At 71.7% G+C, this 57,671-nt stretch carries 47 protein-coding genes and 1 tRNA gene (2 of these 48 cut by a window edge); 4 read left to right on the top strand and 44 right to left on the bottom strand.

Annotated elements, in window-relative coordinates:
• The 9 genes from whiA to coaE all read right to left on the bottom strand — a co-directional run.
• Positions 1 to 112, bottom strand: partial view of a DNA-binding protein WhiA gene (gene whiA / locus ABG090_RS06475; protein ID WP_347753580.1) — the 5' portion only. The gene continues 866 nt to the left of window position 1, outside the view; the window shows 112 of its 978 coding nt (coding positions 1-112); the start codon lies at positions 110 to 112; its stop codon lies off the left edge, out of view.
• A gap of 14 nt (positions 113 to 126) precedes the next feature.
• Entirely contained in the window at positions 127 to 957 is an 831-nt protein-coding gene (gene rapZ, locus ABG090_RS06470; protein ID WP_347757531.1) for an RNase adapter RapZ, read from the bottom strand.
• A 29-nt stretch (positions 958 to 986) separates the two neighbouring features.
• The gene (gene uvrC, locus ABG090_RS06465) at positions 987 to 2,900 is read right to left on the bottom strand and encodes an excinuclease ABC subunit UvrC (protein ID WP_347753579.1); all 1,914 of its coding nucleotides are present in this window, start codon (positions 2,898 to 2,900) and stop codon (positions 987 to 989) included.
• On the bottom strand, positions 2,897 to 5,773 hold the full coding sequence (uvrA, locus tag ABG090_RS06460; RefSeq protein WP_347753577.1) for an excinuclease ABC subunit UvrA: 2,877 nt from the start codon (positions 5,771 to 5,773) through the stop codon (positions 2,897 to 2,899). The genes uvrC and uvrA overlap by 4 nt, the downstream gene beginning before the upstream one ends.
• Before the next feature lie 74 nt (positions 5,774 to 5,847).
• Positions 5,848 to 7,596, bottom strand: coding sequence for a biotin carboxylase N-terminal domain-containing protein (locus ABG090_RS06455; RefSeq protein ID WP_347753575.1), 1,749 nt, complete (start codon positions 7,594 to 7,596; stop codon positions 5,848 to 5,850).
• Between the two features lie 13 nt (positions 7,597 to 7,609).
• A complete protein-coding gene (locus ABG090_RS06450) occupies positions 7,610 to 9,187 on the bottom strand; it encodes an urea amidolyase family protein (protein WP_347753573.1) in 1,578 nt (525 codons plus the stop codon).
• Positions 9,184 to 9,954: a 5-oxoprolinase subunit PxpA gene (locus tag ABG090_RS06445; protein ID WP_347753572.1), complete on the bottom strand. Its 771-nt coding sequence runs from the start codon at positions 9,952 to 9,954 to the stop codon at positions 9,184 to 9,186. The genes ABG090_RS06450 and ABG090_RS06445 overlap by 4 nt, the downstream gene beginning before the upstream one ends.
• A gap of 25 nt (positions 9,955 to 9,979) precedes the next feature.
• On the bottom strand, positions 9,980 to 12,031 hold the full coding sequence (gene uvrB, locus ABG090_RS06440) for an excinuclease ABC subunit UvrB (RefSeq protein WP_347753570.1): 2,052 nt from the start codon (positions 12,029 to 12,031) through the stop codon (positions 9,980 to 9,982).
• 9 nt (positions 12,032 to 12,040) lie between these two features.
• The gene (gene coaE / locus ABG090_RS06435; protein WP_347753569.1) at positions 12,041 to 12,658 is read right to left on the bottom strand and encodes a dephospho-CoA kinase; all 618 of its coding nucleotides are present in this window, start codon (positions 12,656 to 12,658) and stop codon (positions 12,041 to 12,043) included.
• A 133-nt stretch (positions 12,659 to 12,791) separates the two neighbouring features.
• Between coaE and ABG090_RS06430 the strand changes: the two genes are divergently transcribed.
• Positions 12,792 to 13,607 (top strand): response regulator transcription factor, encoded by an 816-nt coding sequence (locus ABG090_RS06430; RefSeq protein WP_347753567.1) that lies wholly within the window; start codon positions 12,792 to 12,794, stop codon positions 13,605 to 13,607.
• Here the strand turns inward: ABG090_RS06430 and ABG090_RS06425 are convergent.
• Positions 13,589 to 14,824: a diguanylate cyclase gene (locus ABG090_RS06425; protein ID WP_347753566.1), complete on the bottom strand. Its 1,236-nt coding sequence runs from the start codon at positions 14,822 to 14,824 to the stop codon at positions 13,589 to 13,591. The genes ABG090_RS06430 and ABG090_RS06425 overlap by 19 nt on opposite strands.
• Positions 14,821 to 16,446, bottom strand: coding sequence for a HAMP domain-containing sensor histidine kinase (locus tag ABG090_RS06420; protein ID WP_347753565.1), 1,626 nt, complete (start codon positions 16,444 to 16,446; stop codon positions 14,821 to 14,823). Before ABG090_RS06420 ends, ABG090_RS06425 begins: the two co-directional genes overlap by 4 nt.
• Before the next feature lie 64 nt (positions 16,447 to 16,510).
• On the opposite strand from ABG090_RS06420, the gene ABG090_RS06415 reads away from it, so the two are divergent.
• Positions 16,511 to 17,164: a DUF4126 domain-containing protein gene (locus tag ABG090_RS06415; protein WP_347753564.1), complete on the top strand. Its 654-nt coding sequence runs from the start codon at positions 16,511 to 16,513 to the stop codon at positions 17,162 to 17,164.
• A gap of 96 nt (positions 17,165 to 17,260) precedes the next feature.
• Here ABG090_RS06415 and rpsA read toward each other — a convergent pair whose 3' ends face one another.
• From rpsA to polA, 5 genes are all read right to left on the bottom strand, one after another.
• Positions 17,261 to 18,721 carry a 30S ribosomal protein S1 gene (gene rpsA, locus ABG090_RS06410; protein ID WP_347757454.1) on the bottom strand — a complete coding sequence of 487 codons (1,461 nt, stop codon included), beginning with the start codon at positions 18,719 to 18,721 and terminating at the stop codon, positions 17,261 to 17,263.
• Between the two features lie 137 nt (positions 18,722 to 18,858).
• Positions 18,859 to 19,326: a hypothetical protein gene (locus ABG090_RS06405; RefSeq protein ID WP_347757453.1), complete on the bottom strand. Its 468-nt coding sequence runs from the start codon at positions 19,324 to 19,326 to the stop codon at positions 18,859 to 18,861.
• Between the two features lie 9 nt (positions 19,327 to 19,335).
• Positions 19,336 to 21,033 carry a DUF885 domain-containing protein gene (locus ABG090_RS06400; RefSeq protein ID WP_347757451.1) on the bottom strand — a complete coding sequence of 566 codons (1,698 nt, stop codon included), beginning with the start codon at positions 21,031 to 21,033 and terminating at the stop codon, positions 19,336 to 19,338.
• A gap of 66 nt (positions 21,034 to 21,099) precedes the next feature.
• Positions 21,100 to 22,110 (bottom strand): LLM class F420-dependent oxidoreductase, encoded by a 1,011-nt coding sequence (locus ABG090_RS06395; RefSeq protein ID WP_347757449.1) that lies wholly within the window; start codon positions 22,108 to 22,110, stop codon positions 21,100 to 21,102.
• Positions 22,111 to 22,147: 37 nt separating this feature from the next.
• The gene (gene polA, locus ABG090_RS06390) at positions 22,148 to 24,769 is read right to left on the bottom strand and encodes a DNA polymerase I (protein ID WP_347757529.1); all 2,622 of its coding nucleotides are present in this window, start codon (positions 24,767 to 24,769) and stop codon (positions 22,148 to 22,150) included.
• A 161-nt stretch (positions 24,770 to 24,930) separates the two neighbouring features.
• On the opposite strand from polA, the gene ABG090_RS06385 reads away from it, so the two are divergent.
• Positions 24,931 to 25,275: a hotdog fold thioesterase gene (locus ABG090_RS06385; RefSeq protein WP_347757527.1), complete on the top strand. Its 345-nt coding sequence runs from the start codon at positions 24,931 to 24,933 to the stop codon at positions 25,273 to 25,275.
• A gap of 137 nt (positions 25,276 to 25,412) precedes the next feature.
• Here ABG090_RS06385 and ABG090_RS06380 read toward each other — a convergent pair whose 3' ends face one another.
• Complete coding sequence (locus ABG090_RS06380) at positions 25,413 to 26,060, bottom strand: response regulator (RefSeq protein WP_347757448.1); 648 nt, start codon at positions 26,058 to 26,060, stop codon at positions 25,413 to 25,415.
• 46 nt (positions 26,061 to 26,106) lie between these two features.
• On the opposite strand from ABG090_RS06380, the gene ABG090_RS06375 reads away from it, so the two are divergent.
• A tRNA-Leu gene (locus ABG090_RS06375) sits at positions 26,107 to 26,188 on the top strand.
• A 91-nt stretch (positions 26,189 to 26,279) separates the two neighbouring features.
• On the opposite strand, the gene pyk is transcribed toward ABG090_RS06375, so the two are convergent.
• The 27 genes from pyk to carB form a co-directional block, all read right to left on the bottom strand.
• Positions 26,280 to 27,770 carry a pyruvate kinase gene (pyk, locus tag ABG090_RS06370; protein WP_347757446.1) on the bottom strand — a complete coding sequence of 497 codons (1,491 nt, stop codon included), beginning with the start codon at positions 27,768 to 27,770 and terminating at the stop codon, positions 26,280 to 26,282.
• A gap of 95 nt (positions 27,771 to 27,865) precedes the next feature.
• Positions 27,866 to 29,317: a glutamate synthase subunit beta gene (locus ABG090_RS06365; protein ID WP_347757444.1), complete on the bottom strand. Its 1,452-nt coding sequence runs from the start codon at positions 29,315 to 29,317 to the stop codon at positions 27,866 to 27,868.
• The gene (gene gltB, locus ABG090_RS06360; protein WP_347757442.1) at positions 29,310 to 33,875 is read right to left on the bottom strand and encodes a glutamate synthase large subunit; all 4,566 of its coding nucleotides are present in this window, start codon (positions 33,873 to 33,875) and stop codon (positions 29,310 to 29,312) included. The genes ABG090_RS06365 and gltB overlap by 8 nt, the downstream gene beginning before the upstream one ends.
• 74 nt (positions 33,876 to 33,949) lie before the next feature.
• The gene (gene lgt, locus ABG090_RS06355) at positions 33,950 to 35,140 is read right to left on the bottom strand and encodes a prolipoprotein diacylglyceryl transferase (RefSeq protein WP_347757440.1); all 1,191 of its coding nucleotides are present in this window, start codon (positions 35,138 to 35,140) and stop codon (positions 33,950 to 33,952) included.
• Positions 35,137 to 35,985 (bottom strand): tryptophan synthase subunit alpha, encoded by an 849-nt coding sequence (gene trpA / locus ABG090_RS06350; protein WP_347757525.1) that lies wholly within the window; start codon positions 35,983 to 35,985, stop codon positions 35,137 to 35,139. Before trpA ends, lgt begins: the two co-directional genes overlap by 4 nt.
• A 26-nt stretch (positions 35,986 to 36,011) precedes the next feature.
• A complete protein-coding gene (trpB, locus tag ABG090_RS06345; protein WP_347757438.1) occupies positions 36,012 to 37,235 on the bottom strand; it encodes a tryptophan synthase subunit beta in 1,224 nt (407 codons plus the stop codon).
• Entirely contained in the window at positions 37,232 to 38,020 is a 789-nt protein-coding gene (trpC, locus tag ABG090_RS06340; RefSeq protein ID WP_347757436.1) for an indole-3-glycerol phosphate synthase TrpC, read from the bottom strand. The genes trpB and trpC overlap by 4 nt, the downstream gene beginning before the upstream one ends.
• Before the next feature lie 2 nt (positions 38,021 to 38,022).
• A complete protein-coding gene (locus tag ABG090_RS06335; protein ID WP_347757523.1) occupies positions 38,023 to 38,241 on the bottom strand; it encodes a DUF6704 family protein in 219 nt (72 codons plus the stop codon).
• A gap of 98 nt (positions 38,242 to 38,339) precedes the next feature.
• A complete protein-coding gene (locus ABG090_RS06330) occupies positions 38,340 to 38,900 on the bottom strand; it encodes a Trp biosynthesis-associated membrane protein (RefSeq protein ID WP_347757434.1) in 561 nt (186 codons plus the stop codon).
• The gene (locus ABG090_RS06325) at positions 38,897 to 40,411 is read right to left on the bottom strand and encodes a chorismate-binding protein (protein WP_347757432.1); all 1,515 of its coding nucleotides are present in this window, start codon (positions 40,409 to 40,411) and stop codon (positions 38,897 to 38,899) included. Before ABG090_RS06325 ends, ABG090_RS06330 begins: the two co-directional genes overlap by 4 nt.
• Positions 40,408 to 40,734 carry a phosphoribosyl-AMP cyclohydrolase gene (gene hisI, locus ABG090_RS06320; protein ID WP_347757521.1) on the bottom strand — a complete coding sequence of 109 codons (327 nt, stop codon included), beginning with the start codon at positions 40,732 to 40,734 and terminating at the stop codon, positions 40,408 to 40,410. The genes ABG090_RS06325 and hisI overlap by 4 nt, the downstream gene beginning before the upstream one ends.
• A gap of 62 nt (positions 40,735 to 40,796) precedes the next feature.
• Positions 40,797 to 41,555 carry an imidazole glycerol phosphate synthase subunit HisF gene (gene hisF, locus ABG090_RS06315; protein ID WP_347757431.1) on the bottom strand — a complete coding sequence of 253 codons (759 nt, stop codon included), beginning with the start codon at positions 41,553 to 41,555 and terminating at the stop codon, positions 40,797 to 40,799.
• Between the two features lie 34 nt (positions 41,556 to 41,589).
• Positions 41,590 to 42,429 carry an ATP phosphoribosyltransferase gene (hisG, locus tag ABG090_RS06310; protein WP_347757429.1) on the bottom strand — a complete coding sequence of 280 codons (840 nt, stop codon included), beginning with the start codon at positions 42,427 to 42,429 and terminating at the stop codon, positions 41,590 to 41,592.
• 39 nt (positions 42,430 to 42,468) lie between these two features.
• Positions 42,469 to 42,732, bottom strand: a complete 264-nt coding sequence (locus tag ABG090_RS06305; protein ID WP_347757427.1) for a phosphoribosyl-ATP diphosphatase — start codon at positions 42,730 to 42,732, stop codon at positions 42,469 to 42,471.
• Positions 42,729 to 43,469, bottom strand: coding sequence for a ribulose-phosphate 3-epimerase (rpe, locus tag ABG090_RS06300; protein ID WP_347757425.1), 741 nt, complete (start codon positions 43,467 to 43,469; stop codon positions 42,729 to 42,731). Before rpe ends, ABG090_RS06305 begins: the two co-directional genes overlap by 4 nt.
• Before the next feature lie 29 nt (positions 43,470 to 43,498).
• Positions 43,499 to 44,920 (bottom strand): transcription antitermination factor NusB, encoded by a 1,422-nt coding sequence (locus tag ABG090_RS06295; RefSeq protein WP_347757423.1) that lies wholly within the window; start codon positions 44,918 to 44,920, stop codon positions 43,499 to 43,501.
• On the bottom strand, positions 44,917 to 45,888 hold the full coding sequence (locus ABG090_RS06290) for a methionyl-tRNA formyltransferase (RefSeq protein WP_347757421.1): 972 nt from the start codon (positions 45,886 to 45,888) through the stop codon (positions 44,917 to 44,919). Before ABG090_RS06290 ends, ABG090_RS06295 begins: the two co-directional genes overlap by 4 nt.
• A 309-nt stretch (positions 45,889 to 46,197) precedes the next feature.
• The gene (locus ABG090_RS06285; protein WP_347757419.1) at positions 46,198 to 48,171 is read right to left on the bottom strand and encodes a primosomal protein N'; all 1,974 of its coding nucleotides are present in this window, start codon (positions 48,169 to 48,171) and stop codon (positions 46,198 to 46,200) included.
• A gap of 5 nt (positions 48,172 to 48,176) precedes the next feature.
• The gene (gene metK, locus ABG090_RS06280; RefSeq protein WP_347757417.1) at positions 48,177 to 49,364 is read right to left on the bottom strand and encodes a methionine adenosyltransferase; all 1,188 of its coding nucleotides are present in this window, start codon (positions 49,362 to 49,364) and stop codon (positions 48,177 to 48,179) included.
• Positions 49,361 to 50,575, bottom strand: coding sequence for a bifunctional phosphopantothenoylcysteine decarboxylase/phosphopantothenate--cysteine ligase CoaBC (gene coaBC / locus ABG090_RS06275; RefSeq protein WP_347757415.1), 1,215 nt, complete (start codon positions 50,573 to 50,575; stop codon positions 49,361 to 49,363). Before coaBC ends, metK begins: the two co-directional genes overlap by 4 nt.
• Positions 50,575 to 50,835: a DNA-directed RNA polymerase subunit omega gene (gene rpoZ, locus ABG090_RS06270; RefSeq protein WP_347757413.1), complete on the bottom strand. Its 261-nt coding sequence runs from the start codon at positions 50,833 to 50,835 to the stop codon at positions 50,575 to 50,577. Before rpoZ ends, coaBC begins: the two co-directional genes overlap by 1 nt.
• A gap of 119 nt (positions 50,836 to 50,954) precedes the next feature.
• On the bottom strand, positions 50,955 to 51,140 hold the full coding sequence (locus ABG090_RS06265) for a hypothetical protein (protein WP_347757411.1): 186 nt from the start codon (positions 51,138 to 51,140) through the stop codon (positions 50,955 to 50,957).
• A gap of 144 nt (positions 51,141 to 51,284) precedes the next feature.
• Positions 51,285 to 52,079, bottom strand: a complete 795-nt coding sequence (locus tag ABG090_RS06260) for a GAF and ANTAR domain-containing protein (protein WP_347757409.1) — start codon at positions 52,077 to 52,079, stop codon at positions 51,285 to 51,287.
• A 37-nt stretch (positions 52,080 to 52,116) separates the two neighbouring features.
• The gene (locus ABG090_RS06255) at positions 52,117 to 52,809 is read right to left on the bottom strand and encodes a GAF and ANTAR domain-containing protein (RefSeq protein ID WP_347757407.1); all 693 of its coding nucleotides are present in this window, start codon (positions 52,807 to 52,809) and stop codon (positions 52,117 to 52,119) included.
• Positions 52,810 to 52,924: 115 nt separating this feature from the next.
• Positions 52,925 to 53,824, bottom strand: coding sequence for a guanylate kinase (gene gmk / locus ABG090_RS06250; RefSeq protein WP_347757405.1), 900 nt, complete (start codon positions 53,822 to 53,824; stop codon positions 52,925 to 52,927).
• Positions 53,821 to 54,627, bottom strand: coding sequence for an orotidine-5'-phosphate decarboxylase (gene pyrF / locus ABG090_RS06245; RefSeq protein ID WP_347757403.1), 807 nt, complete (start codon positions 54,625 to 54,627; stop codon positions 53,821 to 53,823). The genes gmk and pyrF overlap by 4 nt, the downstream gene beginning before the upstream one ends.
• Positions 54,624 to 57,671 carry the 3' portion of a carbamoyl-phosphate synthase large subunit gene (gene carB / locus ABG090_RS06240; protein ID WP_347757401.1) on the bottom strand. 225 nt of this gene lie beyond the right edge of the window, so only the last 3,048 of its 3,273 coding nucleotides appear in the window; the start codon falls outside the window, past its right edge; it ends in the stop codon at positions 54,624 to 54,626. The genes pyrF and carB overlap by 4 nt, the downstream gene beginning before the upstream one ends.

The following is a 57,671-nucleotide window of genomic DNA, read 5'->3' as shown; positions in this document are numbered from 1 at the left end:
CGTGCAGCCCGCCGGCGAACCGCAGCAGCGTCGCGACTTCGGCCGCCTTCGTCTGGGGCCGCGTCACGCGAACCCGCGCGAGCTCCTCCTTGACGTCGTCGGTCAATGCCACGCCTGCTCCCCTCGTCATTCGCGCCCCAGGTCTCGGTGCTTCACCGCGATGCGCAGTCCCGGTGTGCCGGAGAGCTGCTTGGCCAGGTGCTCGGCCATCGCAACCGACCGGTGCTTGCCACCGGTGCACCCTACTCCCAGGACGGCGTGCAGCTTGTTCTCGCGCGCATAGCCCGCGAGCACGGGCCGCAGCGCTTCGACGTACTTGTCGGCGAACTCCATCGCCCCCTCCTGCTGCAGCACGAACTCCGACACGACGGCGTCGGTGCCGTTGTGCGCGCGCAGGTCGGCGTTCCAGAACGGGTTGGGCAGGAAGCGCAGGTCGGCGATCAGGTCGGCGTCGACCGGCAGCCCGTACTTGAACCCGAAGCTCATGACGGTGAGCGTGACCTCCAGCTCGCCGCCGGGCGCGAAGCGCTCCCCCACTCGCCTGGTGAGCTGGTGCGGGTTGAGGCCCGTGGTGTCGAGCAGATCGTTGGCCATGCCGCGCAGCGGCTCGAGCCTGGTGCGCTCCATGCGGATGCCGTCGAGGATCGTGCCGTCGCCCTGCAGCGGGTGCGGCCGGCGCACCGCCTCGTAGCGACGCACGAGCTCGGCATCGCTCGCCTCCAGGAAGACCACGCGCACGCTGTGCTCGGCGCGCAGCATCTCGACGAAGCGCTTGGCGTCGTCGAACAGCACGCCGCCGCGCACGTCGACGACGATGGCGAGCCTGGACTCGGTGGAGGCATCCGTGGCGGCGGTCCGCACGAGCGCACGCAGCATGGTGGGCGGCAGGTTGTCGACCACGAACCACCCGAGATCCTCGAGTGCGTTCGCGACCGTGGTGCGACCAGCACCGGACATGCCGGTGATGATGACGATCTCTCTGGCGTTCACGCGTGCGGTTCCTGTCGGTCGGCGGCTCCCCCCATCGTATCCGCGCTGAGCGCCCGCGCGATGGCGCCCGCGAGCGACGCCCCCACGCCCGCCACCTCCTGCAGCTGCTCCGGCGATGCCGCACGCACGCGCTTCGCGGAGCCGAAGTGCTTCAGGAGCGCCCGCACGCGGTTGGGCCCGAGGCCCGGGATGCCGCTCAGCTCGGTCTCGATGGCGCTGGAGCGCTTCTGCCGCTGGTAGCTGATCGCCACGCGGTGGGCCTCGTCGCGCAGCCGCTGCACGAGGTAGAGCGCCTCGCTGGTGCGCGGCAGGATCACCGGGTACTCGTCGTCCGGCAGCCACAGCTCCTCGAGCCGCTTGGCGATGCCGGCGAGCGCGACGCCGCGCACACCGGCGTCGTCGAGGGCGCGCTTCGCCGCCTGCACCTGCGGGCGGCCACCGTCGACGAGCAGCAGCTGCGGGGTGTACGCGAAGCGCGTGCCGGTGTCCTCCGGATCCCCGTCCACGATGTACTTCGCCCGCCGACGCATGATCTGGTAGATCGAGTCGGTGTCATCGGTGGTCTGCGCGATCGCGAACTTGCGGTACTGATCCTTGCGGGGCAGACCATCCTCGAAGACCACCATCGACGCGACCACACCCGTGCCGCCGAGGTGCGAGACGTCGAAGCACTCGATGCGCAGCGGCGCCTCACCCATGCCGAGCGCCTCCTGCAGGTCGGCGAGCGCCTGCGTGCGGGTGACGTAGTCGCTCGTGCGCTTGGTGCGCGCCACCTGCAGCGCGTGCGCGGCGTTGATGGTCGCCGAGTCGGCGAGCTTCCGCTTCTCGCCGCGCTGCGCCACACGCACCGCGACGCGGCCGGCCAGCCCATGGTCCGCGCGGCGGTCGCTCAGCCAGGCCTCGACCTCCGCCGGGGCGTCCGGCAGCTTCGGCAGCAGCACCTGGCGCGCCGGCGGGTCTCCGCCGTCGTAGGCGATGCGCATGATCTGCGTCACGAGCTCGCTGTCCGTCAGGTCGATCTCGGTGTCGACGACCCAGGACTTGGTGCCGCGGATGCGCCCGCCGCGCACGGCGAAGAGGTGCACGGCGGCGCTCAGCTCGTCGTGCACCAGCCCGAAGACATCGGCGTCGACCCGGTCGGAGAGCACGACGCTCGTGCGCTCGAGCACGGTCTCGAGCGCCGACAGCTGGTCGCGCAGCCGTGCGGCGCGCTCGAACTCCAGCCGGGCGCTCGCTCGCTGCATCTCCTCTCGGACCCGGTCGACGAACTCCTGATCGCCGCCGTTCATGAACGCCACGAGCTCGCGAGCGGTGGCGCGGTGCTCCTCGTGCGTGACGCGGCCGACGCAGGGCGCGGAGCACTTGCCGATGTCGCCCAGCAGGCAGGGTCGGCCCGTGCGTTCGGCGCGGTCGTAGACCGACTGGCTGCAGGAGCGCATCGGGAAGGCCTTCAGCAGCAGATCGAGCGTCTCGCGGATCGCCCAGACCTTCGTGTACGGGCCGAAGTAGCGCGCGCCACGCATGGAGCGGTTGCGCGTGATGAGCGCCCGCGGCACGTCCTCGCCCATCGTGACCGCCAGGTACGGATACGACTTGTCGTCCCGGAACTGCACGTTGAACGGCGGCTCGTACTCCTTGATCCAGGTGAACTCGAGCTGCAGCGCCTCGAACTCGCTCGCCACGATCGTCCACTCGACGCGCACCGCCGTCAGCACCATCCGCCGGGTGCGCTCGTGCAGCGTCTCGAGCGGCTGGAAGTAGTTCGCCAGCCGCTGCCGCAGGTTCTTGGCCTTGCCGACGTAGAGCACGCGCTCGTGCTCGTCGCGGAAGCGGTAGACGCCCGGCGCCGTGGGGATCGTGCCGGCTGCCGGCTTGTACGGCACCGTGCGCGAGGGACCGCCTGCGGTCATCGCACGCCCGCGCCGAGGATCTCCTTCAGGAAGCCGCCCGTGTAGCTCTCCGGCACCTCGGCGACCGCTTCCGGCGTTCCGGTCGCGACGACCATGCCGCCGCCGGAGCCGCCCTCGGGCCCGAGGTCGATGATCCAGTCGGCGCTCTTGATCACGTCGAGCGCGTGCTCGATGGTGAGCACGGTGTTGCCCTTCTGCACCAGCCCGTCGAGCACCTCCAGGAGCTTCCGCACGTCATCGAAGTGCAGCCCGGTGGTCGGCTCGTCGAGCACGTAGATGGCGCGGCCGGATGTGCGCCGCTGCAGCTCGGTCGCGAGCTTGACGCGCTGCGCCTCACCGCCGGAGAGCGTGGTCGCCGACTGCCCCAGCCGCACGTAGCCCAGCCCGACGTCCACGAGCGTCTTCAGGTAGCGGTGGATCGAGGAGATGGGCTCAAAGAAGTCGGCTGCCTCCTCGATCGGCATCTCGAGCACGTCGGCGATGGACTTGCCCTTGTAGTGCACCGACAGGGTGTCGCGGTTGTAGCGCTTGCCGTGGCAGACCTCGCACTCCACGTACACGTCGGGCAGGAAGTTCATCTCGATCTTCAGGGTGCCGTCGCCCTGGCACGCCTCGCAGCGCCCGCCCTTGACGTTGAAGGAGAAGCGGCCGGCCAGGTAGCCGCGCGCCTTCGCCTCCGCCGTCTCGGCGAACAGGTTGCGGATCTTGTCGAACACCCCGGTGTAGGTCGCGGGGTTCGAGCGCGGCGTGCGCCCGATCGGGCCCTGATCCACGTGCACGACCTTGTCGAGGTGCTCGAGGCCGGTGATGCGGGTGTGCTTCGCCGGCACCTGCCGCGCGCCGTTCAGCGCGTTCGCGAGCACCTTGTGGAGGATGTCGTTGACGAGCGTCGACTTGCCGGAGCCGGAGACGCCGGTCACGGCCACGAAGACGCCGAGCGGGATGTCGACGTCGACGCGCTGCAGGTTGTTCGCCCGCGCGCCCTCGATGCGCAGCATGCGGGCAGGATCGATCGGGCGCCGTTCGGCGGGCACCGGGATCGACTCGCGCCCGGAGAGGTAGGCGCCGGTGAGCGAGCGCTCGTTCTCGAGCAGGTCCTCGTAGCTGCCGGAGTGCACCACCTCGCCGCCGTGCTCACCGGCGCCGGGGCCGATGTCGACGATCCAGTCGGCCGTGCGGATGGTGTCCTCGTCGTGCTCGACGACGATGAGCGTGTTGCCCAGGTCGCGCAGCGCCTCGAGGGTCGAGATCAGTCGCCGGTTGTCGCGCTGGTGCAGCCCGATCGAGGGCTCGTCGAGCACGTACAGCACGCCTGTGAGGCCCGCGCCGATCTGGGTCGCGAGGCGGATGCGCTGCGCCTCGCCGCCGGAGAGCGAGGCGGCCGCGCGCGACAGCGAGAGATAACCGAGGCCGACGCGGATGAGGAAGTCGAGGCGGGCGCGGATCTCGCGCAGCACCGCGGCGGCGATGGTGGCCTCGCGCTGATCGAGATCGAGCTCGTGCATGAAGCGGTGCGCGTCGTCGAGGCTCATGTCGGCCACGCGGGCGATGGAGGTGCCGTGCACCGTCACCGCCAGCACCTCGGGCTTCAGGCGCGCGCCGCCGCACTCCGGGCACGGCACCTCGCGCAGGTACTCGCCGTGCTTGGAGCGCACCCACTCGCTGTCGGCCTCGGCGTGCTTGCGCTGGATGTAGGGCATGACGCCCTCGTAGCCGGAGGCGTACTTCAGCTGCCGACCGAAGCGGTTGCGCCACTGCACCATGACGTTGCCGTCGGTGCCGTGCAGCACCACCTTGCGCACGTCGGCGCTGAGCTCGCCCCACGGAGTGTCGAGCGAGAAGTCCAGCTCGGTCGCGAGGCCGCGCAGCAGCCGCTCGAAGTAGGTGTAGAGGCCCTTGCCGGTCTGCGTCCACGGCAGGATCGCGCCCTCCCGGATCGAGAGCGCCTCGTCGGCGATCACGAGGTCGGCGTCGGCCGCCATCCTGGTGCCGATGCCAGTGCACTCGGGGCATGCGCCGAAGGGCGCGTTGAACGAGAACGTGCGTGGCTCGATCTCGGTGAGCGTGACCGGGTGACGGTTCGGGCAGGAGAGCTTCTCGCTGAAGGTGCGGCGTCGCTCGGGATCGTCGGCCTCGACGTCCACGTAGTCGATCGTGACCAGGCCGTCGGCGAGCCGCAGCGCGGTCTCGAGCGAGTCGGTGAGCCGGCCGAGCCCGCCGGGGTCGGCCACCAGCCGGTCGACCACGACGGAGATGTCGTGCTTGTTCTGCTTCTTGAGCGCGGGCGCCTCCGCCAGCTGCACGACCTCGCCGTCGATGATGGCGCGCGCGTACCCGGTGGCGACCAGGTTGCGGATCAGGTCGGCGAACTCGCCCTTCTTCTGCTGCACGACGGGTGCGAGGATCTGGAAGCGCGTGCGCTCGGGCAGCTCCATCAGCTGGTCTGCGATCTGCTGCACGGTCTGCCGCTGGATCCGCTCGCCGCAGATCGCGCAGTGCGGCACCCCGATGCGCGCCCAGAGCAGGCGCATGTAGTCGAACACCTCGGTGATCGTGCCGACGGTCGAGCGCGGGTTGCGGTTGGTCGACTTCTGGTCGATCGAGACGGCAGGGCTCAGGCCCTCGATGAAGTCGACGTCGGGACGGTCGACCTGGCCGAGGAACTGTCGCGCATAGGCAGAGAGCGACTCGACGTAGCGCCGCTGCCCCTCGGCGAAGATGGTGTCGAAGGCGAGCGAGGACTTGCCGGATCCCGACAGCCCCGTGAAGACGACCAGCGCGTCTCGCGGGATGCGCAGATCGATGTCCTTCAGGTTGTGCTCGCGCGCGCCGCGCACGTGCAGCTCGGGGGTGTTCGGGGTGGTGGATGTCACCCAGTCATTCTAGGAGCGGCCACTGACACGAACACTGGCTGTTCGCGCGCGGCAGACCCGCGCCGACCATCGGGTCACGGCTCGACGCGCGCGATCGCCGCATCCAGCGCGACGCTGCTCCCCACCTGGACGAGCTGCCGGAGCGTGCCGGCACCGGGCGCGAGCACCGTGGTCTCCATCTTCATGGCGTCCAGCACCGCGACCGCCGTGCCTTCCTCGACGGCTCCCCCGTCGTCGACGATCCACCGCACGACGGTGCCGGGAACGGGTGCGACGACCGCACCGATATCGCTCGCGCCGGACGCGTCGGCCTCGCTGGCGGCACCGGCACTGGCGTCGCCCGGCCGCGGTGCCGCCCCGGCGAGGGACGCGAGCAGGGCTGGCGGCAGTCCGAGCACGACGCGACGGCCGTCGATCTCGATGGGCACGCGACGCAGCTCCTCGGCGGCGGGCCGCGGCGCTCGCCGCTGCGGCTCGAGCCGCGGCATGAGGGTCGCCTCGATCCACTGCGTGGAGACCGAGAACGTCGCGGTGGCGAAGTCGGGCTCGTCGAGCACCGCGACCGCAAAGGGCGCGACCGTCGCGATGCCCGTGACCTCGAGCTCACCCAATGCCCTGCGCATGCGGGTGAGCGCGACGTCGCGATCATCGGCGTGCACGATCAGCTTGGCCGCGAGCGAGTCGAACGCGGCTTCGACGGTGTCGCCCGCCTCGACCCCGGCATCCCAGCGGATGCCGGGGCCGGCGGGCACGCGCAGGCGCTCGATGCGGCCGGGGCTCGGCAGGAAGCCGCGGCCCGGGTCCTCGGCGTTGAGCCGCAGCTCGATCGCGTGCCCGACGGCCGGCGGTGTCTCGCTGAACGAGGGACCGAGCCCCTCGGCGATCCTGAACTGCTCTCGCACCAGGTCGACGCTCGTGACCGCCTCGGTGACCGGGTGCTCGACCTGGAGGCGCGTGTTGACCTCGAGGAACGAGATCGTGCCGTCGCGGCCCAGCAGGAACTCGACCGTGCCGGCGCCGCGGTAGTCCACCGCCGCGCAGATGTCGCGCGCCGCCGCATGGATGCGAGCGCGCTGCTCGTCGGTGAGCCCTGGCGCGGGTGCCTCCTCCATGAGCTTCTGGCTCCGTCGCTGCAGGGAGCAGTCGCGGTCGCCGACGACCACCACCGCTCCCCTGCCGTCGCCGAGCACCTGCACCTCCACGTGCCTCGGGTGCTCGAGGTAGCGCTCGATGAAGCACGCTCCTCGCCCGAACGCCGCCACCGCTTCACGCGTGGCTGCGTCGAACGCATCCGCGACCTCCTCGATCGCTCCCGCGACCTTCAGGCCGCGACCGCCGCCGCCGAACGCGGCCTTCACGACCACCGGCAGGCCGTGCTCGCGCGCGAACGCGATCGCCTCATCGGCATCCGCGAGCGGCTGATCGGTGCCGGGCGCGAGCGGTGCGCCGGTCCGCAGCGCGATCGCGCGGGCGGTGACCTTGTCGCCGAGCGACTCGATCGTCTCGGGGCTCGGACCGATCCAGGTGAGCCCCTCCGCCTCGACGGCGCGCGCGAACTCGGCGCTCTCCGAGAGGAAGCCGTAGCCGGGATGCACGGCGTCCGCGCCCGAGTCGGTCGCCGCCGCGAGCAGCGCTGCGATGCTGAGGTACGTGTCGGCCGCGGCGGTGCCGCCGAGCGCGAACGCCTCGTCGGCGTGCCGCACGTGCATGGCGTCGGCGTCCTGGTCGGCGTAGACCGCGACGGAGCGGTAGCCCGCTTCGGCGGACGCCCGCGCGATGCGGACAGCGATCTCGCCGCGATTGGCGATCAGGATCTTCTGCACGGGGTCCTCCGGTCTAGGTGCGAGCGGCGCCGGCGTGCGGCGCGGCGAGGTGGAAGCGGATCCGGGCACCGGGCGGGAGCTGCCCGGCGCGGTCGACATCGCGGTCGACGACGGCGCCGATCACGGGATAGCCGCCGGTGAGCGGATGGTCGGGCAGGAAGAGCACGGGCTGCCCGTCGGGCGGCACCTGGATGGCGCCGGTGACCGCGCCCTCGCTCTCGAGCTCGCCGTGCCGGTCGCGCTCGAGCGGCCGCTGGCCGTGCAGGCGCACGCCCACGCGGTCGGAGCGGGGCGTGACCTCCCACTCCTGCTCCAGCAGCGTCGCGACGGCCGCCGCGGTGAACCAGTCCTGACGTGGGCCGAGCACGATCGAGAGCGCGACCGTCTCACCTGCCACCGGCAGCGGGATGCGGGGCGCGCGCGTGGGCGCGACGGCAGCCGCGGCGCGACCGGGACCGTGCAGCGGCAGCACGTCGCCCGCGCCGAGCGTCGCGGGCCCCAGGTGCGCGAGGGTGTCGGTCGCGCGGCTCCCGAGCACGGGCTCGACCGCGATCCCTCCGCGGATCGCGAGCAGCACGCGCAGCCCGTCGCGGGGCGCTCCGATGCGGAGCTCGTCCCCGTCCTCGATCGCCATCGCGCTGCCGTGCTCGACCGCGTGCGCCGGCGCCGCGCCGAGCGGGTGCACCGAGGCGTCGGCGAGCGCGCCCGAGAGCGCCACCACGGCGTCGCCGCGGAACCGCAGGATCGCGCCGCCGCCCGCGAGCTCCAGGCCGGCCTCTCCCGGCGCGTTGCCGACGGCGCGGTTGGCCTCGCGGAGCGATCCGCGGTCGGCGGTGCCGGAGGTCGAGACCCCCTGGGCGGCCATGCCGCCACGGCCGAGGTCCTGGATGACGAGCTGCAGGCCGGAGCGCAGCACCTCCACGGCGTGCGGTGCCTCCACCGGCGGCCGAGCGGGAGCTGCGGCGGTCACCAGCTCGCGCTCGGCGCGCTCGAAGCGCACCGTGCTGCCCGGCTGCAGGAGCGCCGGCGGGTCGCGATCCAGATCCCACATCGCGGCATCCGTCCGACCGATCAGCTGCCAGCCGCCCGGGCTCTCCCGCGGGTAGACGCCCGAGAAGCGCCCGGCGAGTGCGACGGAGCCCGCCGGGATGCGGGTGCGCGGCGTCGAGCGGCGCGGCACGTCGAGGCGGGCATCGTCACCGGCCAGGTAGCCGAAGCCCGGGGCGAAGCCGGTGAAGGCGACCGTCCACGTGGCGGCCAGATGCCGCGCGACGATCTCGTCCGGCGAGGCGCCGAGCAGCTGCGCGACCTCCGCGAGGTCGTCGCCGTCGTACCGGACGGGGATCGTGACGGTGTCGGCGCCGACGGCGCGCCCGGCGGTCGGCTCGATCGCCAGCAGGCGCTCGGCGAGCGTCGCGGCCGCGATCCGACGCGGATCGAAGCGCACCAGGATCGTGCGGGCGGCGGGCACCAGCTCCGTGACCCCCGGCAGCTCGGCGGCGGCGAGCGCGGGCAGCAGGCGCATCGACTCGTCGAGATCGGCCGCCTCCAGCAGCAGCGCGGTGTCGGCTGCGGTGAGCACGCGCGTCATGGCGCAGACGGGACGAATGGCGCGATCGTGACCCCTGCGGCCTCCAGCGCAGCGCGCGTGGCCACGGCCATCGCGACGGCGCCCGGGCTGTCGCCGTGCACGCAGATCGACTCGGCGCGCACCGCGACGTCGCTGCCGTCGATGGCCTCGACGATGCCCTCGCGGGCGAGCCGCACCATCCGTGCGGCGACCGCGCGAGGGTCGTGCAGCACCGCCCCCTCGAGCGACCGGGACACCAGCAGCCCCTCCGGCGTGTAGGCGCGGTCGGCGAAGGCCTCCGCGGCGGTCGCGAGCCCGGCGCGCTCGGCCAGGTCGAGCACGACGCCGCCCGCCAGGCCCAGCAGCACGAGCGACGGGTCGACGGCACGGATCGCGGCGATGACGACCCTGGCGCGGTGCTCGTCGCGCGCGATCGCGTTGTAGAGCGCGCCGTGCGGCTTGACGTAGACGGCGCGGCCGCCCGCCGCGCTCGCCAGCGCCTGCACCGCGCCCAGCTGGTACTCGACGTGGGCCTGCAGGGTCGCGGAGTCGATGTCGACGTCGACGCGGCCGAAGTTCTCGGCGTCGCGGTAGCCGGGGTGGACGCCGATCGCGACGCCCCGCGCGACGGCGGCGCGCAGCGTCGCGGCGATGCCCTCCGGGCTGCCGGCGTGGAAGCCCGCGGAGACGTTCGCGCTCGTGACGATGCGGAGCATCGCCTCGTCGTCCCCGACGATGCGGTCGGGCTCGTTCTCGCCCAGATCGGAGTTGAGGTCGATCGTGCTCATGCGCCATCCCCGGAAGCCACGGTCCTTAGCTCGCCTCGCGCATCTGTCGCAGGTCGCGCTTCAAGTCGTGCAGCTCGTCGCGGATGCGTGCCGCGAGCTCGAACTTCAGCTCGGCGGCCGCCTCGGTCATCTGCGCCGAGAGGTCGGCGATGATCGACTCGAGTTGGCCCGGCCCATCCAGATCGGAGCGATCGTGCGCGAGCCGCGGCGTCGGCGCACCGCGCCTGGAGCCTTCGAGCAGCTCCGCCGTGTCGGCTTGCTCGCGCGCGAGCACCTCGGTGATGTCGGCGATGCGACGCCGCAGCGGCGTCGGGTCGATGCCGTGCTCGAGGTTGTACGCGACCTGCACGGCGCGACGGCGGTCGGTCTCGTCGATCGCGAGCCGCATGGAGTCGGTGATCCGGTCGGCGTACATGTGGACCTCGCCGGAGACGTTGCGAGCGGCGCGCCCGATGGTCTGGATGAGCGACGTCGACGAACGCAGGAAGCCCTCCTTGTCGGCATCCAGGATCGAGACCAGCGACACCTCCGGCAGGTCGAGGCCCTCGCGCAGCAGGTTGATGCCCACGAGGACGTCGAAGACACCCTGGCGCAGCTGGGTGAGCAGCTCGACCCGGCGCAGCGTGTCGACGTCGGAGTGCAGGTAGCGGACCCGCACGCCGGCTTCGGTGAAGTACTCCGTGAGCTCCTCCGCCATCTTCTTCGTCAGCGTGGTCACGAGCACCCGCTCGTCGCGCTCGGCCCGCACGCGGATCTGCTCGAGCAGGTCATCGATCTGGCCCTTCGTCGGCTTGACGACCAGCTGCGGGTCGACGAGCCCCGTGGGGCGGATGATCTGCTCGACCACCGTGTCGGCGAGGCCCATCTCGTACTTGCCGGGCGTGGCCGAGAGATAGACCTTCTGCGGGGTGCGCTCCAGGAACTCCGGGAACTTCAGCGGCCGGTTGTCGAGCGCGCTGGGCAGCCGGAAGCCGTGCTCGACGAGCGTGCGCTTGCGACTGGAGTCGCCCTCGTACATCGCGCCGATCTGCGGCACGGTGACGTGCGACTCGTCGATCACCACCAGGAAGTCGTCGGCGAAGTAGTCGAGCAGGCAGTGCGGTGCCTCGCCGGGGGCGCGGCCGTCGATGTGGCGCGAGTAGTTCTCGATGCCGGAGCAGAAGCCGATCTGCTCCATCATCTCGAGGTCGAAGGTCGTGCGCATGCGCAGGCGCTGGGCCTCGAGCAGCTTGCTCTCGCGCTCGAGCTCCTTGAGTCGCACGTCGAGCTCGTCGCGGATGCGCTCCATGGCCTTGTGCATGCGATCGCTGCCGGCCACGTAGTGGCTGCCGGGGAAGATCGACATCGACTGGTGGGTCTGCAGCACCTCGCCGGTGAGCGGATGCAGCGTGGAGATCGCCTCGACCTCATCGCCGAAGAGCTCGATGCGGATCGCGTGCTCCTCGTACATCGGGATGATCTCGATCGTGTCGCCGCGCACGCGGAAGGTGCCGCGCGTGAAGGCGATGTCGTTGCGCTGGTACTGCATCGACACGAAGCGGCGCAGCAGCGCCTGCCGGTCGATGCGCATGCCGACCTGCAGGGCGACCATGGCCTCGAGGTACTCCTCCGGCGTGCCCAGGCCGTAGATGCAGGACACCGTGGACACCACGATGACGTCGCGCCGGGACAGCAGCGAGTTCGTCGCCGAGTGGCGCAGCCGCTCGACCTCCGCGTTCAGCGACGAGTCCTTCTCGATGAAGGTGTCGGTCTGCGGCACGTACGCCTCTGGCTGGTAGTAGTCGTAGTAGGAGACGAAGTACTCGACCGCGTTGTTCGGCAGCAGCTCACGGAACTCGTTCGCCAGCTGCGCCGCCAGCGTCTTGTTGTGCGCGAGCACCAGCGTGGGTCGCTGCACCTGCTCGACCAACCAGGCGGTGGTCGCGCTCTTGCCGGTGCCCGTGGCGCCCAGCAGCACCACATCGGTCTCGCCGCGATTCAGCGCGTCGGTCAGCTCTCGGATCGCCTTGGGCTGATCACCGGAGGGCGTGTACTCGCTGATGACCTCGAACGGCCGCACGGCACGGGTCGGTTCCATGCCCCCAGCCTACGAGTGGCCACCCACTCGATCCTCTGAGAGCCGCCGCCACAGCGCGTCGACCTGCCCGAGCGTCTCGGCCAGCTCGGTGTCGGTGTCGATCACGACGTCGGCGATCGCCAGCCGCCGCGCATCGCTGGCCTGCGATGCGACCCGCGCACGGGCATCCGCCTCGTCCAGCCCCCGCAGCTCGACCAGGCGTCGGATGCGCGTCTCTGCAGGTGCGTGCGCGACCACCACGAGATCCCAGGGGTCCTCCGATCGCGCTTCCACCAGCAGCGGCACGTCGTAGACCACGACCGCCGACGGGTCGTCCGCGAACGCCGCGGCGAACCTCCGCGCCGACTCCTCGCCGACCGCCGGGTGCACGATGCCGTTGAGCCGCTGCCGCGCGTCGTGGTCGTTGAAGATCACGGCACCCAGCGCTGCCCGGTCGAGCGAGCCGTCCGACAGCACCAGGTGGCTGCCGAACTCCTCCGCGATGGCGGCGAGCACGGGCGTGCCCGGCTGCTGCAGCTCGCGCACGAGCGCATCGGCATCAACGACGATCGCGCCGTGCTCCTGCAACCTGCGAGCGATCGTCGACTTGCCGGAGGCGATCCCGCCGGTGAGCGCGATGAGAGGCATGGATCGAGTCTCGCACGGCCGATCCCGCGTCCGTGCGCGCTGCGCATCCGGCCTTGCGCGGTTGTCAGCGCCGGCACGATAGCATCGGCCCAACGGCACCGACGCCGAAGGTGCAGATGTGCAAGGAGGCCTCATGAACGAGGACGTCGCAGTCGTGATCGAGGACGGCGAAGACATCCGCGAGCTGCTCGCACAGGTGCTGGTGCAGGGTGGCTTCGAGGTCTTCACCGCGCCCGACGGCGCCGCGGGCGTCGAGCTGGTGCGCGAGCACGATCCGATCGTGGTCACGATCGATGTGAACATGCCCGGCATCGACGGCTTCGAGACCGCGCGCCAGGTGCGCGCGATCAGCACCGCCTACATCGTCATGATCACCGCGCGCGGCGACGAGATCGACACGCTCGTGGGACTGCAGACCGGCGCCGACGACTACATCGTGAAGCCGTTCCGCCCCCGTGAGCTGCGCGCCCGCATCGAAGCGATGATGCGACGACCGCGCATGATGGCGTCGACCCATCCGTCTCCCCCGATGCCCACGTCGAGCATGGATGAGATGCCGGCGGCGCACCGCACGACCACCGTCGAGCTCGAGCACTCGGGCCCGTCGACAGAGGCCGAGCTGGAAGACGAGCTGCTCGAGCACCGCGGACTGCGGCTCGAGTCCGGGGCTCGCGTGGTGGAGCTCGAGGGCGATGAGATCGAGCTCACGCGCAGCGAGTTCGACATCCTCCGGATGCTGCTGAGCTCCGGCCGACGCGTCGTGAGCAAGATGCAGCTCGCGGGCATGCTCCGCGGCGAGCGAGGCGAGCCGGATCACTACCTGAGCGAGCACGACGCGCGGGCGATCGAGGTGCACGTCGCCAACCTGCGGCGCAAGCTGGGCGAGTCGCCCTCCGAGCCCCGCTGGATCGAGACGGTGCGCGGCGTCGGCTACCGCCGCACCGCCTGATCCCGGGGCTGGTCGCCCGTCCGATCTCCGGGCGTCGGCTCCACGCCGTCGTCCTCCTCCCCTGCGACCACCACCGTCACGTCGTCGCTTGCGATCGCCCGCTTCGCCGCATGGCGCGCCGCGTCCAGCAGCGTGTCGCGGTCGTAGCCGCTGACGTTGGTGAGGCTCACGCCCATGCCGATCGGCGGCAGCACCGGCACGCCCGCGGTGGCGAGCTGATCCAGCATCGCGCGGTGCATGCGCGCCGCGAGCTGCCGCGCGTCGGCGGGTGACGTCGGCTGGAACGCCAGCATGAGGGTGCCGTGGTCGTCGGTGCCGAGCGCCGCGGTCGTGGGCGACAGGCGCCGAGCCGCGGCGCGCGCCGCCTGGCGCACATGGTCAGCCTCGTCGACTCCGAACGCCGTCGCGATGCGCGTGAGCGCGTCGATGCGGATGACGAGCACGGCGAACAGCTCCGCCCGCCGATTCGCGCGCATCAGGCGCCCGCCCAGCACACGCACGAACGACGGCTCCAGCAGCACACCGTCGGGCGCGATCGCCATGAGCGATGAGTCCTCGGTGCCGCGGAGCCGCACCTGCTCGGCGCGCAGCACCGATGCGGTCACCACCACCACGATCACGAGGCAGATGGTGGCGACGCCGGCGATGCCGCTGCTGACCCATTCACGGAAGACCTCGTGCTCGGTGCCGAGGGTGACGGCGCTGATGAGTCGCACGACCTGGAACACGCACGCGAGCGCGAGCACGCCGGCGAAACCGAGCGCCGTGCGCGTGCGCCCCATCGCGCCGCGCATCGCCTCGACCGCGCCCAGCGCTGCGAAGACGGCGTTCGCACCGAACATGAACTGCGCGCCCGACCAGCCGGGCGCCGCGGGACCTTCGATCAGCACCGCCGCGCACGCGGCGAGCGCGACGACCGCGACCGTGATCGGAGCCCATCTGCCGTGCCTGCCGTTGAAGACCCTCGCACCGATCCACAGCAGCCCGAGCGTGGCGACCCATGCGCCGTTGCCGAGCGCGATCGGCCACCAGCCGGCATCCGTCACGGCATCGAGGAGGTATGCCTCGGTGGCGATCATGCCGCCGATGAAGCCGAGCGCCCACACCCGGCCCGCGCGGTCGTCCTTGCGCAGCATGGTCTCGAGCACGAAGATGCCGCCCGCGACGTGCGCGACGAGCGCCGTGATGAGCTTGACGGTGTCCGGATCCAGGCTCATGAGGTGGTTCCCGCTCTGCGCAGCGGCAGCCGCACGACGAAGGTTGCGCCGGATCCCGGCTCGCTCTGCACGCTGATCTCTCCGCCGTGCGCACGAACCAGATCGCGGCTGATGGTCAGGCCGAGGCCGTTGCCCTGCGGCCGCATCGTCTGCGCGGCGGCACCGCGGAAGCGACGCTCGAAGAGCCGCGGCAGCGCGTCGGCGGCGATGCCGGGCCCGTCGTCGCGCACCACGAGCCATGCGTGCCGGTCGTCGCTCGTGACGCCGACCTCGATGAGGCCGTCCCCGGAGTGGTAGTTGACCGCGTTGCCGACCAGGTTGTCGACCACCTGTCGGATGCGGTTGGGATCGATCACGGCGAGCGCGGACTCGACCCCCGAGCTGTCGATGCGGATGCCGCGGCTCTCCGCCTTCGGCTCCAGCGACTCGATCGACGCGAAGACCACCCTGGCAAGGTCCTCCTCCACCGGTCGCACGTCGAACCGACCGGGACCGTCGGCTGTGGCTGCCAGCACGTCGCCGATGATCACCAGCAGCCGGGAGGCGTTGCGCTCCGCGATCTCGAGGCTGCGGCGCGTCTGCGCTGCCACCTCGGCGTCCTCGAGCGCGAGGTCGAGATGGCCGAGCACGCTGGTGAGCGGGGTCCGCAGCTCATGCGAGACCGAGGCCACGAGCTCGTCGCGCATCGACTCCGCCATGCGCTCGGCGGTCACGTCCCTCGTGACCAGGATCGCACCGACATCGACGCCCTCGACATCCAGCAGGCGACGTGCGGTCGATTCCAGCGCGCGCCGCCCCTCGTCGGGCATTCCCTGCCAGTGCAGCGCGTTGTCGAAGGTCTCGCCTCGACGAGCCCGCGCCAGCGGCACATCGCTCGCGCGGATGGCCGTCTCCCCGTCGGCCGCGAACAGCTCGCCCTCCACGCCGCCCACGGTCAGTCGCGCGTGGGCGTCGTTCTCGATCGAGATCGCGCCGTCGGCGCCGATGCGCACGACGCCGAAGTCGACCGCGTCGAGCAGCTCGCTCACCGCATCCTCCTGGCGGCGGGCACGCTCGACGGCGTGGTCGAGATACTCCGCCTGCTCGTCGAGCAGCGCCCGCTGCGCGGCCGCTCGGCGCGCCGCCACGAACGCGACGACCGCGGCCATGCTCAGCGCGAGCGGGCCGAGCACGATCTGCACGGCGGTGGTGAAGCCGCCGTGCAGCAGCGTCACGATCCAGTACAGCGAGCTGGACCCGGCGGCACCGACCACCAGGCCCTTCCAGCCGCCGATCGTCGCCAGCCAGGTCGCGGGCACCATCCACAACACCCACAGCTGCGCGGCCGGCTGGCCGACCTGCAGGAAGAAGATCGCCACCAGGTCGCCGATCGGCACCAGCCCGACCCAGCGGGGGTGGAGCCGGTTCCACGGCACGATGAGCGCAGCCACGGTGAGCGCGAAGATCACCAGCACGCCGAAGAACAGCGTCTGCCCGTCGTGGACATCGTCGAGCACCACGATGAGACCGCTCGCGGCGAGACAGGCGGCGGCCAGCAGCAGCTGGTTGACTGCGGTCGCCCGTTCGCGCGTGCGATCGGGCCGCACCGATCCGGTACGTCCCGGGGTGACGGCCGGGATCATACGTCGACCGTACCGTGCGCGCGGTGCTCTCACGCGCGTCCGCCCCGCCGCGGTTACGATCACGGTGAGCGGGATCGATCGCCGCCGGATCGGAGTCACCATGCTGGAGTTCCTGACCGGCGCGGGCCTCGCCGCAGCCGCGGGCATGAACGCCTACATCCCGCTGCTGATCGTCGGGCTCGCGAACCGCTTCTTCCCCGAGGCGCTCGCGCTCCCGGAGGGCTGGGCGTGGATCTCGAACTGGTGGGTGCTCGGCATCATCGCGGCGCTGCTGGTGGTGGAGGTCGTGGCCGACAAGCTTCCCGCGGTCGACAGCCTGAACGACGCGGTGCAGTCGATCGTGCGGCCCACGGCCGGTGGCCTGGTGTTCGGCTCGTCGTCCACCGCCTCCACGGTCGCGGTCACCGACCCGGCCGCCTTCTTCTCATCCAATCAGTGGGTGCCGATCGCGGTGGGCGCCGTGATCGCGCTCGCTGTGCACCTGGGCAAGACGGCGGTGCGCCCCACCGCGAACGTCGCCACCGCCGGCGTCGCGGCGCCGATCCTGTCGTCGATCGAGGATGTCGGCGCGGTCGGCATGTCGCTGCTCGCGATCGTCGCGCCACTGCTGGTGCTGCTGGGCCTCGCGCTGCTCGGGCTGCTGGCGTGGTCGCTCCTCCGGAGCGCGAGGAAGCAGCGGAACGCCGACCTGCGGCCCGCGACCGAGCGACGCGCCTGACGCGCCCGGCCCTCGGGTCGCCGCGCCGCCGCGCCGGCCGCACAGACGGAAAGCGGGCCGCACCCGAAGGTGCGACCCGCTTCCAGTGTGCAAGACCTACTCGGACGAGCCGGTGAGCTTCTCGCGCAGCGCGGCGAGCGCGGCGTCGTCGGCGAGCGTGCCGGCGCCCGTCTCCTCGGTCGCGCCGCCGAAGGACTGCGCGCTCGAGGGCACGTCGTTGCCGAGCACCTCGGCGTCACGCGCCGATGCGACCTGCGCCTTGTGCGCCTCCCAGCGCGTCTGCGCTGCGGCGTACTCGGCCTCCCAGGCCTCGCGCTGCTCCTCGTAGCCTTCCTTCCACTCGTTCGTCTCGGGGTCGAAGCCCTCCGGGAACTTGTAGTTGCCCTGCTCGTCGTATTCGGCGAGCATGCCGTAGAGGGCCGGGTCGAAGTCGGCGCCATCGGGGTCGACGCCCTCGTTCGCCTGCTTCAGCGAGAGCGAGATGCGGCGACGCTCGAGGTCGATATCGATGATCTTGACGAAGACCTCGTCGTTGACCGAGACGACCTGGTCAGCGGTCTCGACGTGCTTGGCCGACAGCTCCGAGATGTGCACTAGGCCCTCGATGCCGTCTGCGACACGGACGAACGCGCCGAAGGTGACGAGCTTCGTGACCTTGCCCGGTGCGACCTGGCCGATGGCGTGGGTGCGGGCGAAGATCTGCCACGGGTCCTCCTGCGTCGCCTTGAGCGACAGCGAGACGCGCTCGCGGTCGAGCTCGACGGTGAGGATCTCGACGGTGACCTCCTGGCCGACCTCGACCACCTCAGAGGCGTGCTCGATGTGCTTCCAGGAGAGCTCGGAGACGTGGACGAGACCGTCGACGCCACCCAGGTCGACGAACGCACCGAAGTTGACGATCGACGACACGACGCCCTTGCGGACCTGGCCCTTCTGCAGCGACTGCAGGAAGGCACCGCGCGATGCCGACTGCGTCTCCTCGAGGAGCGCGCGACGCGAGAGCACCACGTTGTTGCGGTTCTTGTCGAGCTCGAGGATCTTCGCCTCGATCTCCTGGCCGAGGTACGGCGTGAGGTCGCGGACGCGGCGCAGCTCGATGAGCGACGCGGGCAGGAAGCCGCGCAGGCCGATGTCCACGATGAGGCCACCCTTGACGACCTCGATGACCGTGCCGGTGACGACGCCGTCGTCCTCCTTGATGCGCTCGACGTCTCCCCAGGCGCGCTCGTACTGCGCACGCTTCTTGGAGAGGATCAGCCGACCCTCCTTGTCCTCCTTCTGGAGCACGAGGGCCTCGACGGTGTCGCCGACCTCGACCACCTCGGTGGGGTCGACGTCGTGCTTGATGGACAGCTCGCGCGAGGGGATGACGCCCTCGGTCTTGTAGCCGACGTCAAGGAGGACCTCGTCGCGGTCGATCTTGACGACGGTGCCCTCGATGAGGTCGCCGTCATTGAAGAACTTCAGGGTCTTCTCAACGGCGGCCATGAAGTCGTCGGCGGAGCCGATGTCGTTCACAGCGACCTGCTTGGGAGCCGTGGTCGTTGCAGTGGTCATAGAGTTCAAGTTGCCTTTGATGGGGGACGTCGGGCCGGAGGGCATACGGATGCGCATCCAGCGATTCGGATTGGTGTGGTCACCACACGAGTGACCCAGCAAGCCTACACCGGGCTGAGACTGCCGACAACCGAGGCTCAGTCGTGCGCGAGCGCCGATCGGACGAGCATCGTGCCCAGCGGCTCGGCGCACATCGACGCACCGAGTGCGGCGTCGAACAGGCCGCGCTCGACGAGCGAACGGATGGCGGCGTCCCGGTCTGCGGTCGCGACGGCGAGCAGCGCCGGATCGGTCGACGAGCGCCAGCGGCCGATGGCAGCCTCCGTCTCGGCCTCGAGCGCGTCGAGTGCGTCGTGCCAGGCGTCGAGCCGCGCCTCCTGCTCGCGCTCGGCGCGACGGCCGTGCAGGAGCGCCCGGAAGCCGGTCGGCGGGGCCTCGATCGGCGGCTCCGCGGCGATGAGCCGCTGCGCCTCGGCGCGGGCGCGATCGCACACCGCGATCGGCTCCCCCGCATGGGCCCCCAGCGCCGCGACCTCGAGCAGCGCGAGCTGGTCGAAGTGCTCGACGGGCTCGCGCTGCTCGGCTGCCGCCTCGACGGCGGTCACGCGGTCACGCTAGGCGCCACCACGCAGCACCGCCTGGCGCAGCGTGTCCAGGCCGACGCCGCCGATGTTCAGCACGCGCATGTGGAAGCGCTTGAGGTCGAAGGCGTCGCCCTCGGCGTCCTGCGCAGCATCGCGGATCTGCTCAAAGATGCGCTGGCCGATCTTGTACGAGGGCGCCTGACCCGGCCAGCCGAAGTAGCGGTTGACCTCGAAGCGCACGAAGGGCTCGTTCATGTTGACGTTCTGCCGCATGAAGTCGAAGGCGTAGTCGAAGTCCCACTCGCCGGTGCCGTCCAGGCGCGGCTTGCCGAGGTGCACGCCGATGTCGAGCACGACGCGCGCCGCGCGCATGCGCTGGCCATCCAGCATCCCGAGCCGGTCGGCCGGGTCGTCGAGGTAGCCGAGCGACTCCATCAGCCGCTCCGCGTAGAGCGCCCAGCCCTCCGCGTGGCCGCTGGTGCCGGCGAAGGCGCGACGCCACAGGTTGAGCTCGCCGCGGTTGTAGGTCTGCTGGGCGATCTGCAGGTGATGGCCGGGGACGCCCTCGTGGTAAACGGTGGTGAGCTCGCGCCAGGTGTCGAACTCCGTGACACCCTTCGGCACCGACCACCACATGCGGCCCGGGCGCGAGAAGTCGTCGGCGGGGCCGGTGTAGTAGATGCCGCCGGTCTCGGTGGGCGCGATCATGCACTCGAGCGCCTTGATGGGCTCGGCGATGTCGAAGTGCGTGCGGCCGAGCTCCTCGACGGCCTGGTCGCTCGTGCGCTGCATCCAGGCCTTGAGCGCGTCGGTGCCGTGCAGCTTGCGGCTCTCGTCACCGTCGAGGTGCTCGATCGCCTCCTGCACGGTCGCGCCGGGCTTGATCTCCTGCGCGATCGCCTCCTGCTCGCTGCGCATGCGGTCGAGCTCCTCGATGCCCCATGCGTAGGTCTCGTCCAGGTCGACCTCGGCGCCGAGGAAGCGTCGCGACATGAGCGAGTAGAACTCGCGCCCGACGGCGTCCACGGGGTTGGCCGCGGCCGCCAGCTCGTCGCGCAGGAAGGTGGCGAAGCGCTCGTGCGCCTCCGTGGCCTCGCCCGCTGCCTTCGCGAGATCGCGCTGCAGCGACTCGGGCAGGTCGGCCTCGCCCGCCTTGGCGCGCGCGGCGAAGTCGTGGAAGAAGCCGATGCCGGGCCCGTAGTCCTCGAACTGGGCCAGCACGTTGTCGATCTGCCGCGCTGCGGGTGTGTTGCCGTTCGCGATGCCGGCGCGCAGCGACGCGATGTAGCCCTCGAAGGCGTCCGGCACGTTGCGCATGCGCTGCGCGATGGCGTCCCAGTCGTCGTCGGCCGCTGTCGGCATCAGGTCGAAGATGTCGCGGATGCCGCTCGCGGGGCTCGCGAGGTTGTTGAGGTCGCGATCGTTCCAGCCCGCGGCCTCGATGTCGATCTCGAGCTGCAGCTCGCGCGCGAGGTCGGTCTTCGTGACCCAGTCGATGTCATCGACCGGCTCCGCTGCCGCGAGCTTGCCGAGCGCATCCCGCGCGAGCTCGGTCGCCTGCTGGCGCCCGGCTGGCGAGTAGTCGCCGTAGCCGGCCTTGTCTCCTTCGAGGCCGACGTAGACGTTGATCTCGGGGTTGAGCGCCGCGCTGCGGTGCACGTAGTCCTCCGCGATGCGGTCGATGTCGGTCTGGGGGCGCGACGATGCGCCGACGTTCTCGTCTGTCATGCCCTCCAGCCTACGGCCGCCGGCGCCTGCCGCATTCCCAGGTCGCGCGCGCCCGCCCGCACGGGCTCACGCGAGCGCGGGCATGACCTCGCGCTCGAACAGCTCCATGCCGGTGCGGTCGTAGGCGAGCTCCGGCATGTAGACGATGAGCGTTCCCAGGCCCGCCTCGCGCAGCGCACCGACGTGGTCGAGCACCTGCTGCGGCGTGCCGACGACCGCGCCCTTGCTCGAGAAGCCCGTGCCCGCGTGCTCGGCGGGCATCGCGGAGTCCGCCCGCGCCTGCACGGCGTCGACGACTCGCTGCGCTTCCGCCTCGGTCTCTCGCACGATGATGTTGAGGTTGGAGGTCAGCCGCACCTCCGCCGCATCCCTGCCCTCGCGCTCGAGGTGCTGGTGCAGGATGTCGCGCTTGCGCGCGAACTGCTCGGGGCTGCCGCCGAAGTTCGTGGCATCCGCCCACTTCGCCGCGTAGCGCAGCGTGCGCTTCTCGCCGCCGCCGGCGATCCACGTGGGGATGCGCGGCTTGCCGTCGCGGCCGGCCTGCAGCGGCTGCGGCTGGCAGATCGCACCGTCGATCGTGAAGGTCTCCGACTCGATCGACGCCTCGCCGTCGGCCCACAGACGCTGGATGAGCTGCACGCCGTCGCGCAGTGCGGAGATGCGCTCGCCCACGCCCGGGAAGCCGTAGCCGTAGGCGCGCCACTCGTGCTCGTACCAGCCGGCGCCGATGCCGAACTCGACGCGGCCGCCGGAGATCACGTCGACCGTCGCCGCGACCTTCGCCAGGTAGGCGGGGTTGCGATAGCCCATGCACGTGCACATCTGGCCGAGCCGCACGCGATCCGTCGTCGCCGCCAGCGCCGCCATGAGGGTCCACGCCTCATGCGTGGCCTCCTGCGTCGGCTGTGGCGTGGTGTGGAAGTGGTCGTAGACCCACACCGAGTCCCATGCGCCGGCGTCGGCGGCCTGCGCGACCTGCAGCATCCGCTGCCACTGCTCGGCGGGATCGATGCCCACCAGGTCGAGTCGCCAGCCCTGCGGGATGAACAGGCCGTAGTGGAGCGCGTCAGCAGTCATCCCTCCAGCCTAGATGCCGCGTGCCTGAGCGCGGCTGCTAGTGGGCCGCGGCATCCCAGTTCGCGCCGACACCGACCTGCACCTCGAGCGGCACGGACAGCTCGGCGGCACCGCCCATCTCCTCGCGCACGATCGCCTCGAGCGTCTCCCGCTCGCCGCCGGCGACCTCGAAGACCAGCTCGTCGTGCACCTGCAACAGCATCCGCGAGCCGAGGCCCTCGTCGATGATGCGGCGGTCGATGGCGATCATGGCCCGCTTGATGATGTCGGCGGCCGAGCCCTGGATGGGCGAGTTGAGCGCCTGCCGCTCGGCGTTCTCGCGCAGCACCCGGTTGGAGGAGGTGAGGTCGGGGAACGGGCGGCGACGACCGAAGATCGTGGTCGTGTAGCCGTCGTCCTTCGCCTGCATGACGACGCCGCGCAGGTAGTCGCGGATGCCGCCGAAGCGCTCGAAGTACTCGAGCATGAGCTGCTTCGCCTCGGCCTGCGTGATGCGCAGCTGCTTGGAGAGCCCGAACGCGCTCAAGCCGTAGGCCAGGCCGTAGCTCATCGCCTTGACCTTCACGCGCTGCAGCGCCGTCACCTCGCTCGGCTCGACGCCGAAGATGCGGCTGCCGACGAAGCGGTGCAGGTCCTCCCCCGACAGGAACGCCTCGATGAGGCCCTCATCGCCGGAGAGGTGCGCCATGATGCGCATCTCGATCTGGGAGTAGTCGGCGGTCAGCAGCGTCTCGAACTCGGCGCCGTGGACGAAGGCCGAGCGGATCTCGCGGCTCACCTCGGTGCGCACCGGGATGTTCTGCAGGTTCGGGTCGTTCGACGAGAGCCGACCGGATGCCGAGCCGGTCTGGTCGTAGCGGGTGCGGATGCGGCCGTCGTCCTGGATCGCCTTCAGCAGCGTCTCGATGATCTGCGCGAGCTTCGTGGTCTCGCGGTGCTGCAGCAGCAGGCCCAGGAACGGGTGCGGGTTGGTCTCCTGCAGATCGGCGAGCGACTGCGCGTCGGTCGAGTAGCCGGTCTTCGTCGCGCGCGTCTTCGGCATGTCGAGCTCGTCGAAGAGCACGGTCTGCAGCTGCTTCGGGCTGCCGAGGTTCACCTCGTGACCGATCTCGGCGTAGGCGGCCTCGGCGTGGCCGGCCGCGCGCTCGCGCATCTGGTCGTGGATGCGCTGCAGCACGCCGGCGTCCATCTGCACGCCCTGCTGCTCCATCCGCACGAGCGCGGGCATGAGCGGCAGCTCGATGTCGTCGAGCACGCCCAGCGTGCCCGCGTCGATGCGCGGCCGCTGCGCCCGCGAGAGCTCCCCCGTGAGCCATGCGACCGTGCCGAGCTCCTCCGGCTCGATCTCCGGGATCAGCTGGTTGGGGTTCGGCGCTGGCAGGGTGGCGCCCAGCAGCGCCTCGGTCTGCCAGTCGAGCTCGAAGGTCTTGGGCGGCGCCGTCGGTGTGGTGAGCCAGGCGGCGACGCGGGTGTCGTGCACGGCGCCGCCGAGCGCGAGCCCGGCATGCGCGAGCACCTTCGTCGAGGCCTTCACGTCGTGCAGCGCCTTCGGCGCGTCGGACGCGAGCCACTCGGTGAAGCCGACGTAGTCCCCCGTGCCCGGCTTGTAGGGAACGTAGGCGCTCGCGCCCTGGGTCGCGACGCCGAAGCCGCTGATGCCCCCTGCGCCGTCCGGCGCGATCGACACGGCGACCGTGCCCTTCGCCCGCGACAGCCACAGGTCGAGCTCCTCGTCGACCAGCTTCTGCACCGCCGGAGCCTGCACCTGCGGCTCGAGCGTCGCGGCGGCGACGCCGGAGCCCTCCAGCTTCAGCACGCGGTCGAGCAGCGTGCGGAACTGCAGCCGCTGGAACACCTCGCGCAGCGCCGCCTCGTCCACCGGCCCGCGCTCCAGCTCTGCCGGCGCCACGCCCAGGTCGACATCCGTCAGCAGGCGGTTCAGGCGCCGGTTGCGCTCGGCGCGCTCGCGCTGCTCGCGCAGGTTGTTGCCGACCACGCCCTTGATCTCGTCGGCGTGCTCGAGCAGGTTGGCGACGGTGCCGTACTGCGTGATCCACTTCACCGCCGTCTTCTCGCCCACCTTGTCGATGCCGGTGAGGTTGTCGCTCGTCTCGCCCACGAGGGCGGCGATCTCGGGGTACTGCTCGGGCTCGATCCCGTAGCGCTCCCGCACGGTCTCCGGCGTATAGTGCTTGAGCTCGGAGACGCCGCGCACCGCCGGGTACAGCAGCGTCACGTGCTCGTTCACGAGCTGGATCGTGTCGCGGTCGCCGGAGACGACGAAGACGTCCATGCCCGCCTTCGGCCCCTCGACCGAGAGGGTGGCGAGGATGTCGTCGGCCTCGTAGTCCTCCTTCGAGATGGTGCGCACGCCCATCGCGTGCAGCGCCTCCTCGAGCAGCGGCACCTGCCCCTTGAACTCCTTGGGCGTCTCGTCGCGCGTGCCCTTGTACTCCGGGTACTCGCGGGTGCGGAACGAGAACCGGGAGATGTCGAACGCCACCGCGAGGTGGGTGGGCTTGTGGTCCTGCAGCAGCTTCAGGAGCATCGACAGGAACCCGTGGATGGCGTTCGTGTGCTGGCCTTCGGAGTTGACGAAATTCTCCAGCGGCAGGGCGAAGAACGCCCGGAATGCGAGCGAATGGCCGTCGATGACCATGAGGGTAGGCTTCGTGTCCGACACGGCAGCCAGCCTAGCCCCGGCCGCCGACAGCCCCCACCGAGCGGAGTCCCGTGCACCTGCCGAGCGAGCCAGATGCGGCCACGAAGGCCCTGATCGAGCGCCGCGACGGCAAGCCCGGAGGGCAGCTCGCCGAGCGCATGGGCATCGAGTTCCTGCAGCTCTCGGCGGAGCACTCGATCGCGCGGATGCCTGCCGAGGGCAATACCCAGCCGGTCGGGTTCGTGCATGGCGGCGCGTACTGCGTGATCGCCGAGACGCTCGGCTCGATCAGCGCGAACATCCACGCCGGTGAGGAGCGCTACGCCGTCGGCACCGACATCAACGCCACGCACACGCGCTCGATCACGAGCGGATGGGTGACGGCCGAGTGCCGCGCCGTGCACCTAGGCCGCTCGATGACGGTGCACGAGATCGTCTGCACCGACGACGAGGGCAGGCGCGCGTCGACGCTGCGCATCACGAACTTCATCAAGTCCCGCTGACCAGCGCCCGCCGCACGCACCCGCACGCGGCCGCGTGTCAGCTTGTTGCTGTTCCGGGGCCGATCGAGGACAACAACCTGACACGCGCCGCTGGTGGCGGGTTGGCGGGCGCGCGAGAGGGCGGCGCGGGCGGGCTGCTACTTCTTCTTGGGGTCCAGCTGCTCGATGACGGCGTGGGCGACCTCGGCCATGGTGAGGCGGCGATCCATCGACGCCTTCTGGATCCAGCGGAAGGCCTCGGGCTCCGAGAGCCCCATGCGCTGGTTGAGCAGGCCCTTCGCCCGGTCGACGACCTTGCGGGTCTCGAAGCGGTCGGCGAGATCGGCGACCTCGGACTCGAGCGTGCGGATCTGGTCCCAGCGGGCCAGCGCGATCTCGATCGCGGGCAGCAGGTCGTTCTGGGTGAACGGCTTGACGACGTAGGCGAGCGCGCCCGCCTCGCTCGCGCGCTCCACGAGCTCCTTCTGGCTGAAGGCCGTGAGCAGCACGACCGGCGCGATCTTCGCGGCACCGATCTTCTCGGCGGCGCTGATGCCGTCCATCTTCGGCATCTTCACATCCATCACGATCAGATCCGGTCGGAGCTCGGTGGCGAGCTCGACGGCACGCTCACCGTCGCCCGCCTCCCCCACGACCCGGTAGCCGGCCGCCTGGAGCGTCTCGACGATGTCGAGCCGGATCAGCGACTCGTCCTCGGCGACGAGGACGGTGCGGGCGGCGGATGCGGGAGCGTCACCAGCGTCAGCGGTGTCGAGCTGCGGCTCGGCGAAGAGGTCGTCGGTCATGTCGACTAGCCTAGTCTTCGTCGCGGGCACGCCTTCCGTCCCGTCGGCCGGTGTGGCGGAATTGGCATACGCGGCGCACTCAAACTGCGCTTCCGCAAGGATTGTGGGTTCGAGTCCCACCACCGGCACGCGAGTGCGGCCCGCCCCGATCGGGACGGGCCGCTGGTCTCGTGACGGGCACCGGGTGCGCAGGCACGCTCCTCGACCGACGAGCGGTCGTCAGTCCTCGTCGGGCGACGGGACCGAGTGGACGACCTCGATGCGGCGCTTGCCGTGATACGCCGGCGCCGCCTCCGCCTGCACGTCGCCCACGCGGTGCACGCGCAAGTCGTTCGTGGAGCCGGAGATGCCGGGCGGCATGCCGGAGATGACGACCACCTTGTCCCCCGGCGCCGCCATCTGCTTGCCGATCAGGATGCCGTCGACCTGCGCGATCATGTCGTCGGTGTGCGTGACGCGGTCGACCAGGTGCGTGTGCATGCCCCAGATGAGCTGCATGCGGCACTCGATCTCCGGATCCGGCGTGAAGCCGAACATCGGCATGGCCGGCCGCAGCCGCGACATGCGGCGCGCGGAGTCGCCCGACTCGGTGAAGACGACGATCGCCTTCGCCTCGACGAACTCGGCGACCTCCAGCGCTGCCAGGGTGATCGCGCCGCCCTGCGTTCGCGGCTTGGTGCCGAGCGGTGCGATGCGCCCGAGACCCTCTTCCTCCGCGACCTCGATGATGCGCGCCATCGTCTCGATGGTCGTGACGGCGTGCTTGCCGACGCTCGTCTCGCCCGAGAGCATGACCGCATCCGCACCGTCCAGGATGGCGTTGGCGCAGTCGCTCGCCTCCGCGCGGGTGGGGCGCGGGCTGTCGATCATCGACTCGAGCACCTGCGTGGCGACGATCACGGGCTTCGCCCAGCGCCGGGCCATCTCGACCGCGCGCTTCTGCACCAGCGGCACCTGCTCGAGCGGCAGCTCCACGCCGAGGTCGCCGCGGGCGACCATGATGGCGTCGAACGCATCGATGATGTCGGCGAGGTTCTCGACCGCCTGCGGCTTTTCGATCTTCGCGACGACGGGCAGCTTCCTGCCCTCCTCCGCCATGATCTCGTGCACGCGCTCGATGTCCTTGGCGTCGCGCACGAACGACAGCGCGATGATGTCGGCGCCCAGATCCAGCGCCCAGCGCAGGTCGGACTCGTCCTTCTCGCTCAGCGCGGGCACGTTGACGGCCACGCCGGGCAGGTTGATGCCCTTGTTGGAGCTCACCGCGCCGCCCACGACCACCTCGGTGATCACGTCGGTCTCGGTGACCTCGACCGCGCGCAGGCTGATGCGTCCGTCATCGATCAGCAGCGGATCGCCCGGCTGCACGTCGGCGGGCAGGCCCGCGAACGTCGTGCCGGCGCGCTGCCCGTCACCCTCGATGTCGTCGGTGGTGATCGTGAAGCGATCGCCCTGCGCGAGGTCGAACGGTCCGCCGGGGATCTTGCCCAGACGGATCTTCGGGCCCTGCAGGTCGACCAGGATGCCGACGGGCATCTGCAGCTCGTCGGAGGCGCGCCTGATGTTGGCGTACACCTCCTCGTGCACGCTTCGGTCTCCGTGGCTGAGGTTCATGCGCGCGACGTTCACACCGGCCGCGATCGCGGCCTTCGTGTTCTCGTAGCCGGCGAGGGCCGGCCCCCACGTCGCGACGATCTTGGCTCTTCTCACAAGTCACTCGCTTTCGTCATCGCGCCGCCTGGGTGGGATCGGCACGAACGGTTCCATCCTGTCACTGTTGCCCGCGACTGGCACGGGCAGCTGCATCAGGCGGCGAAGGGGCGATCGCTCGCCCGCACAGGTGCGGGCAGCTCGCTCGACCCCTCGAGGTATGCATCCACGGCGGCCGCGGCCGCACGGCCCTCGGCGATCGCCCACACGATGAGCGATGCGCCACGGCCGGCGTCCCCGGCGACGAACACGCCGGGCCGGTCGGTGGAGAAGTCATCGCGCCGCTGGGGCAGGCCGCGCTCGAAGGCGAGCTGCAGCGCCTCGCCGATCGCGGCGTCCGCACCCGTGAAGCCCATGGCCAGCAGCACGAGGTCTGCCGGGACCTCCCGCTCGGTGCCGGGCTTCGGGCGGCGCGCGCCGTCGACGATCTCGGTCTCGGCGATGAGCAGCGCCCGCACCTCGCCTGCGGCGTTCGCGAGGAACTCGACGGTCGACGCGAGGTACTCGCGGTTGCCGCCCTCCTCGTGGCTCGTCTGCACCTCGAACAGCGTCGGGTGCATCGGCCACGGCTGGTGGTCGGGGCGCTCCGAGGGCGGCTGGATGCCGATGGCGAGGTTCGTGACCGAGAGGGCTCCCTGGCGGTGCGCGGTGCCGATGCAGTCGGAGCCGGTGTCGCCACCGCCGAGCACCACGACGTGCTTGCCCTTCGCCGTGATCTGGTTCGCGGGCTGCGTGCCGGCGACGGCGCGATTCTGCTGCACGAGGTAGTCCATCGCCAGGTGCACGCCGTCGAGCTCGCGACCCGGGATCGTCAGCTCGCGGGCGACGGGAGCGCCGGTGGCCACCACGACCGCGTCGAATCGGTGCGAGAGATCCTCCCAGCTGATGTCGCGGCCGATCTCCACGCCGGCGCGGAAGCGCGTGCCCTCCGCCTGCATCTGCGCGAGTCGGGCGTCGATCGTGTGCTTCTCGAGCTTGAAGTCGGGGATGCCGTACCGCAGCAGCCCGCCGATGCGATCATCGCGCTCGTAGACGGCGACCGTGTGTCCCGCGCGCGTGAGCTGCTGCGCCGCCGCCAGGCCCGCGGGACCGGAGCCGACCACCGCGACGGTCTTGCCGGTCAGGCGTGCCGGCGGATTCGGCTCGGTCCACCCGTGCGCGAAGGCATCATCGGCGATCGCCTGCTCGATCGACTTGATCGTCACGGCCGGCTGGTTGATGCCGAGCACGCAGGAGGATTCGCACGGCGCCGGGCACAGCCGGCCGGTGAGCTCAGGGAAGTTGTTGGTCGCGTGCAGCCGGTCGCTCGCGGCGCGACCCTCGCCGCGCCAGGTGAGGTCGTTCCACTCCGGGATCAGGTTGCCGAGCGGGCATCCCTGGTGGCAGAACGGCACGCCGCAGTCCATGCAGCGACCCGCCTGCCGCTTGAGCACGGCCGAGTCCCCCGGCTCGCCGATCTCGCGCCAGTCGAGGATGCGCACGGGCACCGGTCGCTTCTTCGGGAGCTCGCGCTCCGTCACCTTCAGGAATCCACGCGGATCAGCCACCGGTCACCTCCAGGATCTTGCGCCAGATGTTGTCGGAGTCGGGATCGACGCCCTGCTGCTCGGCGTCGAGACGGATGTCGCGCACCATCGCCCAGTCGCGCGGCACGAGCTTCGAGACGCGCGAGAGGTCCCCGGCGAGCAGCCGCTCGGCGACGACCGAACCGGTCAGCTCCCGATGGCGCTCGAGGATCGCGCGCAGCTCGATCGTGTCCTCGTCGCTGAGCCGGTCGATGCGCAGCTCCCCCTGGTGGAAGGAGTCCTGGTTGAGCAGCAGCGGGTCGAGGTCGAGGATGTAGGCGCAGCCGCCGGACATGCCGGCGCCGATGTTGCGGCCGGTGTCGCCGAGGATTACGGCGATGCCGCCGGTCATGTACTCGAGCGCGTGGTCGCCGACGCCCTCGCACACGGCGGTCGCGCCAGAGTTGCGCACCAGGAAGCGCTCGCCCACGACGCCGCGCAGGTAGAGCTCGCCGCTCGTGGCGCCGTAGCCGATCACGTTGCCGGCGATGACGTTGTGCTCGGCCACGAGCGCGGCGCCCGTGGGCGGCCGCACGGTGATGAGCCCGCCGGAGAGCCCCTTGCCCACGTAGTCGTTGGCGTCGCCATGCAGGCGCAGCGCGATGCCGCGGGGCACGAAGGCGCCGAGCGACTGACCCGCGGAGCCGCGGAGCGTGAGGTCGATCGTGCCGGGTTCGAGCCCTGCCTCGCCGGCGCGGCGCGTGATGGCGTTGCCGAGCATGGTGCCGACCGCGCGATCGGTGTTCGCGATCTCCATGTCGAGCACCAGGCGCTCGCCCGCGTCGAGCGCCCGCTCGAGGTCGGGCAGCAGCCGCGTGTCGAGCTGCTGCTCGAGCTCGTGGTCCTGGTCGGTCGTGCGACGCGGCGCGCCCTGGGCGCTCGTCGGTCGCGTGAGCACGGGTGTGAGGTCGAGCCCCTCGGCCTTCCAGTGCTGGATGGCCGGGTCGATGTCGAGCAGGTCGGAGCGGCCGATCGCCTCGTCGAGCGAGCGCAGCCCGAGCTGCGCGAGCTGCTCGCGCACCTGCTGCGCCAGGAACTCGAAGAACTGCACGACGAACTCGGGCTTGCCCGTGAAGCGCTGTCGCAGCACCGGGTTCTGCGTCGCGACCCCGACCGGGCAGGTGTCGAGGTGGCACACGCGCATCATGATGCAGCCGGAGACGACCAGCGGTGCCGTCGCGAAGCCGAACTCCTCTGCGCCCAGCAGTGCACCGATGATGACGTCGCGGCCGGTTTTCAGCTGGCCGTCGACCTGCACGCTCACCCGCTCGCGCAGCCCGTTCACCATCAGCGTGTGCTGGGTCTCGGCGAGGCCGATCTCCCACGGCGTGCCCGCGTGCTTGAGCGAGTTCAGCGGGCTCGCGCCCGTGCCCCCGTCATGGCCGGAGACGAGCACCACGTCGGCCTTCGCCTTCGCCACGCCGGCCGCGACCGCGCCGATGCCCGACTGCGAGACGAGCTTGACGTGCACGCGCGCGGCGGTGTTGGCCCGCTTGAGATCGAAGATCAGCTGCTTGAGATCCTCGATCGAGTAGATGTCGTGGTGCGGCGGCGGCGAGATGAGGCCGACGCCGGCGGTCGCGTGCCGCGTGCGCGCGACCCACGGGTAGACCTTCCCCGGCGGCAGCTGCCCGCCCTCGCCGGGCTTGGCGCCCTGCGCCATCTTGATCTGGATGTCGTCGGCATGCGTGAGGTACATGCTCGTGACGCCGAAGCGCCCGGATGCGACCTGCTTGATGGCGCTGCGCCGCTCGGGATCGAGCAGCCGGTCGACATCCTCGCCGCCCTCGCCGGTGTTGGACTTGCCGCCCAGCCGGTTCATCGCGATCGCGAGCGTCTCGTGCGCCTCCTGCGAGATCGAGCCGTAGCTCATCGCGCCGGTCGAGAAGCGCTTGACGATCTCGGAGACCGGCTCCACCTCGTCGACGGGGATGGGCTCCACCGCGTCGGTGCGCAGTCGCATCAGCCCCCGCAGCGTCTGCAGCTGCGCAGCCTGGTCGTCGACCAGCCGGGTGTAGTCCTCGAAGACCTCATAGCGGCCGGTGCGGGTCGCGTGCTGCAGCTTGAACACGGTCTCGGGATTGAACAGGTGCGGTGCGCCGTCGCGTCGCCACTGGTACTCGCCGCCGGTCTGCAGCCGCTCGTGCGCGAGCGCCGCTCGCTCATCCGGGTACGCGCAGCGGTGCCGCATCCGGTTCTCCTCGGCGATCACGTCCAGGCCCACGCCGCCCAGCGGCGAGTGGGTGCCGGTGAAGTAGCGGTCGACGAGCTCCTGCGACAGGCCGACGGCCTCGAAGGCCTGCGCGCCGCCGTAGGAGCCGACGGTGGAGATGCCCATCTTCGACATGATCTTCGTCACGCCCTTGCCGAGGGCGGTGATGAGGTTGCGCACGGCCGTGTCGACGTCGGCACCCAGCTGGCCGGAGAGCGCGAGCTGCTCGGCGGTCTCCATCGCGAGGTACGGGTTGACCGCGCTCGCGCCGTAGCCGATCAGCAGCGCCACGTGGTGCACCTCGCGCACGTCGCCGGCCTCCACCACGATGCCGACCCGCATCCGGGTCGACGCCTTGATGAGGTGGTGGTGCACCGCGCTCGTCATCAGCAGCGTCGGGATCGGCGCCAGCTGGTCGGTGGAGTCGCGATCCGACAGGATCACGTACTGCGCGCCATCGACGATCGCCTCGTCGACCTCGCGGCACATCGCGTCGAGCCGCTGCTCCATCGCCTCCGGCCCGTCGTCGACGCGGTACAGCCCCTTCACGACCACGGTGCGACGCGAGCCCGGCGTGCGGTCGATCGAGCGGATCTTCGCCAGCGCATCGTTGTCGATCACCGGGAAGTCGAGGATGATCTGGCTCGCGTGCGAGGGCGTGGCGGTCAGCAGGTTGCGGACCGGGCCCAGGCCCATCGTCATGCTCGTGACGATGGATTCCCGCAGCGAGTCGAGCGGCGGGTTGGTCACCTGCGCGAAAGCCTGGGTGAAGTAGTCGAACAGCAGCCGCGGGCGCTCCGCCAGCACAGCGACGGGGGTGTCGGAGCCCATGGCGCCGAGCGGCTCGGCGCCGTTCTTCGCCATCGGCGCGATGAGGACCCGCACCTCCTCCTCGGTGTACCCGAAGGTGCGCTGGCGGCGGGTGACGGATGCGGCGGTGTGCGCGACGTGCTCGCGCTCGGGCAGGTCGGCGAGATGGATGCGGCTGGAGTCGAGCCAGTCGCCCCACGGCTCCATCTGCGCGAGCTCGCGCTTGATCTCCTCGTCGGGCACGACCCGGCCGGCCTCCGTGTCGACCAGAAACAGCACGCCGGGCTGCAGGCGGCCGCGCCGCACGACGCGGCTCGGGTCGATCGGCAGCACGCCGGTCTCCGAGGCCAGCACGACGAGGCCGTCATCGGTCTCCAGCCAGCGCCCGGGGCGCAGGCCGTTGCGATCGAGGGTGGCGCCGACGAGCGAGCCGTCCGTGAAGCTGATCGCGGCCGGCCCGTCCCACGGCTCCATGAGCAGCGAGTGGTACTCGGCGAAGTCGCGCAGATCCTGCGGCATGTCGGTCTGGTTCTCCCAGGCCGGCGGCACCATCATCATGATCGCGTGCGGCAGCGAGCGGCCCGCGAGGGTGAGCAGCTCGAGCACCTCGTCGAACGACGAGGAGTCGCTCAGGCCCGGGGTCACGATCGGCTTCAGCGGGCGCAGGTCGCCCAGCACCTCGCTCGCGAGCTGCGACTCGCGCGCGGCCATCCAGTTGCGGTTGCCCTCGACGGTGTTGATCTCGCCGTTGTGGGCGATCATCCGCAACGGCTGCGCGAGCGGCCAGGAGGGGAAGGTGTTGGTGGAGTAGCGCGAGTGCACGATCGCGAGCTTCGTCTCGAAGCGCTCGTCCGAGAGGTCGGGGTAGAACGGCTCCAGCTGGAGCGTCGTCACCATGCCCTTGTAGGTGATGGTGCGGCTCGACAGCGAGGGCAGGTACTCCCCCAGCTCGCGCTCGATGCGCTTGCGCAGCCGCCAGGTGAGCCGATCGAGCTCGATGCCCTTCGTCGGGCCGTTGGCGCCGGTCACGAAGAGCTGGTGGATGGCGGGCATCGCCGCGCGGGCGAGCTTGCCGAGCGCATCCGGCGCCGTCGGCACCTCGCGCCAGCCCAGCACGCGCAGGCGCTCCTGGCCCGCGAGCTCCCAGATGCGCTCCTTGACGCGCTCCCGCTCCGCGTCGTCGAGGGGCAGGTACGCGAGGCCCGCGGCGTAGGCGCCCGGCTGCGGCAGCTCGAAGTCCACCACTGCCCGCAGGAAGCCGTCGGGCATCTGCGTCAGGATGCCCGCGCCATCGCCGGTGCCCGCATCCGAGCCGACCGCGCCGCGGTGCTCGAGGTTGCGCAGCGCGTCCAGCGCCAGCGCGACGATGTCGTGGCCCGCCGTCCCACGGGTCGTCGCGACCATCGCCAGGCCGCACGAATCGCGCTCGTGCCGCGGGTCGTAGAGCCCCTCGGCCGCTGGCAGGCCGAGGTCCCGCGAGGTGAAGGCTCCGTTCGAGCGATCGTTGATCGTGCGCATGGTGCTCCTGTGCTGTCGTGCCTGCGGTCGGAGCGGGACACCGTCGGCCCGCAAGCGCTCAGACGAGCGCAGATCTACCTGGTTGCGGCCGCGGGTTCTGCGGCGGTGGCCTCGGCGTCATCCTGGGTGCGGGACTCGGGGAGGTCGGTATAGCGATCCGAGTCTACGCCCTCGTCGGCACCGGGCTCGCGGCCGGGCATCCACGGTGACGGCTCCAGGCCCGGGTGCCGACGGGTCTGCACGATCCACACGACCACACCGATCGCGATGGCGAGGAAGGCCATCCAGACGTTGGTGCGGATGCCGAAGATGAGCTCCGACGGGTCGAGGCGGATGGTCTCGAACACCGACCGGCCGAGGCCGTACCAGATGAGGTAGAGCGCGATCAGGCGACCCCACTGCACATCCCGCTTGCGGTCGAGCCAGAGCAGCAGCACCGCACCCAGCACGTTCCAGACGATCTCGTACGCGAAGGTGGGGTGGAAGAGCGTCTCGACCGGCAGCCCGACGGGGAACGCCGCGTTGGTCTCCTCGATCTCGAGGCCCCACGGCAGGCTCGTCGGCTGGCCGAAGAGCTCGTGGTTGAACCAGTTGCCGAGGCGGCCGAAGGCCTGCGCGAGCAGCAGCCCGGGCGCCAGCGCGTCGACGAAGGTGGTGAAGCGCAGGCCCGACATGCGGCACCCGATCCAGATGCCGATCGCGCCGCCGATGAGGGAGCCGAAGATCGCGATGCCGCCCTCCCAGATGTAGAACGCGGTCATCGGGTCGCGGCCGGGGCCGAAGTAGTCGTCCGGGTGGGTGACGACGTGGAAGAGCCGCGCCGCGGCGATGCCGAGCAGCACGGCCCACACGGCGATGTCGATCACGTAGCCGGCGTCAACGCCGCGCTGCCGCAGCCGGTAGCCGGTCAGCAGCGTCGCCGCGACGATGCCGGCCAGGATGCACAGCGCGTAGGTCTGGATGCCCCAGGTCGGCCCGACGATGCGCAGCAGGAAGCCCACCGCGACGCCGAACAGCAGGCTCATCAGCAGCGTCCAGCCGGCGTCCTTGCGCGTCAGCGACCCGGAGAGGAGCCAGCCGGCGATCACGACGACCGCGATCACGGCGCCGAGCACGAGGCCGAAGACCACCGCGCCGAGCACGGATCCCTGGATGAGGGGCATCACGCCGATCGATTCGAGCCACTGACCGATGGCCAGCTGCTGCCACTCGGGGCTCGGGCTGGGGATGCTCTGGAGCAGTGATGCTCCGGACTGGCTGATCACGCGGGAATGCCCTTCTCATCTGGTGCCGGCGTCGCAGGGCCGCCGTCGAGTGTACCCAGCGCGAGCGAGGCGGCGAGGTCGCGCAGCGCGGGCACGCCGCCGGAGCCGAGCGCGCGCACGAGGGCGGAGCCGACGATGGCGCCGTCGGCGTAGTCGAGGACCTGCCGCACGTGCTCGGGCGTCGAGATGCCCACCCCGACGCAGCGCAGGGTCTCGCGACCCAGCGCATCCGCATGGGTGGCGATGCGGTCCGCGAGCGCGCGGGCGGCCTGGTCGACGTCCTGCCGGGTGCCGGTGGTGCCCATGGTCGAGACGGTGTAGACGAAGCCGCGAGAGGCCTCGACCACGGCGTCGAGGCGCGTGCTCGACGATGACGGCGCCGCGAGGAAGACGCGGTCGAGGTCGTGGCGCTCGGCGGCGGCGAGCCACTCGGCGGCGTTCTCGGGCGTGAGGTCGGGAGTGATGAGTCCTGCTCCCCCGGCGGCGGCGAAGCGCGCGGCGAAGCGGTCGACGCCGTAGCGCAGCACCGGGTTCCAGTAGGTCATCACGAGCACCGGGATGTCGGTGCGGGCCGTGATCGCCTCGATCGTCTCGAAGAGCTCCTCGAGCCGGAAGCCGCGCTCGAGCGTCGCCTGGGTGGCGGCCTGGATGACGGGACCGTCCATGCCGGGATCGCTGTACGGCACGCCCAGCTCGATGGCCGTGAAGCCGGCATCGGCGAGCGCGACGACCGCCTCGACGCAGGTCGCCGGATCGGGATAGCCGACCGGCAGGTAGCCGATCAGGGCGCGGTTGCCCGCAGCGCGGATCGCGGTCTCGGTGACGCTCTTCTGCTCGGTGTTCATCTGCTCGGTGTTCATCTGCTCGGCGCTCACAGCTGCTGCGCTCCCTCGTCGAGCACGTCGAACCAGCGCCCTGCGGTCGCCACGTCCTTGTCGCCGCGGCCGGAGAGCGAGACCAGCAGGGTCGCACCCGGCTGCTCCTTCGCCATGCGGAGCGCACCGGCGATGGCGTGCGCCGACTCGATGGCGGGGATGATGCCCTCGGAGCGGGTGAGCGCGAGGAAGGCGTCCATCGCCTCGCGGTCGCTCACCGGCAGGTACTCGGCGCGGCCGATGTCGTGCAGCCACGCGTGCTCGGGACCGACGCCCGGGTAGTCGAGGCCGGCGGAGATGGAGTGCGACTCGAGCGTCTGCCCGTCGTCGTCCTGCAGCAGATAGGTGCGCATGCCGTGCAGCAGCCCGGGCGTGCCGCGCTCGATGGAGAGCGCGTGGCGCTCGGTGTCGGCACCGTCGCCGGCGGCCTCCAGCCCGATGAGTCGCACCTGGGCGTCGTCGAGGAAGGCGTGGAAGATGCCCATGGCGTTCGAGCCGCCGCCGACGCACGCGAGCACCGCATCCGGCAGCGCACCGGTGAGCTCGATGGTCTGCTCGCGCGCCTCCTCGCCGATGGCGCTGTGGAAGTCGCGCACCATCTCCGGGAACGGGTGCGGGCCCGCGACCGTGCCCATCAGGTAGTGCGTGGAGTCGACATTGGCGACCCAGTCGCGCAGGCCCTCGTTGATCGCGTCCTTCAGGGTGCGTGATCCGCTCGTGACCGGCACCACCGTTGCGCCGAGCAGTCGCATGCGCGCGACGTTCAGCGCCTGGCGCTCGGTGTCGACCTCGCCCATGTACACGACGCACTCCATGCCGAACAGCGCTGCTGCGGTCGCGGTGGCGACGCCGTGCTGGCCGGCACCGGTCTCGGCGATCAGCCGCGTCTTGCCGAGCCGCTGCGCGACGAGGGCCTGCCCGAGCACGTTGTTGATCTTGTGGCTGCCGGTGTGGTTGAGATCCTCCCGCTTGAGCAGGATGCGCGCGCCGGCGATCTCGCTCAGCCGCGTGGCCTCGGTCAGCAGCGACGGCCGGCCGGTGTAGTCGCGCGAGAGCCGCTGGAACTCCGCCTGGAAGGAGGGGTCGGCTTTGCACGCCTCGTAGCACTCGGCGAGCTCGTCGATCGCGGCCATGAGCGGCTCGGGCATGAACACCCCGCCGAAGGCGCCGAACCACGGGCCGTGGTGGCCCCGCAGGGACGTGGGCTGCTGGGTGGTCATGAGGCTCTCCCGAACTCTGCGACGCGTGCGGCGGGGTCGCCGTCGATGACGAGCGCCTCCCCGACGAGCACCGCGTCCGCGCCGTCGCGGCGGTAGCGAGCCACATCGTCGGCGGTTCGCACTCCCGACTCGGCGACCGCGACGGTGCCGGCGGGGATGCGAGCGCGCAGGTCGGCGAAGCGCTCCGGATGCATGGTGAAGGTCTTGAGGTTGCGCGTGTTGACGCCCAGGATGCGCGCGTCTGCGGCGAGGGCCGCGTCGATCTCGCGCTCGTCGTGGACCTCGACGAGCACCGAGAGGCCGAGTCCGGTGGCGAAGTCGTGCAGCTGCACGAGCCTCGCGGGCTCGAGCGACGCGACGATCAGCAGCACCATGTCAGCGCCGAAGGCTCGCGCCTCGAGCAGCTGGTACTCGTCGGCGATGAAGTCCTTGCGCAGCACCGGGATCTGCACGGCGTCGCGCACGGCGCGCAGGTCGTCGAGCGAGCCGAGGAACTGCCGCTCCTCGGTGAGGACGCTGATGGCGCTCGCGCCGCCGGCCTCGTAGCTGGCGGCGAGTGCGGCGGGCGCGGGGATGTCGGCGAGCGGGCCCTTCGAGGGGCTCGCGCGCTTCACCTCGGCGATGATGTGCGGGCCGTCGGAGCCGGGCTTGGGCGTCGCGAGCATGGCGGCGGCGTCGATCGGCTGCCGGGCTGCGAGCGCGAGCGACTCGAGACGCTCGAGCGGCAGGCTCTCGCGTCGTCGAGCTGCGTCCTCGAGCGCGCCCCGGGTGAGCGCGTCGAGCACGCTCAGTGGTCCTGCAGCCCGTAGCCGGCCCTCGCGAGGATCGGCCACAGCAGCACGCCGACGAGCAGCAGGCCGGCGCTCGCCCACACGAGCGCGGGCATGTCGAGGAAGAAGAACAGGGTGCCGGCGGCGACGGCCACCAGCATGACGATGATGCTGATCCATGCGGCGCGCGAGTTGCCGTGGCCCGGGTCGACGAACTTCGGGTCGTAGTCGGCCACGTGCAGATCCGTCACGTGATCCTCGCTGATGCCGTTGCGTGCGTTCACGATGCTCCTCGGGTCGAACTCTGGCCGTACTCACGCGCCAGGTGGCCAGTCTACCGAGTCGGATCCTCTCCGTCGTCCATGGCGTCCCACGCGAGCCCCGACCCGGTGCGCTCGTAGCGCGCGGCCCGCGGGGCGCGTGCGGGCCAGCTGCGGGCGCTGCCGCCCACCCACAGTCCCGCGGCGATGGCGATCGCGCCGCTCGCGACGCCGAGGGCGGGCCAGCCGTGCACGGCGAGCTCCACGATCTCGGCGGCCTGTCCCGAGCCCGCGATGCCCGTCGCCTCGGCGACCCGGGCGTCGAGGGCGGCGAGGATGCCGCCGCGGGTCCCCAGCACGTGCGCGATGAGCCCGGCTCCCAGGATCGCGGCCAGCGCACCCAGGATGAAGCGCCATGCGATGCCGGCGATCGGCAGCACGAGTGCGAGCACGGCGAGCGAGAGCGACATGATCGTCACGCCGCTCGCGAGCTCCTGCCCCGTGACCGCCAGCGCGCGCCCGTCGGTGAGCAGCGCGCTCCCCCACGGCTGGGTGGCGCTGAGCACGCCGAGCGCGGCCGCGAGCAGCAGCAGCAGCACCGCGACCGACCGGCCGCGGACGAGCAGGCGACTCACGGACGGGTCCGCATCGAGGAGGCGACGGCGACGGCGCGCAGCGGCGCGGCGGCCTTGCTGCGCACCTCCTGCAGCTCGCTCTCCGGATCGCTGTCGGCCACCAGTCCGGCGCCCGACTGCACGTGCGCGACGCCGTCGCGCATCGTGACGGTGCGGATCGCGATCGCGAGGTCGGCGTCGCCCGCCAGGTCGAACCACCCGACCACGCCGCCGTAGACGCCGCGCTGGGCGCTCTCGAGCTCGTCGATCAGCTCGAGGGCGCGCGGCTTCGGGGCGCCGGAGAGGGTGCCCGCCGGGAACGTCGCGCGGAAGGCGTCGACGGCGGAGGTGCCGTGCCGCATGTCGCCCTCCACGGTGGAGACGATGTGCATGATGTGGCTGAAGCGCTCGATCGCCATGAGCTCCGTCACCGCCACCGTGCCCGCGACGCACACCTTCGCGAGGTCGTTGCGCGCCAGGTCGACGAGCATGACGTGCTCGCTGCGCTCCTTGGGATCGGCGAGCAGGTCGTCGGCGAGGTCGCGGTCGGCCTGCGCGTCGGCGCCGCGGGGGCGGCTGCCGGCGATCGGATGCATGGTCGCGCGACGGTCGTGCACGGTGACGAGCGCCTCCGGGCTCGAGCCGACGACCGCGTAGGGCTCGCCGTCGGCGGTCTCGAGGCTCAGCAGGTAGAGGTAGGGCGAGGGGTTCAGCACCCGCAGCGCGCGGTAGACCTCGAGCGGGTCGGCATCGGTCGGCAGGTCGAAGCGCGTGGAGAGCACGACCTGGAAGACGTCACCGTCGACGATGTGCTGCTTGGAGCGCTCGACCATGCCGCGGAAAGCGTCGGGGCTCACGCGCGCTGCGGCGTCGGGCTCCGCGTCCCGGTCGAGCACCGCGAGCGACCCGGACGCGGGCGCCATCAGCTGGCGCTCGAGTGCTGCGAGCCGCTCCTGGGCGTCGCGCCACAGCGCATCCGCGTCGTCGACGCCGTCGTTGAGCACGTTCACCACCAGGTGCGCGGCCCCGGTGCGGTGGTCGAGCACCACCATCGTCGCGGCGAGGTGCATCGCGATCGCGGGCACGTCGACCTCGCGCTCGGGTGCGTTCGGGAGGTGCTCGATCTCGCGCACGGCCTCCCATCCGATGTGCCCGATGAGACCGCTCGTGAGCCGCGGCAGGCCCTCGATGCGCGGGGTGGCCCACCGGCGCAGCACGTGCTCAACGGTCGCGAGGCCCCCGGACGGCGCGTCGTCGCCCAGCAGCCGCTGCTCGGAGACGTGCTCGGAGCGCCAGACGACGCGACCGCAATCGGCGGTGAGCTGGCCGAAGGAGGCGACGCCGACGAAGGAGTAGCGGCTCCACACGCCCTGCTGCGCCGACTCCAGCAGGAAGCTGCCGGTGCGCCCGGCCGCCAGGCGGCGGTAGATGCCCACGGGCGTCTCGGCGTCGAGGAACAGCTCGCGCACGACCGGCACGATGCGATGGTCGCGCAGCAGCGCGTCGAAGCCCGCCCGGTCGAGCTCGGTCACGACGCGACCGCCGTCGGCACGGGCGTGAAGAAGCACGAGCGCGCGCCCGTGTGGCACGCGGGACCGGTCTGGTCGACGCGGATCAGCAGCGCGTCGCCGTCGCAGTCCAGCGCGATCGAGCGCGGCACCTGGATGTTGCCGGAGGTGTCGCCCTTGCGCCAGTACTCCTGGCGCGAGCGCGACCAGAACGTCACGCGGCCCTCGGTCGCGGTGCGGCGCAGCGCCTCGTCGTCCATGTAGCCGACCATGAGCACGTCGCCGGTGGCGTCGTCCTGGATGACCGCGGCGACCAGGCCGTCGGCGTCCAGCTTCAGCGGCGGCATGCGCAACGCGTCGCCCGGCACCGCGCCCTCCTCGGCCCCCGGGTCGCGGGTCTCGTCGTTCGTCATCGCACCGTCACCCCGGCCATCCGCATCGCATCCTTGACCTCGCCGACCGTGTGCAGGCCGCTGTGGAAGACGCTCGCCGCCAGCACGGCATCGGCGCCCGCCTGCACCGCGGGGGCGAAGTGCGTCAGCTCGCCCGCGCCGCCGGAGGCGATCACCGGCGTGGTCGCGGCTGCGCGCACGAGGCGCAGCAGCTCGAGGTCGAAGCCCTGCTTGGTGCCGTCCGCGTCGATGGAGTTGACGAGCAGCTCGCCCACACCGCGCGCGATGCCCTCCTCGGCCCAGGCGATCGCGTCGAGCCCTGCCCCGCGGGAGCCGCCGTGCGTGGTCACCTCGAAGCCGCTCGGCTGCTCCGCGGCGCGGCGCACGTCGAGCGAGAGCACGAGCACCTGCGAGCCGAAGTCGGCCACGATGCGATCGATGAGCGCCGGGTCGCGGATGGCCGCGGAGTTCACGCTCACCTTGTCGGCGCCGTGCGCCAGCAGCCGAGCGACGTCGTCGCGCTCGCGCACGCCGCCGCCCACGGTGAGCGGGATGAAGATCTGCTCCGCGCAGCGCTCGACCACGTCGAGGATCGTCCCGGCATCGTCGACGGTCGCCTTCACGTCGAGGAAGGTGATCTCGTCGGCGCCCTGCTCGGCGTAGCGCGACGCCAGCTCCACCGGGTCGCCCTGATCGGTCAGGCCTTGGAACTTGACGCCCTTGACGACGCGACCGTGCGCCACGTCGAGGCACGGGATGACGCGGGTGGCGAGCATCGGGAGACTCCTGTCGGAAGTGGGTGGCCTGGCGTCAGAGTCGAGCGGCGTGGATGCGTGAGACGATGATCGCCGTCGCACCGACGTCGTCGAGGGCGTCCATGATCTGGTTCGTGTCGTCGCGGCGCACCATGACGCGCACCGCGACCCAGCCCTCCCGCTGCAGCGGGCTGACGGTCGCGCTCTCGAAGCCGCGTGCGATGCCGATGGCCGCGTCGAGGCGCGACCGCTCGATGTCGTAGTCCACGAGCACGTAGTCCCGCGCGACCATCACGCCGTCCAGGCGGCGCTTGAGCCGCGACAGGCCCGTGGGGTTGCCGCCGTTCGAGATCAGCACGGCCTCGCTGGTCAGGATCGGGTCGCCGAAGACCTCCAGGCCCTGGGCGCGCAGCGTGCCGCCGGTCTCGACGACGTCGGCCACCGCATCCGCCACCCCGAGCCGCACGGAGGACTCCACGGCGCCGTCGAGGCGCACGAGCTCGGCCGTGATGCCCTGCGCTGCCAGGTGGTCCTCGACGAGCTTCGTGTAGCTGGAGGCGATGCGCACGCCCTGCAGGTCGGCGGCGGTCTGGAAGCGACCGGCCGGGCCCGCGAAGCGGAACGTGGAGCGCGCGAAGCCCAGCCCCTCGACCTCGACGGCGTCCGAGCCGGAGTCGAGCAGCAGGTCACGGCCGGTGATGCCGACATCGAGGGCGCCGGAGCCGACGTAGGTGGCGATGTCGCGCGGTCGGAGGAAGAAGAACTCCACCTCGTTGCGGGCATCGACGACGATGAGCTCCTTGCCGTCACGACGGCCGCGGTAGCCGGCCTCGTCGAGCATCCAGGCGGCCGTCTCGGCCAGTGAGCCCTTGTTGGGCACAGCGATCTTGAGCATGACTTCCTTCAACAGTTCTGACGGATGTGGGAAGGCGCGTCAGAGATGTCGGTAGACGTCCTGCAGCGAGATGCCCTTCGCGTGCATGAGCACCTGCAGGTGGTACAGCAGCTGCGAGATCTCGAGCGCCGCGTCATCGTCGGTCTCGTGCTCGGCGGCCATCCAGACCTCTGCGGCCTCTTCCACGATCTTCTTGCCGATCGCGTGCACGCCGGCGTCGACGAGCTCGACGGTGCGGGAGCCCTCCGGGCGCTCGGCGATGGTGCGCTCGAGCTCGGCATGCAGCTCGTCGAAGGTCTTCACTCGTCCAGGGTACCGGTCGTGCCCGCGCCGCCAGACGCGGCGAGACCGCGGTGGACGGCGCGCAGATCGATCATGCCGGTGTCGAACGCGCCCTTGCCAGCTGCGCGCAGCTCGGCGATGCGGTCGGGGGGCGAGGCGTGCCCGTAGACGGCGCTGCCCGCGACGAACACGTTGGCCCCGGATGCCGCGGCGATCGGGAGCGTGTCGGCGGTGATGCCGCCGTCGACCTGCAGCGCGAGGTCGATGCCGAGATCCTCGGCCCTGCCGCGCAGCGCCTCGAGCTTCGGCATCATGTCGGCCATGAACGACTGCCCGCCGAAGCCGGGCTCGACGGTCATGACGAGCACCATGTCGAACTCGGTGAGGTGCTCGAGCACCTCGTCGACGAGCGTGCCGGGCTTGATGGCGATGGATGCGCGGGCGCCGCGGGCGCGCAGCTCGCGGGCGAGCGAGACGGCGTCGCCGGTGGCCTCGGCGTGGAACGTGACGGTGTCGACGCCGTCGATCGCGTACTGCGGCGCCCAGGTGTCAGGGTCGTCGATCATCAGGTGCACGTCGATCGGCAGGCTCGTCACCTCGGCGATGCGCTGCACCATCGGCAGGCCGAAGGTGAGGTTGGGCACGAAGTGCGCGTCCATGACGTCGACGTGCACGCCGTCGGCGCTCGCGATCTTCTCGAGGTCGCGCTCGAGGTTCACGAAATCGGCCGAGAGGATGCTGGGGTGGATCCTGACCATGGGTTCCAGCCTATCGACCCCCGCGCGCCCTAGCGTTCAGCAGTCGTGAGCAGTTGGATGAACATGGCGTCGGTGCCGTTGCGGTGCGGCCACAGCTGCACGGCGTCGCCCGTCTCGCCGAGGGCGATGCCCGGCGCGAGGTCGGCGATGACCGCGCGGGTGTCGAGCGGTCGCAGACCCAGCGCGGCGGCGCGGTCGACGACCGCGCGGGTCTCGGCCAGGTGCGGCGAGCAGGTGACGTAGGCGATGATGCCGCCGGGCTTGAGCGCCTTGGCGGATGCCTCGAGCAGCTCGGACTGCAGCGCGGCCAGCGCGGGCACATCGGTCGGCTGCTTGCGCCAGCGGGCCTCCGGTCGGCGGCGCAGCGCGCCGAGGCCGGTGCAGGGGGCGTCCAGCAGGATCCGGTCGAAGGCATGCGCCGTGTCGCCCTCGCCGTAGCGGCGCCCATCGCCCGTGACGACGCGCGGAGCGTGCTCGGGCGAGACGGCGACGACGGAGCGCAGGGCCTCTCGCACGAGCTTCGAGCGGTGCGGGAGCATCTCGTTGGCCTCCAGGTCCGCGCCCGCGATCGCGGCCTCCGCTGCCATGAGCGCGGCCTTGCCGCCGGGGCCGGCGCACAGATCGAGCCAGCGCTCGCCGGGCGCGACAGGGCGCGCGCGAGTGAGGGCGAGGGCCGCCAGCTGGCTGCCGGCATCCTGCACCCGCCAGGTGCCGTCGGCGATCTGCTGCATGCGCGCGGGATCGCCCGCGGGGGCGATGCGGCCGATGGGGCTCGCGCTCGGCTCCAGGTCGAGCGCGTCGGGGTCCGCCAGGCCGGGCAGCGCCACGAGCTGCACGGCAGGCGGCACGTTGTCGGCGGCGAGCAGCGCGGGCAGCTCGGCGCCGGCGCCCTCGCGCTCGAGCGTGCGCCGCAGCGCGCGCAGCACCCAGGCGGGGTGGCCGGTCTCGAGCGCCAGCCGCTCGTCGTCGGCGAGGCCCTCGGTGATGCGGGCGAGCCGATCCTCGGCGGGCACCTCCGAGAGGCGGCGCAGCACCGCGTTGGCGAACCCCGCGCGGCCGCGGTGGTGGCGCAGCAGGGCGACCGTCTCGTGGACGGCTGCGTGCGAGGGCACGCGCATGCGGCTCAGCTGGTGCGAGCCGATGCGCAGCGTGGCGAGCGTCTCGGGGTCGATCTCGTCGATCGGGCGGCCAGCGGCATCGGCGATGAGCGCATCGTGCTGGCCCTGCCACCGCAGCGTGCCGTAGGCGAGCTCGGTCGCGAAGCCCGCGTCGGCGGCGTCGAGGCCGGCATCGCGGATGCGCTGCGGCAGCAGCAGGTTGGCGTAGGCGTCGTCGCGGTCGACGTCGAGCACGACGTCGCGGGCGACGAGGCGGGCGTTCTGCGCATCGGTCTCGGACTGCGGGCGGCTGCCGGCGTGGGAGCGGCGGCGCTGCTGGGGGCGGTCGCTCATGCGCGTGCCTCGTCGGTGGTGGGTCTCGTGACGGGTGCTGGGGGGAGCTCGAAGGTGGCTGTGCCGCCGCGGCCGCGCAGCCAGTCGGCGCCGGCCATCGGGCGCTTGCCGGCCGGCTGCACCTCGAGCAGCTCGAGCGGGGCGCTTCCGGTGCCGACGATTGCGGTGCGACCCGCGAGCGCGGCCTCGCCCGGCGCGAGCGGCTCAGCGCCCGAGCGCGCGATGGCGAGCAGCTTCACGCGCTCGCCGTCGCCGCCCTCCCGCAGCACCGTCGCGTGCGCTCCCGGCTCGGGCGTCACGCCGCGGAAGCGGGCCAGCAGCGTCGACGCCGTCTGCGTGAGGTCGAGCGCGCCATCGGCGAGCGTGAGCTTCGGCGCGAGGGTCGGCGCTCCGGTCTGCTGCTCGAACACGGCCGTGCCGTTCGCGATCGTGTCGACGGCCCCGACCAGCTCGTGCGCGCCGAGCTCCGCCAGCTGCGCGAGCAGCGTGCCTGCCGTCGCACCGTCGGGGATCTCGGCCTCGCGCATCCGCACCACCGGCCCCGCGTCGAGCTCTGCCACCAGCCGGAACACACTCACGCCCGTGACGCGATGGCCGTCGATGAGCGCCCGCTGCACGGGGGCAGCGCCCCGATAGTCGGGCAGCAGCGAGAAGTGCAGGTTGATCCAGCCGTGCGGCGGCATCGACAGCAGCGGCTCGCGCACGAGCCCGCCGTAGGCGACGACGACGGCGAGCTCCGGCTCGAGCGCGCTGATGCGCGCGGTCGCGCCGGCGTCGAGCCGGTTCGCCTCGATCACCGGCAGACCCAGCGCCTCGGCGGCCTGCGCCACCGGCGTCGGGGTCAGCACGCGCTTGCGGCCCTGCGGGGAGGCAGCGCGCGTGATCACTGCCGCGATCTCGTGCCGGGCGGCGAGCGCCTCGAGGCTGGGGACGGCGGCTTCCGGGCTGCCGGCGAAGACGATGCGCATGGTTCCTTCACGATGGGTGGGGCGTTCGAGGCGCTGGGCCTCGGCATCCATCATCCTGCATCGAGCCGCCGCCTCCGGCGCGCAGCCTCCGATCCGGCCCGCGCGGCACTCGCCGCACCGTGGCCCGGCACCGCCTTCCGGTACCGAACGGTCGCCCGGAGCGCGCGCACGCGACCATTCGGTACCGCCGCCGGGCGGGGCGCGCGAGGCGCGTGGCGTTGCGGTACGAGAGTGTCGGCTGTGGGGCGTCGAGGCGACAGATCGGTACCACTGCCGATGGGATGCCCGTGGCGGCGCAGCGCGCGCGGGTCAGAGGCCGTCGAAGGGCTCGGGGTCATCGAGGCGGATGCGGAGGCGCGGCGGCGCGCCGGGGCGGCGAGGGCGCGCGGCCGAGGCGAGCACGCGGCCGCGCGCGATGCCGGCGACCCGGGCGCCATCCGCGTAGGCGAAGCGGGCGATGGCGCGCTCGAGCTCGCCCTCGCGGCTGCCCTTCACGACCTCCGCGGGCGCCGGTACCGGGCCCAGCACGTCGAGATGCTCGACCTCGCCGAGCACCTCGAGCGCCTCGGCGACGGCATCCGGGTGCCCGACGACGGATGCGGTGCGCACGGCGGGCGGGAAGCGCAGGCTGCGGCGCTCCGCCAGCTCGGCCTTGGCGAAGGGCACCGTGGTGTCGCCGGTGATCGCGGATGAGGCCGCCCCGCCGACGCCCGTGAGCACGATGGTGGCGCCGTCGGCGGCGAGCGCCCGCGCGGTCGCCCACTGGCGCACCGCCTCCTCCCCCACGCGCAGGCCCTCGCGCGAGAGCAGCGATTCGCCGTCGAGCAGCAGCACGGCGCCGTAGCCGCCATCCGCGAGCGGCTCCGCACCGCGCGTCGCGACGACCAGCCGAGGCTTCGCATCGATCGTCAGCCGCTCGTGCTCGCCGTCGGCGACCATGACGGGCACGCCGGGGAACGCGCGGCCGAGCTCCTCGGCGACGCGCATCGATCCGCGGCCGACCTCGACGAGTCGCTGACCCTGGCAGTGCGGGCAGCGCCAGGCCGCCGCGAGCCGACCGCACAGCCGGCACGAGGGCGCAGCGCCGCGCGAGCGCTGGCCGAGCGGTCCGCCGCAGAACGCGCAGCGCCCACGGGCGCCGCAGTCGCCGCAGCGCAGCCCCGGCGCGTGGCCGGGACGCGCGACCTGCACGAGCACGGGCCTCGACTGCAAGGCGTCCCGGGCCGCTCGGAACGCGGATGCGGGCACGCGGCGGTCATCGTCGGTGAGCGCCGAGGGCAGCACCCGCACCCGATGCGTGCCGGCGCGCTCGTGCTCGAGGAAGCCGAGCTCGACGAGCCGCTCGGCATCGGTCGACCGGGCGTGGGCGGCGAGCAGCAGGGCGCAGCCGGTCTGCCCCTGCCGCACGAGGGCGGCGTCGCGCGCATGCACCCAGGGCGACAGCGGCTCGGACAGCAGCGGGTCGCCGTCCTCCCAGATCATCAGCAGGCCGAGCCGCGCCGCCGGCGCGTAGACCGCCGAGCGCGGCCCGATGATCGCGATCGGGTCGCCGTCGAGGCAGCGCAGGAAGCCGCGGTACCGCTCCGGGTTCTTCTGCCGCGCGTCGAGCTCGACCACGCGCTCCGCGCCGACGGCAGCGGTGAGCGCGATGCGCAGCTGCCGCTGGTCGCGATGGTCGGGCACGACGATGAGCGCCTGCTCGCCGCGCTCGATCGCCTGCCGGGCGAGCCCCGCGAGCGTGATCGCCCAGCGACCCACCCAGACCGCCTCGCCCTCGCCATCGGTCACCTCGGCCACACCGCCGGCGCACTCGAGCGCGACACGGCGGCGATCCTCGACCAGTCCCGACAGCGACGCCGCGCCCGCGAACGCCGCAGCGAGCGCCGGCAGCGCCGGCAGCGCCGCGCGCTCCGCCGCGAGCCACTGCTTCTCGATGCGCGCCTGCCGGCCCGGGATCGCCACGCGCAGCACATCCGCCACGCCACCGGCCGCCCGCTCGGCGACGGCCCGCGCGAGCGCCCAGACCTCCGGCTGCAGCACCGGCACGGGCGAGATGACCTTCTCGACGTCGGCGACCTCACCCTCCCAGGCGCGCTCCGACGTCGTCTCGACCACCCAGCCGGTGGTCATGCGATCGCCGCGCAGCGGCACGCGCACCCGCACGCCCGCCTCGACGCCGGTCATGCCCGGCGGCACCCGGTACTCGAAGAGGCGATCCAGCTGCGGCAGCCGCGAGTCGACCACGACCCGGGCGTACCGCGTGTGCTCGGACTCGGCGGGCAACGACCTCAGAGCCCCGCGGCGGAGCGCAGCGCGTCGACGCGGTCGAGCCGCTCCCAGGTGAAGCCGGGCAGCTCGCGGCCGAAGTGCCCGTAGGCGGCCGTCTGGCGATAGATGGGCTTGCGCAGGTCGAGGTCGCGCACGATCGCGCCGGGGCGCAGGTCGAAGACCTCGAGGATCGCCGCCTGGATGGCGTCGTTCGAGACGGCGCCGGTGCCGAAGGTCTCGACGTAGAGCCCGACGGGCTGCGCCATCCCGATCGCGTACGCGGCCTGCACCTCGAGGCGCGACGCGAGCCCCGCGGCGACCGCGTTCTTCGCCACCCAGCGCAGCGCATAGGCGGCCGATCGGTCGACCTTCGACGGGTCCTTGCCGCTGAAGGCGCCGCCGCCGTGCCGGGCAGCGCCGCCGTAGGTGTCGACGATGATCTTGCGGCCCGTGAGCCCGGCGTCGCCCTTCGGACCACCGGTGAGGAAGGAGCCGGAGGGGTTGACGATCGTGCGCATGGCGGATGCGTCGAGGCCGAGATCCGCGATGACCGGCTCGATCACGTGCTCGGAGACGGCCGCGCGGATCTCGTCGCCCGTGACGCCGGGCGCGTGCTGCGTCGAGACGAGCACGGCGTCGACCGTCACCGGCGTGAAGCCGTCGTAGCCGATGGTCACCTGCGTCTTGCCGTCGGGCCGCAGCCAGGGGATGTCGCCGGAGCGGCGCACGGCTGCCAGCCGCTCTGCCAGTCGGTGCGCTGCCCAGGCGGTGGCGGGCATGAAGGTGGGCGTCTCGTCGGTCGCGAAGCCGAACATGATGCCCTGGTCGCCGGCACCGATGAGGTCGAGCGGATCGGTGGAGCCGGCACGCGCCTCCACGGCGGTGTCGACGCCGGTCGCGATCTCGGTCGACTGCTCGCCGATCGAGACCGTCACGCCGCAGGAGTTGCCGTCGAACGACACCTCGCTGGAGTCGTAGCCGATGTCGACGATCGTGCGGCGCGCGAGCGAGCCGATGTCGACGTAGCCGGTCGTGCGCACCTCGCCCGCGACGTGCACGAGACCGGTCGTGACGAGCGTCTCGACGGCGACGCGCGCCTCGGGATCCTGCGCGAGCATGGCGTCGAGCACGGCATCGGAGATCTGGTCGGAGATCTTGTCGGGGTGTCCCTCGGTGACCGACTCCGAGGTGAACAGGCGCAGGCTCACGGCGCTCCTTCTGTTGTCCCACGCAGCCGCGCTGCGATTGCGTCGATGATCTCGCGCGCCACTGACGCCTTCTCGCCCATCGACTCGGCGATCACGCCGGAGGCGGCCAGGATGCGGATGTGGGTGCCGACGTCGCCGAAGCCCCGGTCGTGGCCGACGCGGTTGAGCACCAGCAGGTCGGCGCCTTTGCGGGCGAGCTTCGCGCGGCCGCGCTCGAGCAGCGCCGCGTCGTCGTCCTCGGTCTCGGCGGCGAAGCCGACGATCAAGTTGGTGCGATCTCGCCGCGCGAGCCCGGCGAGGATGTCGGGGTTCTCGGTCAGCTGCAGGGTGGGCTCTGCTCCCCACTGCTCCTTGGAGCGCTTGCCGTCGGAGACGTCGTCGACGCGGTAGTCGGCGACGGCGGCCGCCATCACCACGACGTCGACGCTCGCGCGCGCCTCCATGGCGGCGGCGAGCTGGGCGGTCGTCTCGACCTCGACGAGCTCGATGCCCTCGGGCACCGCCACGTCGAGGTTGGCGCCCACGAGCGTCACCGTGGCACCGGCATCGCGCGCGGCGGCGGCGACCGCGGCGCCCATGGCGCCGCTCGAGCGGTTGCCGAGGAAGCGCACCGGGTCGATCGGCTCGCGCGTGCCACCGGCGGAGATGACGACGCTTCGACCTGCGAGCGGCCCGTCGGCGGCGCGATCGGCGACGACCGCGAGCGCTGCGGCGACCACGTCGTGCGCCTCGGCCATGCGGCCCATGCCGGAGTCCGTGCCCGTCAGCTGCCCGGCGACCGGCCCGACGATCGTGATGCCGCGCTCGCGGAGCGTCGAGACGTTGGCCTGCACGGCGGGCTGCTCCCACATCTCGGTGTGCATCGCCGGCGCGATCACGAGCGGCGCGCGGGAGGCGAGGACGGTGGTGCCGAGCAGGTCGTCGGCGAGCCCGAGCGCGAGCTTCGCGATCGTGTTCGCCGTCGCCGGCAGCACCACGATCAGGTCGGCCTGCTGGCCGAGCGCGACGTGGCGCACGGCCGCGACGTCGTCGAAGACCTCGTCGGTGACGGGGTTGCGGCTGAGCGCCTCGAGCGTGGGCCGCCCGATGAAGCGCAGCGCGGATGCGGTGGGCACCACGTGCACGTCATGCCCGGCCTGCACGAGCTCGCGAATGGCGAGCGCAGCCTTGTACGCCGCGATCCCGCCGGAGATCCCGACGACGACGCGCATCAGGACTCGGTGGTCTCGTCCTTGGTCAGCGCCAGCTTGTCCTGGTGGATCTCGTGCAGCGCGACCGACAGCGGCTTGTCCTCGATCGTCGAGTCGACGAGCGGCCCGACGTTGTCGAACATCGAACCCTCGTGGATGTCGGTGTAGTAGTCGTTGATCTGGCGCGCGCGCTTCGAGGCGAAGATCACGAGCTGGTACTTGGAGTCGACCTTCTCGAGCAGCTCGTCGATCGGCGGGTTGATGATGCCCTTGCTGGCCATGGGTGCCTCCTGCAGTCGTGATGAGGTGCGGGACACGGCCCGCGAAGCTCGAGCGCCGGTGGGCGCAAACCATCAGTCTAGCGGCTGCCGAGCGTCGCCGGGCGCTGAGGACGGGTCGGTCAGACGCTCTGGCCGCCATCGGCGACCGCTCGCACCGATGCGCGTCCGGCCCTCGAACGCGCCGCGGACGCGATCATGCTGCGCACAGCGCGTACGATCCACCAGCCGAGCAGCACCAGCGCCTGCGCCGCGACGAACGCCGCGATCACCTGCAGCGCGATCGGCAGCTGCGAGAAGGTCGCCATGGCTCAGGCCGTCCCGACCGCTGCCGAACGCAGCCGTGCTGCCCGCACCTGGGCTTTCGAGAACCCGAGCATCTCCGCCTCTTCCACATCTGGCTGGCGTCGTGCCAGCGAAATGTGCTCCGAGGTCTGGAGAGCACGCTTGTCCTAGGTGCCAGTATCCCCCTGCGGGGCGCCACCGTCAACCGATGGCGCGGCGGCCGATCGCGCTGCGCCGGCGGCCGACGCGGTCAGCCGCAGCGTGCGCGCCACCACCTCCCGCGCGATCTCGTGGAGCTTGCGATTGCTGCTGCGGGCATGGCGGCGCAGGATGCGGAACGCCTCCTCGATGTCGACATCCGCGGATGCCGCGAGCACGCCCTTCGCCTGCTCGATGATCACCCGGCTGTCCAGGGCCCGCTGCAGCTGGGCCGCCACGACACTGCTGCTGCGCATCGTGCGCTCCTGCAGGATGCCGAGCGCTGCCAGGCTCGCGAGCGCGCCCGCGGCAGCCGCGTCTGCGCGGCTGAGCTCGCCGGTCTGCTCGCGGAAGAGCCCGATCGCGCCGATGGTGTCTGCCTGCGCACGCAGGGGCACGGCGTGCGCCGCGCAGAAGCCGTGCTGCAGCGCCGCTGCCTGGAACTGCTCCCACGCGGGAGGCGCCTGCGTCACGTCGGCGAGCGTGATCGTCTCGCCCGTGCGCAGGCTCTCGACGCAGGGTCCCGCGTCGGCGTTCAGCTGCATGATCTCGACGAAGGCTGCGGCCTCGCTCGTCGAGGCGACGAGCTCGAGCTCCCCGTGCGCGTTCTTCAGCAGCAGGCCGCTCGCCTGCACGTCCAGCAGTCCGATGCACTCGCCCATGACGTCGTGCAGCAGCTGCACCACGTCGTAGTCCGTCGCCAGCGTGTGCGCGATCATGGCGAACGACTCGCTCAGCCGAGCCTCTCTCGACATCTGTCTCATCGCCCACATCCCTTCCGACCAGGGTGCCGCACGGTCGTCATTCCGACGCCCGATCGTCGAATCGGAGACGCCTCGCCACCACGTCGCTTGCCACCGACTCTAGCGGGGTGCCGCTCGCAAATGCATGAGCGCGCAGTCGCGCGAGGGCTTCGGTCGCCGTGATGTCGAGCTGCACCAGCACCATGCCGGTCGCCTGATGCACGACACGCCGCAGCTCCGGCGACGGCGCGATCGCGAGCTCCTCCCGTGCCGACGCCGACCGGGCCGCGATCCCGAGCGCGATCGCCGAGGCGATCGAGGCGAGCGACCGCGCCGTCGCGACCTCGCTGCCGGTGAGCGGACCGGCAGACGTCCGATGCAGGTCGACGACACCCACCGTTGCCGCACCGAGCGTGAGCGGGAACGCGAACAGTGCCTCGACATCGAGCGTGCGGGCAGCGGCGGCGAAGACCGGCCACGACGAGCCGCTCTCGTGCAGGCTGGGGACGAGCACCGGCTCGCCGCTGCGCACCGCGCTCCAGTGCGGTCCCTCGCCCAGCTCGAACTGCAGCTGCTCGAGGCGACTCGCGAGCGGATCGGTGGCGCCGAGCGTGGAGTGGCCAGGGCCGCTGGCGACGGTGATCGACGCGCCGCTCACCGGCAGCATGGTGATGAAGGGCGACAGCAGATCCTGCACGGCCGCCGCCGCCCACGCATGCGACACTCCCGTCGCTTCGCCTTCTTCGATCATCGCTCGCCTTCACCGGAGACCAAGAGCCAGAGCCCGCGACCACGTTCGCGCGGGCCCGCACGGCCGCTCTCGATGCGATGCTACGACGCGCACGCGGGGATGGGAAAGCCGCAGGCTACGGCGCGGCCTCCGCAGCCAGGATGTGCTCCACGACCTCGTGCGCAGCCTCGGCGATGTCGGTGTTCACGACCGTGGCGTCGAACTCGGACCGGCTGGCGAGCTCGACCTTCGCGGTCTCGAGGCGGCGCGTGCGCTCCTCCTCGGTCTCCGTGCCCCGCCCGACGAGCCTGCGCACCAGCTCATCCCACGATGGCGGGGCGAGGAACAGCAGCACGGCATCCGGGAACGACTCGCGCACCTGCCTGGCGCCCTGCAGGTCGATCTCGAGCAGCACCGAGGAGCCCTCGTCGAGCGCGGCCTGCACGCTCGAGCGGGGCGTGCCGTAGCGCGAGCGGTTGTGCACGATCGCCCACTCGAGGAACTCGCCCTCGTCCACCATCCGGTCGAAGTCCGCATCGCTCACGAAGGCGTAGTGCACGCCGTCGATCTCGCCCGGCCTCGGGGCGCGCGTTGTGGCGCTGACGGAGTGGCGGATCTGCGGGAAGTGCTCGCGCACGTACTGCGCGACCGTGCCCTTGCCGACCGCGGTCGGACCGGCGAGCACGATGAGGCGAGGGCGACGCGAGGGATCCACGTCGTCAAGCCAACCGCGAACGCGCTCGCGCTGCAAACCGCCGAGCCTGCCGAGCCGCTTCCCGTGCGCGATCGACAGCGTCGTCATGAGCCCGGCGACGCGGGCGGGACCCATGCCGCGCAGGCTGCCGAGGTACTCCGTCATCCGCAGCCGCCCCTCCGGGCCGTCGGGCTCCTGCCAGGCGCGCTCGGCGACATCCCGCGGCCCGCGCTGGCCCGCAGCGAGCGCGCGCTTCACCGCTGCACGGCCGCGCCGGGCCTCGACAGCGGCCCGGCCGGCCGCACCGGGATCGGGCAGCGCACGGGGTCCGGACACGGTCACGCGGGCAGCGCTGCGCGCGCAGCGTCGATCGCGTCGACGAGCCCGTGCTCCCCCGCCTGCAGGATGCTGCGCGAGGCGCTCGCGAGCACCAGCGCATCCGCAGGGAACAGGGTGCGCAGCGACGACAGCTGCGCACCCTGCGCGCCGAAGCCCGGCGCGAGGATGGGCGTGTCGGGGCTCACATCGATGCCGAAGTCGGCCCGGTCGACCGTCGCGCCCACCACGAGCCCGTGGCCCGCGGCGGTCCGGAGGTTGCGCTGCGCCACCGCATCGGCGACGGATGCTGCCACCGTGCGGCCGTCGCCGAGCCGCGCGAGCTGCAGCGCCGAAGCCTCCGGGTTGGAGGTCGCGGCCAGCACGAACAGCGCCTTGTCGGCCGACTCCGCCGCCTGGAACAGCCCGTCGAGCGAGCCCACGCCCAGGTACGGGCTCACGGTCAGCGCATCCGCCTCCAGCGGCGAGCCGGGCACGAGCCATGCGGCCGCGTATCCGGCGTTCGTCGACCCGATGTCGCCCCGCTTGGCGTCGGCGATCACGAGCAGGTCAGCGGCGCGGGCATCCGCGAGCACTGCCTCCAGTGCGGCCATGCCGGCGGAGCCGTGCGACTCGAACAGCGCCACCTGCGGCTTGACGGCGGCGACTCGACCGGCGGCCGCCGCCACCACCGCGCGGCCGAAGCGCTCGAGCCCGGCCGCCGTCGGCGGCACGCCCCACGCGTCGAGCAGGGCCCGGTGCGGGTCGATGCCGACGCAGAGCGCGCCCTGCAGGTCGACGGCGGCGCGGAGCCGGGTGAGGAAGCTCACGCGAACGTCCGCCCGTGGTACTCCTGCAGGCTCGTCACCTCGAACCGCTCGCGCGAGGCCTCGACCGCCGCGACCGCCGCGCCCAGCTGCGAGACGGTGGTGAAGAGCGCCTTGTCGGCCGCGACCGTCGCGGCACGGATCTCGTAGCCGTCGGCCCGCGCGATGCCGCCCGTGGGGGTGTTGATGATGATGTCGATGGTGCCCGCATCGATGAGGTCGACGATCGACGGCTCATCCCCCGCCTCGGAGTGCTTGCGCACCGTCTCGACGGTGATGCCGTTGCGCGCCAGCACCTCGGCCGTGCCGAGCGTCGCAACGATGCGGAAGCCGAGCTGCTGCAGCCGGTGGATGGGCAGCACCGCTTGGCGCTTGTCGCGGTCGGAGAGCGAGACGAACACCGTGCCGCTGGTCGGGAGCCCGCCGTAGGCCGCCGCCTGGCTCTTCGCGAACGCGGTCGGGAAGTCGCGATCGATGCCCATCACCTCGCCCGTGGAGCGCATCTCCGGCCCCAGCAGGCTGTCGACCATGCGGCCGTCTGCGGTGCGGAAGCGGCGGAACGGCAGCACCGCCTCCTTCACGGCGATCGGGGCGCCGATCGGCATGATCGTGCCGTCGCGCTCGGGCAGCATGCCCTCGGCGCGCAGCTCGGCGATCGTCGCCCCTGCCAGCACGCGGGCGTTGGCCTTCGCGATGGGCGTGCCGATCGCCTTCGCGACGAAGGGCACGGTGCGGCTCGCGCGCGGGTTGGCCTCGATCACGTGCAGCACGCCCGTGGCGTAGGCGAACTGCACGTTGATGGGGCCGCGCACGTCGAGCCCCTCGGCGATCCGCAGCGTCGCGTCGCGGATCTCCTCGAGCTGCGAACGGCCGAGCCCGACGGGCGGCAGCGTGCAGGACGAGTCGCCCGAGTGGATGCCGGCCTCCTCGATGTGCTCGAGGATGCCGCCGACGAAGAGCTCCTGCCCGTCGTAGATGGCGTCCACGTCGATCTCGATCGCATCGTCGAGGAAGTGGTCGACGAGCAGCGGCGCCGCAGGTCCCACGATGCCGTGACTGGCGATGCGATCGAAGTAGCCGTGCAGGCTCGCCGTGTCGTAGATGATCTCCATGCCGCGCCCGCCCAGCACGAACGAGGGACGCACGAGCACGGGGTAGCCGATGCGCTCGGCGATCTCGACCGCCTGGTCCTCGGTGGTCGCGGTGCCGTTGCGGGGCGCGATGAGGCCGGCGTCGTCGAGGATGCGCTGGAACAGGCCGCGCTCCTCCGCCGCGTCGATCGCGTCCGGCGTGGTGCCGAGGATCGGCACGCCGTACTCCTCCAGCCCGCGCGCGAGCCCGAGCGGCGTCTGGCCGCCGAGCTGCACGATCACGCCGACCAGCTCGCCGGCGCCCTGCTCGACGTGCACGATCTCGAGCACGTCCTCGAGCGTGAGCGGCTCGAAGTAGAGCCGGTCGCTCGTGTCGTAGTCGGTCGAGACCGTCTCCGGGTTGCAGTTGACCATGATCGTCTCGAAGCCGGCGTCGGCGAGCGCGAACGACGCGTGCACGCACGAGTAGTCGAACTCGATGCCCTGGCCGATGCGGTTGGGGCCGGAGCCGAGGATGATGACCTTGCGGCGGTCGCTCGGTGCGACCTCGGTCTCGAGGTCGTAGCTCGAGTAGTGATACGGCGTCTCGGCGGGGAACTCGCCCGCGCAGGTGTCCACCGTCTTGTAGACGGGGCGCAGCCCGATGGCCCAGCGCGCCTGACGCACCTCGGCCTCCGTGCTCCCGCGCAGCTGCGCGATCTGCGCATCCGAGAAGCCGTGCTCCTTGGCGAGCCGCAGACGATCCTCGTCGAGCTCGCCCGCGCGGATCTGCTCGGCGATCTCGTTGATGAGCACCATCTGGTCGAGGAACCACGGGTCGATGCCGGTCGCCTCGTGCGCCTCGTCGATCGTCGCGCCGGCGCGCAGCGCCTGCTGCAGCGTGACGATGCGGCCGTCGGTCGGGATCCGCGCCGTCTCCAGCAGCGCGGCGGCATCACCCGGCTCCCCGTCCCAGTGGAAGGAGGAGCCCTTCTTCTCGAGCGAGCGCAGCGCCTTCTGCAGCGCCTGCGTGTAGGTGCGGCCGATGGCCATCGCCTCACCCACCGACTTCATGGTGGTCGTGAGCGTCGCGTCCGCGGCGGGGAACTTCTCGAAGTTGAAGCGCGGCACCTTCACGACCACGTAGTCGAGCGCCGGCTCGAAGGACGCGGGCGTCACCTTCGTGATGTCGTTGGGGATCTCGTCGAGGCGGTAGCCGAGCGCGAGCTTCGCGGCGATCTTGGCGATCGGGAAGCCCGTCGCCTTCGACGCCAGCGCCGACGAGCGGGAGACGCGCGGGTTCATCTCGATGACGATGATGCGGCCCGTCGAGGGCTCGACGGCGAACTGGATGTTGCAGCCGCCGGTGTCGACGCCGACGTCGCGGATGACGCGGATCGCGATGTCGCGCATCCGCTGGTACTCCTTGTCGGTGAGCGTCAGCGCCGGCGCGACCGTGATCGAGTCACCCGTGTGGACACCCACGGCGTCGACGTTCTCGATCGAGCAGATCACGACCGTGTTGTCGGCCGTGTCGCGCATGAGCTCGAGCTCGTACTCCTTCCACCCGAGGATCGACTCCTCGAGCAGCACCTCGCCGATGGTCGACGAGTGGATGCCATCGCCAACGAAGCGGCGCAGCTCGGCCTCGTCGTGGGCGAAGCCGGAGCCGAGGCCGCCCATCGTGAACGAGGGGCGCACGACGACGGGGTAGCCGTACTCCTCGGTGAAGGCGAGCGCCTCGTCGATGTTCTTGACGATGACGCTGGAGGCGACATCCGCGCCCGCGTCGAGCACCAGCTGCTTGAAGATCTGCCGATCCTCGCCGCGCTGGATGGCTTCGACGCGCGCGCCGATGAGCTCGACGCCGTGGCGGGCGAGGATGCCCTGCTCGTGCAGCGCGATCGCCGCGTTGAGCGCCGTCTGGCCGCCGAGCGTCGGCAGGATCGCGTCGGGACGCTCCTTCATGATGATCGT

Source organism: Agrococcus sp. ProA11 (assembly GCF_039880525.1).
GTDB lineage: Bacteria > Actinomycetota > Actinomycetes > Actinomycetales > Microbacteriaceae > Agrococcus > Agrococcus chionoecetis.
The sequence above is the reverse complement of the archived record's forward strand: the minus strand, read 5'-3'. Positions and strand labels throughout refer to the sequence as shown.

Bases quoted from the DNA above. Each gene is read 5' to 3' on its own strand.
- rapZ (WP_347757531.1), bottom strand. From the start codon at position 957: ATGTCCGGTGCTGGTCGCACCACGGTCGCGAACGCACTCGAGGATCTC.
- uvrC (WP_347753579.1), bottom strand. From the start codon at position 2,900: ATGACCGCAGGCGGTCCCTCGCGCACGGTGCCGTACAAGCCGGCAGCC.
- ABG090_RS06450 (WP_347753573.1), bottom strand. From the start codon at position 9,187: ATGACGCGCGTGCTCACCGCAGCCGACACCGCGCTGCTGCTGGAGGCG.
- ABG090_RS06445 (WP_347753572.1), bottom strand. From the start codon at position 9,954: ATGAGCACGATCGACCTCAACTCCGATCTGGGCGAGAACGAGCCCGAC.
- uvrB (WP_347753570.1), bottom strand. From the start codon at position 12,031: ATGGAACCGACCCGTGCCGTGCGGCCGTTCGAGGTCATCAGCGAGTAC.
- coaE (WP_347753569.1), bottom strand. From the start codon at position 12,658: ATGCCTCTCATCGCGCTCACCGGCGGGATCGCCTCCGGCAAGTCGACG.
- ABG090_RS06430 (WP_347753567.1), top strand. From the start codon at position 12,792: ATGAACGAGGACGTCGCAGTCGTGATCGAGGACGGCGAAGACATCCGC.
- ABG090_RS06425 (WP_347753566.1), bottom strand. From the start codon at position 14,824: ATGAGCCTGGATCCGGACACCGTCAAGCTCATCACGGCGCTCGTCGCG.
- ABG090_RS06420 (WP_347753565.1), bottom strand. From the start codon at position 16,446: ATGATCCCGGCCGTCACCCCGGGACGTACCGGATCGGTGCGGCCCGAT.
- rpsA (WP_347757454.1), bottom strand. From the start codon at position 18,721: ATGACCACTGCAACGACCACGGCTCCCAAGCAGGTCGCTGTGAACGAC.
- ABG090_RS06400 (WP_347757451.1), bottom strand. From the start codon at position 21,033: ATGACAGACGAGAACGTCGGCGCATCGTCGCGCCCCCAGACCGACATC.
- ABG090_RS06395 (WP_347757449.1), bottom strand. From the start codon at position 22,110: ATGACTGCTGACGCGCTCCACTACGGCCTGTTCATCCCGCAGGGCTGG.
- polA (WP_347757529.1), bottom strand. From the start codon at position 24,769: ATGGTCATCGACGGCCATTCGCTCGCATTCCGGGCGTTCTTCGCCCTG.
- ABG090_RS06385 (WP_347757527.1), top strand. From the start codon at position 24,931: ATGGGCATCGAGTTCCTGCAGCTCTCGGCGGAGCACTCGATCGCGCGG.
- ABG090_RS06380 (WP_347757448.1), bottom strand. From the start codon at position 26,060: ATGACCGACGACCTCTTCGCCGAGCCGCAGCTCGACACCGCTGACGCT.
- gltB (WP_347757442.1), bottom strand. From the start codon at position 33,875: ATGCGCACGATCAACGATCGCTCGAACGGAGCCTTCACCTCGCGGGAC.
- trpA (WP_347757525.1), bottom strand. From the start codon at position 35,985: ATGAACACCGAGCAGAAGAGCGTCACCGAGACCGCGATCCGCGCTGCG.
- trpB (WP_347757438.1), bottom strand. From the start codon at position 37,235: ATGACCACCCAGCAGCCCACGTCCCTGCGGGGCCACCACGGCCCGTGG.
- hisI (WP_347757521.1), bottom strand. From the start codon at position 40,734: ATGCCGCCGCTGAAGCTGGACGCCGACGGCCTGGTCGCCGCGGTCATC.
- hisF (WP_347757431.1), bottom strand. From the start codon at position 41,555: ATGCTCGCCACCCGCGTCATCCCGTGCCTCGACGTGGCGCACGGTCGC.
- hisG (WP_347757429.1), bottom strand. From the start codon at position 42,429: ATGCTCAAGATCGCTGTGCCCAACAAGGGCTCACTGGCCGAGACGGCC.
- rpe (WP_347757425.1), bottom strand. From the start codon at position 43,469: ATGGTCAGGATCCACCCCAGCATCCTCTCGGCCGATTTCGTGAACCTC.
- ABG090_RS06295 (WP_347757423.1), bottom strand. From the start codon at position 44,920: ATGAGCGACCGCCCCCAGCAGCGCCGCCGCTCCCACGCCGGCAGCCGC.
- ABG090_RS06290 (WP_347757421.1), bottom strand. From the start codon at position 45,888: ATGCGCATCGTCTTCGCCGGCAGCCCGGAAGCCGCCGTCCCCAGCCTC.
- coaBC (WP_347757415.1), bottom strand. From the start codon at position 50,575: ATGCGCGTCGTCGTCGGGATCTCCGGCGGGATCGCGGCGTACAAGGCT.
- rpoZ (WP_347757413.1), bottom strand. From the start codon at position 50,835: ATGGCCAGCAAGGGCATCATCAACCCGCCGATCGACGAGCTGCTCGAG.
- ABG090_RS06265 (WP_347757411.1), bottom strand. From the start codon at position 51,140: ATGGCGACCTTCTCGCAGCTGCCGATCGCGCTGCAGGTGATCGCGGCG.
- ABG090_RS06260 (WP_347757409.1), bottom strand. From the start codon at position 52,079: ATGAGACAGATGTCGAGAGAGGCTCGGCTGAGCGAGTCGTTCGCCATG.
- ABG090_RS06255 (WP_347757407.1), bottom strand. From the start codon at position 52,809: ATGATCGAAGAAGGCGAAGCGACGGGAGTGTCGCATGCGTGGGCGGCG.